Source organism: Streptomyces aurantiaciflavus, from assembly GCF_049808595.1.
GTDB lineage: Bacteria > Actinomycetota > Actinomycetes > Streptomycetales > Streptomycetaceae > Streptomyces.
In genome coordinates this window covers 166,959-221,767 of record NZ_JBNCAQ010000013.1, presented here as the reverse complement: position 1 = coordinate 221,767, position 54,809 = coordinate 166,959, and the positions used below count along the sequence as shown (strand labels likewise).

55 protein-coding genes and 3 pseudogenes (2 of these 58 cut by a window edge) are annotated in these 54,809 nt (G+C 70.9%); 38 read left to right on the top strand and 20 right to left on the bottom strand.

Annotation, left to right across the window (positions count from 1 at the left end; genetic code table 11):
• From ACPT94_RS18375 to ACPT94_RS18355, 5 genes and pseudogenes are all read left to right on the top strand, one after another.
• Positions 1–1,600: pseudogene (locus ACPT94_RS18375) on the top strand (DUF4118 domain-containing protein) (its annotated part extends 260 nt beyond the left edge of the window); the annotation flags it as partial.
• Between the two features lie 392 nt (positions 1,601–1,992).
• Entirely contained in the window at positions 1,993–3,285 is a 1,293-nt protein-coding gene (locus ACPT94_RS18370; protein ID WP_425246308.1) for an extracellular solute-binding protein, read from the top strand.
• A gap of 6 nt (positions 3,286–3,291) precedes the next feature.
• Positions 3,292–4,290, top strand: coding sequence for a carbohydrate ABC transporter permease (locus tag ACPT94_RS18365; protein ID WP_425246295.1), 999 nt, complete (start codon positions 3,292–3,294; stop codon positions 4,288–4,290).
• 62 nt (positions 4,291–4,352) lie between these two features.
• Positions 4,353–5,117, top strand: coding sequence for a carbohydrate ABC transporter permease (locus ACPT94_RS18360; RefSeq protein WP_360342453.1), 765 nt, complete (start codon positions 4,353–4,355; stop codon positions 5,115–5,117).
• 90 nt (positions 5,118–5,207) lie between these two features.
• Positions 5,208–6,272 carry an endo-1,4-beta-xylanase gene (locus tag ACPT94_RS18355; RefSeq protein ID WP_360342133.1) on the top strand — a complete coding sequence of 355 codons (1,065 nt, stop codon included), beginning with the start codon at positions 5,208–5,210 and terminating at the stop codon, positions 6,270–6,272.
• 49 nt (positions 6,273–6,321) lie between these two features.
• On the opposite strand, the gene ACPT94_RS18350 is transcribed toward ACPT94_RS18355, so the two are convergent.
• From ACPT94_RS18350 to ACPT94_RS18340, 3 genes are all read right to left on the bottom strand, one after another.
• Complete coding sequence (locus ACPT94_RS18350) at positions 6,322–7,371, bottom strand: LacI family DNA-binding transcriptional regulator (protein ID WP_425246294.1); 1,050 nt, start codon at positions 7,369–7,371, stop codon at positions 6,322–6,324.
• Between the two features lie 219 nt (positions 7,372–7,590).
• Positions 7,591–7,797, bottom strand: coding sequence for a DUF5999 family protein (locus ACPT94_RS18345; protein ID WP_360342139.1), 207 nt, complete (start codon positions 7,795–7,797; stop codon positions 7,591–7,593).
• Positions 7,798–8,145: 348 nt separating this feature from the next.
• The gene (locus ACPT94_RS18340; protein ID WP_360342142.1) at positions 8,146–8,736 is read right to left on the bottom strand and encodes a hypothetical protein; all 591 of its coding nucleotides are present in this window, start codon (positions 8,734–8,736) and stop codon (positions 8,146–8,148) included.
• 565 nt (positions 8,737–9,301) lie between these two features.
• Here ACPT94_RS18340 and ACPT94_RS18335 point away from each other — a divergent pair.
• The gene (locus ACPT94_RS18335) at positions 9,302–10,828 is read left to right on the top strand and encodes a glutamate-cysteine ligase family protein (protein WP_360342145.1); all 1,527 of its coding nucleotides are present in this window, start codon (positions 9,302–9,304) and stop codon (positions 10,826–10,828) included.
• 48 nt (positions 10,829–10,876) lie between these two features.
• Here ACPT94_RS18335 and ACPT94_RS18330 read toward each other — a convergent pair whose 3' ends face one another.
• Positions 10,877–12,652: a substrate-binding and VWA domain-containing protein gene (locus tag ACPT94_RS18330; protein ID WP_425246293.1), complete on the bottom strand. Its 1,776-nt coding sequence runs from the start codon at positions 12,650–12,652 to the stop codon at positions 10,877–10,879.
• 186 nt (positions 12,653–12,838) lie between these two features.
• Here ACPT94_RS18330 and ACPT94_RS18325 point away from each other — a divergent pair, with 186 nt between their 5' ends.
• On the top strand, positions 12,839–13,639 hold the full coding sequence (locus ACPT94_RS18325; RefSeq protein ID WP_360342151.1) for a CPBP family intramembrane glutamic endopeptidase: 801 nt from the start codon (positions 12,839–12,841) through the stop codon (positions 13,637–13,639).
• Positions 13,640–13,681: 42 nt separating this feature from the next.
• Here ACPT94_RS18325 and ACPT94_RS18320 read toward each other — a convergent pair whose 3' ends face one another.
• Positions 13,682–14,491: a PhzF family phenazine biosynthesis protein gene (locus tag ACPT94_RS18320; protein WP_360342154.1), complete on the bottom strand. Its 810-nt coding sequence runs from the start codon at positions 14,489–14,491 to the stop codon at positions 13,682–13,684.
• Positions 14,492–14,634: 143 nt separating this feature from the next.
• Here ACPT94_RS18320 and ACPT94_RS18315 point away from each other — a divergent pair, with 143 nt between their 5' ends.
• From ACPT94_RS18315 to ACPT94_RS18290, 6 genes are all read left to right on the top strand, one after another.
• Positions 14,635–15,651, top strand: coding sequence for an NAD-dependent epimerase/dehydratase family protein (locus ACPT94_RS18315; RefSeq protein WP_360342157.1), 1,017 nt, complete (start codon positions 14,635–14,637; stop codon positions 15,649–15,651).
• A 158-nt stretch (positions 15,652–15,809) separates the two neighbouring features.
• Complete coding sequence (locus ACPT94_RS18310; protein WP_360342160.1) at positions 15,810–16,346, top strand: DUF2269 family protein; 537 nt, start codon at positions 15,810–15,812, stop codon at positions 16,344–16,346.
• 103 nt (positions 16,347–16,449) lie between these two features.
• Positions 16,450–17,283, top strand: a complete 834-nt coding sequence (locus ACPT94_RS18305; RefSeq protein ID WP_360342162.1) for a class II glutamine amidotransferase — start codon at positions 16,450–16,452, stop codon at positions 17,281–17,283.
• Positions 17,284–17,636: 353 nt separating this feature from the next.
• Entirely contained in the window at positions 17,637–18,074 is a 438-nt protein-coding gene (locus ACPT94_RS18300) for a GNAT family N-acetyltransferase (RefSeq protein WP_360342164.1), read from the top strand.
• A gap of 278 nt (positions 18,075–18,352) precedes the next feature.
• Entirely contained in the window at positions 18,353–19,249 is an 897-nt protein-coding gene (locus ACPT94_RS18295) for an aminoglycoside phosphotransferase family protein (protein WP_360342166.1), read from the top strand.
• 332 nt (positions 19,250–19,581) lie between these two features.
• Positions 19,582–20,226, top strand: coding sequence for a PadR family transcriptional regulator (locus ACPT94_RS18290; protein ID WP_360342169.1), 645 nt, complete (start codon positions 19,582–19,584; stop codon positions 20,224–20,226).
• Between the two features lie 150 nt (positions 20,227–20,376).
• On the opposite strand, the gene ACPT94_RS18285 is transcribed toward ACPT94_RS18290, so the two are convergent.
• Entirely contained in the window at positions 20,377–20,805 is a 429-nt protein-coding gene (locus ACPT94_RS18285; protein WP_360342172.1) for a type II toxin-antitoxin system Rv0910 family toxin, read from the bottom strand.
• A gap of 253 nt (positions 20,806–21,058) precedes the next feature.
• On the opposite strand from ACPT94_RS18285, the gene ACPT94_RS18280 reads away from it, so the two are divergent.
• On the top strand, positions 21,059–21,628 hold the full coding sequence (locus ACPT94_RS18280) for a Clp protease N-terminal domain-containing protein (RefSeq protein ID WP_360342175.1): 570 nt from the start codon (positions 21,059–21,061) through the stop codon (positions 21,626–21,628).
• A gap of 74 nt (positions 21,629–21,702) precedes the next feature.
• Entirely contained in the window at positions 21,703–22,707 is a 1,005-nt protein-coding gene (locus tag ACPT94_RS18275; RefSeq protein WP_360342178.1) for an EamA family transporter, read from the top strand.
• Positions 22,708–22,820: 113 nt separating this feature from the next.
• On the opposite strand, the gene ACPT94_RS18270 is transcribed toward ACPT94_RS18275, so the two are convergent.
• Positions 22,821–23,504: a pyridoxamine 5'-phosphate oxidase family protein gene (locus ACPT94_RS18270; RefSeq protein WP_425246292.1), complete on the bottom strand. Its 684-nt coding sequence runs from the start codon at positions 23,502–23,504 to the stop codon at positions 22,821–22,823.
• A 45-nt stretch (positions 23,505–23,549) separates the two neighbouring features.
• Between ACPT94_RS18270 and ACPT94_RS18265 the strand changes: the two genes are divergently transcribed.
• Positions 23,550–24,881 carry an aminotransferase class I/II-fold pyridoxal phosphate-dependent enzyme gene (locus ACPT94_RS18265; RefSeq protein WP_425246291.1) on the top strand — a complete coding sequence of 444 codons (1,332 nt, stop codon included), beginning with the start codon at positions 23,550–23,552 and terminating at the stop codon, positions 24,879–24,881.
• Positions 24,882–24,915: 34 nt separating this feature from the next.
• On the opposite strand, the gene ACPT94_RS18260 is transcribed toward ACPT94_RS18265, so the two are convergent.
• On the bottom strand, positions 24,916–25,851 hold the full coding sequence (locus tag ACPT94_RS18260; RefSeq protein ID WP_360342187.1) for a DMT family transporter: 936 nt from the start codon (positions 25,849–25,851) through the stop codon (positions 24,916–24,918).
• Positions 25,852–25,926: 75 nt separating this feature from the next.
• Between ACPT94_RS18260 and ACPT94_RS18255 the strand changes: the two genes are divergently transcribed.
• On the top strand, positions 25,927–26,829 hold the full coding sequence (locus tag ACPT94_RS18255; protein ID WP_360342190.1) for a LysR family transcriptional regulator: 903 nt from the start codon (positions 25,927–25,929) through the stop codon (positions 26,827–26,829).
• A gap of 1 nt (position 26,830) precedes the next feature.
• Here the strand turns inward: ACPT94_RS18255 and ACPT94_RS18250 are convergent, their stop codons facing one another.
• Positions 26,831–27,298 carry a pyridoxamine 5'-phosphate oxidase family protein gene (locus ACPT94_RS18250; RefSeq protein ID WP_360342193.1) on the bottom strand — a complete coding sequence of 156 codons (468 nt, stop codon included), beginning with the start codon at positions 27,296–27,298 and terminating at the stop codon, positions 26,831–26,833.
• A 156-nt stretch (positions 27,299–27,454) separates the two neighbouring features.
• On the opposite strand from ACPT94_RS18250, the gene ACPT94_RS18245 reads away from it, so the two are divergent.
• Positions 27,455–28,108 carry a cysteine hydrolase family protein gene (locus ACPT94_RS18245; RefSeq protein WP_425246290.1) on the top strand — a complete coding sequence of 218 codons (654 nt, stop codon included), beginning with the start codon at positions 27,455–27,457 and terminating at the stop codon, positions 28,106–28,108.
• On the opposite strand, the gene ACPT94_RS18240 is transcribed toward ACPT94_RS18245, so the two are convergent.
• Positions 28,095–28,592, bottom strand: coding sequence for a Rieske (2Fe-2S) protein (locus tag ACPT94_RS18240; RefSeq protein ID WP_360342199.1), 498 nt, complete (start codon positions 28,590–28,592; stop codon positions 28,095–28,097). The genes ACPT94_RS18245 and ACPT94_RS18240 overlap by 14 nt on opposite strands.
• 197 nt (positions 28,593–28,789) lie before the next feature.
• On the opposite strand from ACPT94_RS18240, the gene ACPT94_RS18235 reads away from it, so the two are divergent.
• The 7 genes from ACPT94_RS18235 to ACPT94_RS18205 all read left to right on the top strand — a co-directional run bounded on the left by ACPT94_RS18235 (position 28,790) and on the right by ACPT94_RS18205 (position 34,805).
• Positions 28,790–29,545 (top strand): HipA family kinase, encoded by a 756-nt coding sequence (locus ACPT94_RS18235; protein WP_360342202.1) that lies wholly within the window; start codon positions 28,790–28,792, stop codon positions 29,543–29,545.
• Positions 29,542–29,958 (top strand): DUF3037 domain-containing protein, encoded by a 417-nt coding sequence (locus tag ACPT94_RS18230; RefSeq protein ID WP_360342205.1) that lies wholly within the window; start codon positions 29,542–29,544, stop codon positions 29,956–29,958. The genes ACPT94_RS18235 and ACPT94_RS18230 overlap by 4 nt, the downstream gene beginning before the upstream one ends.
• A 157-nt stretch (positions 29,959–30,115) precedes the next feature.
• On the top strand, positions 30,116–30,877 hold the full coding sequence (gene fabG, locus ACPT94_RS18225; protein ID WP_360342208.1) for a 3-oxoacyl-ACP reductase FabG: 762 nt from the start codon (positions 30,116–30,118) through the stop codon (positions 30,875–30,877).
• A 19-nt stretch (positions 30,878–30,896) separates the two neighbouring features.
• The gene (locus ACPT94_RS18220) at positions 30,897–31,658 is read left to right on the top strand and encodes an SDR family oxidoreductase (protein WP_360342211.1); all 762 of its coding nucleotides are present in this window, start codon (positions 30,897–30,899) and stop codon (positions 31,656–31,658) included.
• Between the two features lie 232 nt (positions 31,659–31,890).
• On the top strand, positions 31,891–33,438 hold the full coding sequence (locus tag ACPT94_RS18215; protein ID WP_360342214.1) for an ABC transporter substrate-binding protein: 1,548 nt from the start codon (positions 31,891–31,893) through the stop codon (positions 33,436–33,438).
• An 81-nt stretch (positions 33,439–33,519) separates the two neighbouring features.
• Complete coding sequence (locus ACPT94_RS18210; RefSeq protein WP_360342217.1) at positions 33,520–34,203, top strand: uracil-DNA glycosylase; 684 nt, start codon at positions 33,520–33,522, stop codon at positions 34,201–34,203.
• Between the two features lie 131 nt (positions 34,204–34,334).
• A complete protein-coding gene (locus ACPT94_RS18205; protein WP_360342220.1) occupies positions 34,335–34,805 on the top strand; it encodes a hypothetical protein in 471 nt (156 codons plus the stop codon).
• Here ACPT94_RS18205 and ACPT94_RS18200 read toward each other — a convergent pair.
• Both ACPT94_RS18200 and ACPT94_RS18195 read right to left on the bottom strand, forming a co-directional pair.
• Positions 34,802–35,311, bottom strand: a complete 510-nt coding sequence (locus tag ACPT94_RS18200; RefSeq protein WP_360342223.1) for a hypothetical protein — start codon at positions 35,309–35,311, stop codon at positions 34,802–34,804. The genes ACPT94_RS18205 and ACPT94_RS18200 overlap by 4 nt on opposite strands.
• A gap of 117 nt (positions 35,312–35,428) precedes the next feature.
• Positions 35,429–35,941 (bottom strand): DinB family protein, encoded by a 513-nt coding sequence (locus tag ACPT94_RS18195; RefSeq protein WP_360342226.1) that lies wholly within the window; start codon positions 35,939–35,941, stop codon positions 35,429–35,431.
• 274 nt (positions 35,942–36,215) lie between these two features.
• Here ACPT94_RS18195 and ACPT94_RS18190 point away from each other — a divergent pair, with 274 nt between their 5' ends.
• Positions 36,216–37,127 carry a Gfo/Idh/MocA family protein gene (locus tag ACPT94_RS18190; protein WP_360342229.1) on the top strand — a complete coding sequence of 304 codons (912 nt, stop codon included), beginning with the start codon at positions 36,216–36,218 and terminating at the stop codon, positions 37,125–37,127.
• On the opposite strand, the gene lnt is transcribed toward ACPT94_RS18190, so the two are convergent.
• Positions 37,045–38,613, bottom strand: a complete 1,569-nt coding sequence (lnt, locus tag ACPT94_RS18185) for an apolipoprotein N-acyltransferase (RefSeq protein WP_425246289.1) — start codon at positions 38,611–38,613, stop codon at positions 37,045–37,047. The genes ACPT94_RS18190 and lnt overlap by 83 nt on opposite strands.
• Positions 38,614–38,683: 70 nt before the next feature.
• Positions 38,684–39,157 carry a nuclear transport factor 2 family protein gene (locus tag ACPT94_RS18180; protein ID WP_360342235.1) on the bottom strand — a complete coding sequence of 158 codons (474 nt, stop codon included), beginning with the start codon at positions 39,155–39,157 and terminating at the stop codon, positions 38,684–38,686.
• Between the two features lie 200 nt (positions 39,158–39,357).
• Between ACPT94_RS18180 and ACPT94_RS18175 the strand changes: the two are divergent.
• Positions 39,358–39,483: pseudogene (locus ACPT94_RS18175) on the top strand (DUF4291 family protein); the annotation flags it as partial.
• Positions 39,484–39,542: 59 nt separating this feature from the next.
• Here ACPT94_RS18175 and ACPT94_RS18170 read toward each other — a convergent pair.
• The gene (locus tag ACPT94_RS18170) at positions 39,543–40,103 is read right to left on the bottom strand and encodes a DUF3885 domain-containing protein (RefSeq protein WP_425246288.1); all 561 of its coding nucleotides are present in this window, start codon (positions 40,101–40,103) and stop codon (positions 39,543–39,545) included.
• 313 nt (positions 40,104–40,416) lie between these two features.
• Here ACPT94_RS18170 and ACPT94_RS18165 point away from each other — a divergent pair, with 313 nt between their 5' ends.
• On the top strand, positions 40,417–41,088 hold the full coding sequence (locus ACPT94_RS18165; protein ID WP_425246287.1) for a hypothetical protein: 672 nt from the start codon (positions 40,417–40,419) through the stop codon (positions 41,086–41,088).
• Positions 41,089–41,105: 17 nt separating this feature from the next.
• Here ACPT94_RS18165 and ACPT94_RS18160 read toward each other — a convergent pair whose 3' ends face one another.
• Entirely contained in the window at positions 41,106–41,573 is a 468-nt protein-coding gene (locus ACPT94_RS18160; protein WP_425246307.1) for an NAD(P)-binding domain-containing protein, read from the bottom strand.
• A gap of 61 nt (positions 41,574–41,634) precedes the next feature.
• Here ACPT94_RS18160 and ACPT94_RS18155 point away from each other — a divergent pair.
• Positions 41,635–41,962 (top strand): annotated as a pseudogene (locus tag ACPT94_RS18155) (winged helix-turn-helix transcriptional regulator).
• A gap of 72 nt (positions 41,963–42,034) precedes the next feature.
• Here the strand turns inward: ACPT94_RS18155 and ACPT94_RS18150 are convergent.
• Positions 42,035–44,095: a restriction endonuclease gene (locus ACPT94_RS18150; protein ID WP_425246286.1), complete on the bottom strand. Its 2,061-nt coding sequence runs from the start codon at positions 44,093–44,095 to the stop codon at positions 42,035–42,037.
• A 192-nt stretch (positions 44,096–44,287) separates the two neighbouring features.
• Here ACPT94_RS18150 and ACPT94_RS18145 point away from each other — a divergent pair, with 192 nt between their 5' ends.
• The 6 genes from ACPT94_RS18145 to ACPT94_RS18120 all read left to right on the top strand — a co-directional run bounded on the left by ACPT94_RS18145 (position 44,288) and on the right by ACPT94_RS18120 (position 49,217).
• Entirely contained in the window at positions 44,288–44,839 is a 552-nt protein-coding gene (locus ACPT94_RS18145; protein WP_425246306.1) for a DUF4291 domain-containing protein, read from the top strand.
• Between the two features lie 249 nt (positions 44,840–45,088).
• Entirely contained in the window at positions 45,089–45,745 is a 657-nt protein-coding gene (locus ACPT94_RS18140) for a hypothetical protein (RefSeq protein WP_425246285.1), read from the top strand.
• 202 nt (positions 45,746–45,947) lie between these two features.
• Positions 45,948–46,562 (top strand): hypothetical protein, encoded by a 615-nt coding sequence (locus tag ACPT94_RS18135; protein WP_425246284.1) that lies wholly within the window; start codon positions 45,948–45,950, stop codon positions 46,560–46,562.
• A 294-nt stretch (positions 46,563–46,856) separates the two neighbouring features.
• Complete coding sequence (locus ACPT94_RS18130; protein WP_360342244.1) at positions 46,857–47,141, top strand: hypothetical protein; 285 nt, start codon at positions 46,857–46,859, stop codon at positions 47,139–47,141.
• 133 nt (positions 47,142–47,274) lie between these two features.
• Positions 47,275–48,390, top strand: coding sequence for an AI-2E family transporter (locus ACPT94_RS18125; protein WP_425246282.1), 1,116 nt, complete (start codon positions 47,275–47,277; stop codon positions 48,388–48,390).
• Between the two features lie 86 nt (positions 48,391–48,476).
• Positions 48,477–49,217: an SDR family NAD(P)-dependent oxidoreductase gene (locus ACPT94_RS18120; protein ID WP_425246281.1), complete on the top strand. Its 741-nt coding sequence runs from the start codon at positions 48,477–48,479 to the stop codon at positions 49,215–49,217.
• A gap of 141 nt (positions 49,218–49,358) precedes the next feature.
• Here ACPT94_RS18120 and ACPT94_RS18115 read toward each other — a convergent pair whose 3' ends face one another.
• Positions 49,359–49,538, bottom strand: a complete 180-nt coding sequence (locus ACPT94_RS18115; protein ID WP_360342253.1) for a hypothetical protein — start codon at positions 49,536–49,538, stop codon at positions 49,359–49,361.
• A 303-nt stretch (positions 49,539–49,841) separates the two neighbouring features.
• On the bottom strand, positions 49,842–50,717 hold the full coding sequence (locus ACPT94_RS18110; protein ID WP_360342256.1) for an undecaprenyl-diphosphate phosphatase: 876 nt from the start codon (positions 50,715–50,717) through the stop codon (positions 49,842–49,844).
• Between the two features lie 292 nt (positions 50,718–51,009).
• On the opposite strand from ACPT94_RS18110, the gene ACPT94_RS18105 reads away from it, so the two are divergent.
• Entirely contained in the window at positions 51,010–52,170 is a 1,161-nt protein-coding gene (locus ACPT94_RS18105) for a Gfo/Idh/MocA family protein (RefSeq protein ID WP_425246280.1), read from the top strand.
• A complete protein-coding gene (locus tag ACPT94_RS18100) occupies positions 52,167–53,093 on the top strand; it encodes a DUF6807 domain-containing protein (RefSeq protein ID WP_360342262.1) in 927 nt (308 codons plus the stop codon). The genes ACPT94_RS18105 and ACPT94_RS18100 overlap by 4 nt, the downstream gene beginning before the upstream one ends.
• Positions 53,094–53,275: 182 nt before the next feature.
• Here ACPT94_RS18100 and ACPT94_RS18095 read toward each other — a convergent pair whose 3' ends face one another.
• Complete coding sequence (locus ACPT94_RS18095) at positions 53,276–53,749, bottom strand: winged helix-turn-helix transcriptional regulator (RefSeq protein ID WP_360342265.1); 474 nt, start codon at positions 53,747–53,749, stop codon at positions 53,276–53,278.
• 124 nt (positions 53,750–53,873) lie between these two features.
• Between ACPT94_RS18095 and ACPT94_RS18090 the strand changes: the two genes are divergently transcribed.
• A protein-coding gene (locus tag ACPT94_RS18090) for a thiolase family protein (protein ID WP_360342268.1) crosses the window boundary here: on the top strand, positions 53,874–54,809 show its 5' portion. The gene runs 234 nt beyond the window's last position; 936 of the gene's 1,170 nt are visible here — the first part of the coding sequence; it begins with the start codon at positions 53,874–53,876; the stop codon falls past the right edge of the window.

Below are 54,809 nucleotides of genomic sequence, written 5' to 3'. Positions count from 1 at the left end.
GAACGCCACCCAGATCGTGCTGGGTGTCTCGCGTCGCAAGGGCTGGCAGTACGTCCTCGGACCCGGCGTCGGCGCGTCGGTCGCCCGGGCGTCCGGGCCCGACCTCGACGTCCACCTGATCACCCACGACGAGGCGGGCAAGGGGCGCGGCCTGCCCGTGGCCCGGGGCGCGAGGCTCGGCCGGTCGCGGATCATCGGGGGATGGCTCGTCGGCGTACTGGGCCCTGTCCTCCTCACCCTTCTGCTGACCTGGCTCGCACCCGGTGTCGGGCTCGCCAACGACATGCTGCTGTACCTGTCGCTGACGGTGGCCGCGGCGCTCCTCGGCGGACTGCTGCCCGCGCTGGCCTCGGCGGTGGCCGGCTCGCTGCTGCTCAACTGGTACTTCACGCCACCGGTGCACACCCTCACCATCGCCGACCCGGAGAACATCGTCGCCATCGCGATCTTCGTCGGTGTCGCCGTCGCCGTGGCCTCGGTGGTGGACCTGGCGGCCCGGCGCACACATCAGGCCGCCCGGCTGCGGGCCGAGTCGGAGATCCTCTCCTACCTGGCCGGCAACGTGCTGCGCGGCGAGACCAGCCTGGAGGCCCTGCTGGAGCGAGTCCGGGAGACCTTCGGCATGGCGTCGGCGGCACTGCTGGAGCGGGAGGGCGACCTCGCGCCGTGGACCTGCGCGGGGAGCGTGGGCCCCGCGCCCGTGCGCTGTCCCGAGGACGCCGACGTCGAGGTGCCGGTCGGCGACCACATGGCGCTGGCGCTCACCGGCCGGGCGCTGCCCGCCGAGGACCGGCGGGTCCTCGCCGCCTTCGCCGCCCAGTCGGCCGTCGTCCTGGACCGCCGGCGTCTCCAGGAGGAGGCCGACCGGGCCCGTACGCTCGCCGAGGGCAACCGGATCCGGACCGCGCTGCTGGCCGCGCTCAGCCATGACCTGCGGACCCCGCTGGCCGGGATCAAGGCGGCGGTGTCCTCGCTGCGGTCGGACGACGTCGAGTGGTCCGAGGACGACGAGGCCGAACTGCTGGCGGCGATCGAGGACGGCGCGGACCGGCTCGACCACCTGGTCGGCAACCTGCTCGACATCTCCCGCCTGCAGACCGGCACCGTCACGCCGATCGTGCGCGAGGTCGGTCTGGACGAGGTGGTGCCGGTGGCGCTCGGCGGGGTCGCGGAGGACAGCGTGGAGCTGGGCATCCCGGAGACGCTGCCCGTGGTCGCCGTCGACAAGGGCCTGCTGGAGCGGGTGGTCGCCAACGTCGTCGAGAACGCCGTCGAGTACAGCCCGGACGGCGAGCCCGTCCTCGTGTCGGCTGGCGCCGTCGCGGACCGGGTGGAGGTCCGGGTCGTCGACCGCGGGCCGGGCGTCCCGGACGAGGCCAAGGAGCGGATCTTCGAACCCTTCCAGCGCTTGGGGGACGCTCCGCGCGGGGCGGGCGTCGGGCTGGGCCTCGCGGTGGCCCGCGGATTCGCCGAGGCGCTGGGCGGCACGCTGACCGCCGAGGACACGCCCGGCGGCGGGCTGACCATGGTGCTGAGCCTGCGGCCGGCGCCGGAACGGCGGTCGGGGGAGCCGGAGATTCCGGCCGGGGCCGTGTCGTAGGAGCCGCGTCGCCGGTGCCGGCCGCACCGTTCGGGGAGCTCACGCGGCCTTGTCCGTCTCCGGGCGGCCCCTTACAGTCCGCTCCGTAATGTTCGTCGACAGTGTCGAATGTTTCGGAGTCCCCACCGGGAAGGGGCTGACGCGCATGAGGGCGGACGGCCGGAGTCGGCGGCAACGCACGGCGATCCGCTGCCGGCCCAGGGCTGCTGTGACGGCGCCGCCCGTCCCGGTGAGTCAACCGGTCGACGGATTCACTGTGTTCAAGGGGTTGCCACCCATCGGAGCCTGTCTCTAGGGTGCGGCAGCGACGAACCTTTCTGGATCCATACCGAAAGTTTCGGAAACCTGGACGGACATGGGTGTGTGCCGTCCCGTACCCCAAGGAGCGCATGATGGGCGACCCGGCACTGTCCCGCCGCGGCTTCCTGGCGGCCTCCGCCGCGGCCGGGCTGAGCATGACGGCACTGAGCGCCTGCGGCGGCGACTCGGACGGAGGGTCGTCGGGGACGACCACGATCGAGTGGTGGAACATCTCCACCACCCAGCCGACCAAGGACGTCTGGGCCGGCCTGGCCAAGCAGTTCGAGGCCCAGAACCCCAACGTCAAGGTCAAGATCGTCCAGCTGGAGAACGACGCCTACAAGTCGAAGATGACCGCGCTGACCGCCTCCGGGAAGCTGCCCGACATCTTCCACACCTGGGGCGGCGGCGTCCTGAAGCAGCAGATCGACGCCGGTCTCGTCGAGGACCTCTCCGACAGGACCAAGGAGTGGGCGGACGGCCTGCTGCCCGTCGCCCGGGAGCCGTACCTCTTCGACGACAAGGCCTACGGCATCCCGTTCGACATCGGCATGATCGGCTTCTGGTACAACAAGGCCCACTTCAAGCAGGCCGGCATCAGCGCGCCCCCCACCACCTGGAGCGGCTTCCTCGACGCCGTACGCAAGCTGAAGTCGGCGGGCATCACGCCGCTCGCCCTGGCCGGCAAGGAGAAGTGGCCCGGCATGTACTACTGGGCCTACCTCGCGATGCGCACCGCCGGGATCGACGCCCTCCAGAAGGCCAGCGACGACAAGGACTTCACCGGCGAGGGCTTCGTCCAGGCCGGGCAGCACCTGCAGAACCTCGTCGACCTCCAGCCGTTCCAGAAGGGCTTCCTCGGCGCCGCCTACTCCAGCCCCACCGGCCAGGCCGCCGCCGTCGGCAACGGCAAGGCGGCCATGGAGCTGATGGGCCAGTGGGCGCCGGTGGTGGAGGCCGACGCCGGCAAGGGCCTCGGCGCGAACCTCGGCTTCTTCCCGTTCCCCGAGGTGGAGGGCGGCAAGGGCGCGCTCACCGAGGTCTTCGGCGGAGGCGGCGGACACGCCCTGCGCGCGGGCGCCCCGCAGGAGGCCGTCGACTTCCTGAAGTTCTTCGCCTCGGCCACCACCGACACCCAACTGGTCAAGAAGACCGGTGTGCTGCCCGTGGTCCCGGCCGCCGAGAGCGCGCTCACGGACCCCAACCTCAAGGCCGTGCAGACTCAGTTGAAGGCGGCCACCGGCTTCCAGCTCTACCTGGACCAGGCCTACGCCCCCGCCGTCGGCCAGGAGGTCAACGACAGCGTGGCCGCCCTCATCGCCGGCTCCAAGTCACCCCAGCAGGTCGCCGAGTCGATCAGCAAGGTCGCGAAGGAAGAGCAGTAGCCGGCGATGACCTCGACCTTCCTCCCGGACAAGCGGAGCGGCCCCGGCGTCGACCTCCCGTCCCCGGCCGCCGACGCGGGCCGGGGACGGGCCCGGCGGCGCAGGCTGCACTGGCTCACCGCCGTCGGCTTCCAGGCGCCCGCCCTGGTGCTGTTCGGCGTGCTGGTGCTGCTGCCGATGCTGTTCGCGCTGTACGCCTCGTTCTTCCGCTGGGGCGGCTTCGGCATGCCCGAGGACTACGTCGGCGGCGACAACTTCACCCGGCTCTTCCAGGACCCCGTCTTCCTCGGTGACCTGTGGCGCTGCCTGGTCCTGGTCGTGCTGTCCCTCGCCCTGCAACTGCCGTTCGCGCTCGCCCTCGCCATCGCGCTCAACCAGCGCGTCCGCGGCCGGGCCGTCTACCGGATGCTGTTCTTCGCGCCGTACATCCTCTCCGAGGCGATCACCGGCGTGCTGTTCGGCATGATCTTCGCGCCGGACGACGGCCTCGCCGACCACGTCCTGGGCGCGATCGGCCTGGACGGCGCGGGCGGGCAGTGGTTCGCCGATCCGTCCACCGTCATGGCCACCCTCTTCCTGGTCATGACGTGGAAGTACTTCGGCTTCCACATGATGCTCTACCTGGCCGGGCTCCAGTCCATCCCGGCCGAGTTGACCGAGGCGGCCCTGATCGACGGGGCCGGGCCCTGGCAGCGCTTCCGCCATGTCACCCTGCCGTTGCTCGCGCCGACCCTGCGCATCAGCGTCTTCCTGTCCGTCATCGGCTCCATCCAGCTCTTCGACCTGGTCTGGGTCACCACCGCGGGCGGCCCCGACCACCACTCCGAGACGATGGCCGTGACCATGTTCCAGTACGGCTTCAAGCGCTACCAGGTCGGCTACGCCAGCGCGATCAGCGTGGCCATGTTCGCCATCAGTCTCGTCTTCGCCCTCGCCTACCAGCGGTTCGTGCTCCGCCGCGACCTGGAGGGGGCCACCACGACCCTGCGAGGAGGCGGCTCGTGAGCGCCCGCAAGACCGGCCGTACCCTTCCGCTGCACGTCGTCCTCGTCGCCGTCGGCGCGGTGATGGTCGTCCCTCTCCTCTACGCCGTCCTGTCCGGCTTCAAGACCACCGACGAACTCTCCCGCAACCCCATCGGCCTGCCCGACTCGTGGGTGACGTCGAACTACACCGACATCCTGGGCTCCGGCGCCTTCTGGCGGCTGCTCGGCAGCAGCACGCTGATCGCGATCGGGACGACGGTGGTGGTGGTCGCGGTGTCCGCGCTCGCCGCGTTCTCCTTCGCCCGGTTCGCCTTCCGCGGCCGGGAGGCGCTGTTCACCCTGTTCACGATGGGGCTGATGTTCCCCTTCGCGGTGGCGGCCCTGCCCCTGTTCCTGCTGCTGCGCTCGATGGACCTGCTGGACAACCCGCTCGGTGTGATCCTTCCGCAGGCCGCCTTCGGGCTGCCGATGACCATCGTCATCCTGCGCGGCTTCTTCCGGGAGATCCCGGCGGAACTGGAGGAGGCGGCCACCCTCGACGGGTGCGGCCCCCTCGGGTTCTTCTGGCGGATCCTGCTGCCCATGGCCCGCCCCGCTCTGGGCACGGTCTCCGTCCTCGCCGTGGTCGGCAGCTGGAACAACTTCTTCCTGCCGCTGCTGGTCTTCACCGACTCCACGTGGTGGACGATCCCCATCGGCGTCCAGCAGTTCCAGGGCCAGTACTCCGCGGAGTACGCCCGTGTCTTCGCCTATCTGGTCCTCGCCATGGTCCCCGCCCTGGCCTTCTACTCCGTCGCCGAGCGCCAGCTCGTCGGCGGCCTCACCGCCGGCGCCACGAAGGGATGACGCGCGCCCGCGGACGTACGGCTCGCCGTCCCCACCTCTCGACCGCGCTCGAGCCGGGGGGACCCCATCACCGATCGTGAGGAGTCGCACATGCCCAGCAGGTCCCGCACCCGGCTGAGACTCGCCGGAGTCCTCGCCGCGGTCCTGGTCGCCGCAGGTGTCGCCACCGGCCCGGCCGCCCAGGCGCACGAGAAGAAGCCGGCCACGCTCGCCGACCTGGCCCAGCGCCACGGCCGCTACTTCGGCAGCGCCACCGACAACCCCGAGCTCACCGACACCGCCTACACCAGGATCCTCGGCCGCGAGTTCGACATGATCACTCCCGGCAACGGCATGAAGTGGTACGCCACCGAGCCGCAGCAGGGCGTCTTCGACTTCTCCAAGGGCGACGAGATCGTGAACCTCGCCCGCGCCAACCACCAGAAGGTCCGCGCCCACACCCTCGTCTGGCACAGCCAGCTGCCCGGCTGGCTCACGGCCAAGGAGTGGACGGCCGACGAACTCCGCGCCGTCCTCAAGAAGCACATCCAGACCGAGGTCCGCCACTACCGGGGCAAGGTCTACGCCTGGGACGTCGTCAACGAGGCGTTCAACGAGGACGGCACCTACCGCGAGACGATCTTCTACAAGACGCTCGGCCCCGGCTACATCGCCGACGCCCTGCGCTGGGCCCACCAGGCCGACCCGAAGGCCAAGCTCTACCTCAACGACTACAACGTCGAGGCCATCGGCCCCAAGAGCGACGCCTACCACGCCCTCGCCAAGCAGCTGAAGGCCCAGGGCGTCCCGCTCCACGGCTTCGGCCTCCAGGCCCACCTCGCCCTCCAGTACGGCTATCCGACGACCCTGGAGGACAACCTCCGCCGCTTCGCCCGCCTCGGCCTGGACACCGCCCTCACCGAGGTCGACGTACGGATGCTGCTGCCCGCCACCGAGGAGAAGCTGGCCCAGCAGGCCGACTGGTACCGGGACATGACCGAGGCGTGCCTCGCGGTGCGCCGGTGTGTAGGCGTCACCGTCTGGGACTACACCGACAAGTACTCGTGGATCCCGGCGTTCTTCCCGGGCGAGGGCGCTGCCCTGCCGTGGGACGAGCAGCTCGCGCCGAAGCCGGCGTACCACGCGATCCGGGAGGCGCTGAGCGTCAAGCGCTGACCGCCTGCAGGGAATCGGGCACCGAACCCGGGCGGAGCTCAAGTAGTCCTTATCGTAGGTGAGTTGGTGGTGCGGTGCTGGACCGCACCACCAGTTCCGTGCCCAGCTCCACCCGCGGGGAGTCCGGTTGTTCGCCGCGAGCCAGACTGAGGACCGTGCGGACGGCGAGCTTGCCCATGTCGGCGAGGGGCTGGCGGACGGTGGTCAACGGCGGTGCCGACCAGCGGACTTCGGGGAGGTCGTCGAAACCGACCACGCTCATGTCCTCCGGTACGCGCAGTCCGCGCCGGCGCAGCGCCTCGATTGCCCCGAGCGCCATCTGGTCGCTGGCCGCGAACAGCGCGGTCGGCGGCTCGGGCAGGTCGAGCAGGGCGGTGCAGCCGGTGAAGCCCGACTCGGGGTGGAAGTCGCCGGGGACGACCAGGGACGCGTCCACGCCGAGGCCGGCCGCCTCCAGGGCCGCCCGGTAGCCGTCGAAGCGGGCGCGGGAGCACAACAGCCGCGGTGGGCCGGCGATCAGGCCGATCCGCCGGTGGCCGAGGGACAGCAGATGCTCGGTGGCGGCGAGGCCGCCCGCCCAGTTGGCCGCGCCGATGGTCGGGGTGTCGAAGCCGGGGGAGCCCGTCGGGTCGACCACCACCAGCGGGACGCCCAGGATGCGCAACTGCTCGTGCAGGGTGGGTTCCAGAGCCGAGGTGACGAGGATGACGCCGTCGGAGGCGCGCGCCCGCAGATTGCGCATCCACTCCCGGGCGTCGCCCGAGCGCCCGTGGATGGCCGACACCACCGTGCCCACGCCGGCCGCGTGGGCGACCTCCTCGACGCCGCGGATGATCTCCACCGCCCAGGGGCTGTCGAGATCGTTGAAGACCAGGTCGAGCAGAGCGGCGCGGGCCGGGGCGGAGGAGGGGCGTTTGCGGTAGCCGTGCAGGCGCAGCAGGTCCTCGACCCGGGCCCGGGTCTCGGGCGAGACGTCGGAACGGCCGTTGACCACCCGGGACACCGTCGGCACGGAGACACCGGCCTGCCGGGCGATGTCCGTGATGGTGACCTTGCCCCGGGACACGGGTGCCGTCTCGTCCACTGCCACTTCCCCCACCTCCGTCGCACCGCTTCGACGCTCCCGTCGAAACTTCCAGGAGTCTTCCGGAAAGCGGGGGTTGGTGGGAAGAGATACAGAGCGGGAAACCGTGCGGCCACGGTGAGTGAACGGCCCCGGACATGCGTCGGGGCCGGCGCACAGCGGCGGCTGCGGCCCGGCCCCTCGGATCACCGGTCGGCGTCGGTCGGCGCCGGCCGGGGACTGCGCAGGCGGTGCTCAGGCGGCCGTGACGACCCGGCCGGTGTCGAGCGGGCGGTGCGGCGCGATGATCTGGCCGTCCGGCAGGAGCTCACCGGTGTCCTCGAAGAGCAGGACGCCGTTGCACAGCAGGCTCCAGCCCTGCTCCGGGTGGTGCGCCACGAGACGGGCGGATTCCCGGTCGGCGGAGTCGGCTGTCGGACACGGTGGCTGATGCTGGCACATGGAAGGGATCTTTCGCTCTGTCGTGGTGTGTGGAAGGTGTGTTGTGCTGGTCTCGCGGCGTGAAACGTCGTTCATGGCCGCCCCCCGTTGTGATAAGTCGGTCGGAACCCAGTGTTGCCCCACGGGCGTCGATCCGCAGGGATTTCGCCGCACCGCTTCTCACAGGTTGATGACGCATCACTCGCGCGGGCGGTTCATCCCAACTGCACGGTCACTTCGGATGGTTCCGCCTGGCCGGATGGGGCTAGTCCTCACGGACAAGGCCGCTCGTGACGGCACCGTACCCCGCCACCGGGGCCGCGGTGACGGGGTACGGAGACTGGGGCGCGGGCCCGACTCGGGCCGGGGTCAGGCCGGGGAGCCGAGCAGGGGTCCCGGGCCCGGGGTGACCCGGAGGGTCAGCACCGGCAGCAGTTCGGCGACCCGGTGCGGGCGGTGCGCGGCGATCCCGGGCGGCGCCGGCGCCAGCGGCACCAGCAGGTCGGTCGCCGCGGGGTGCCCGGTGGTGCCGTCCGAGGCGCAGTCGCCGTGCAGCCAGAGCGTGAGCATGTACAGGCCGGGTACGGACAGCAGACGGGCCTGGTACGACTGCGTCGACGACTCGGCCTGGCGCAGGGCGCGCTCGGTGGAGGCGATGTAGGGGCCTTCGAAGAAGTGCGAGAAGGCCCAGCCGTCGGGGGTCAGCCGGGTCTCGGCCGCGGCCACCGCCCGGTCGCCGCAGCGGATCAGGAAGCGCCAGCCGGCCAGCCGGGTCGCGGACACGCCTTCGGGGGTGATCCGGTCCAGGACGTGCACGGGCAGCGGGAGTTCGGGAACGGCCTCCTGCTGGGCGGTGCGCAGGGACGGGGTCCGCGCCTCGCGGACCGCGGTGGGGGAACCGAGTGCCGTGAGGACGGAGCGCAGGGCGGGCGCGGGAGCCGGGGGGACATGCAGCGGCATGGTGGGTCGCCTCTCATTCGACAGGCACGGTGGCGCGAGGGCGGGGGCGGACGGCGCTGTCAGCTCTCAGGGGGAGGTCAAAGAGGCGGGGGCCGGGGTCTGGGAATCGGGGGTGCACAAGCGGCCTGCCGTCCGTCACCTCGACGACGACAGGCTCCTTCGACTGTGGGCGCCCACCTTCTCTGCCTGTTCGCGAAGTTTATACGACACGTGTTCAGACTGTGTTTCGTCTAGCTGATTCCGGGGCACCCGGCAAGAGTCCATTCGGTCGGCGATACGTGTGAATCATCCCGATTCAGAGCTGGTCGCGCGGCGATGACCTCGGGATATGCAGCTGCAGCGGTCGGCCTGTTCTCGTCGGCGTTTTTCACGAGATCCCGAGTTCGTGAAACCGCGCTTTGCCGCTTGCCCGGTGAATGTGCCTCCGGACATCTCCGGTCAGGGTAGCGGGTGCCGGGCCGGCCGGGGGACGTTATCGATCGACAGGGCTGGGCATCATCCCACCTGACCCCGGGACAGCCGGCGGGCGGATCGCCGGCCCGCCCATGCGAGGAGGGACGCTTCGATGGGGGAGAAGGTCGTGGCGGGCGCGTTCGACCTGTCCGATCGTCAGCGCTACCGCGACAAGCTGCAACGGTGCCTGACGGGGCTGGAGCGGCTCCTGGACCAGCAGCGCTTCGACCGCCCCAGGAACCTCATGGGGCTGGAGATCGAACTGAATCTCGCGGGTGCCGACGGTCTGCCGAAAATGCTGAACGGACAGGTGCTGGAGAGGATCGCAAGCCGGGATTTCCAAACAGAACTCGCCATGTTCAACCTGGAAGTCAACATTGCCCCACACCGATTGGACGGGCGGGTATTCGACCGGCTCGCGGAGGAACTCCGCACGTCTCTGGCATATGCCCACCGAAAGGCCGGAGAGGTCGACGCGGGAATCGTGATGATCGGTATTCTGCCGACTCTGGACCGTGACGACCTGGTCTCCTCCAATCTTTCCGACGTCGACCGCTACACCCTTCTCAACGATCAGATCGTGGCCGCCCGCGGCGAGGAGTTCAGCCTCGAGATCGACGGCGTGGAGCGTCTGTCGTGCACGTCGAAGTCGATCGTCCCGGAGGCGGCCTGCACCTCCGTGCAACTGCACCTCCAGGTGACCCCGGCCCGCTTCGCCGACGTGTGGAACGCCGCGCAGGCCGTCGCCGCCGCGCAGATCGCCGTAGGCGCCAACTCACCCTTCCTCTTCGGCCGCGAGCTGTGGCGCGAGTCCCGCCCCCCGGTGTTCCAGCAGGCCACCGACACCCGCCCGCCCGAGCTCCAGGCACAGGGCGTGCGACCGCGGACCTGGTTCGGCGAGCGGTGGATCAGCTCCGCGTACGAGCTCTTCGAGGAGAACCTGCGCTACTTCCCGGCCCTGCTGCCCATCTGCGACGAGGAGGACCCGCTGGAGGTCCTGGCGGCCGGCGGCGTCCCGAAGCTCGCCGAGCTGGTCCTGCACAACGGCACCGTCTACCGCTGGAACCGCCCCGTCTACGGCATCGCCGACGGCGTCCCCCACCTGCGCGTCGAGAACCGCGTCCTGCCCGCGGGCCCCACCGTGACCGACGTCGTCGCCAACGCGGCCTTCTACTACGGCGTCGTCCGCGCCCTCGCCGAGGACTCCCGTCCGGTGTGGACCCGCATGCCCTTCGAGACCGCCGCCGCGAACTTCGACGCCGCCTGCCGTCACGGTATCGACGCCCGCCTGCAGTGGCCGCGGCGCGGCCGGCTCGGCGGCACCGGTGAGGTCGACGCGGTGAGTCTCGTACGGGACGAGCTGCTGCCGCTGGCCGAGGCCGGGCTGGACGCCTGGGGCGTGGAGCCGGCGGACCGGGACCTGTACCTGGGTGTCATCGAGGAGCGGTGCCGTCGGCGGACCAACGGGGCGAGCTGGCAGGTGGCGACCTTCCGCCGCGCCCTGGAGGCGGGACTGCCGCGGGACGCCGCGCTGGCGGCGACCACCCGGCGGTATGCCGAGCTGATGCACCAGGGGGAGCCGGCGCACACCTGGCCGGTGGGGCTGCCGGAACCCGTCCCCATGGGCTGGAGCGGGTGAGCGGGGACCGCCGAAAGTCCCGGCTCTTTCACCCTGGCCCCTGTCCGATCAGCGCTGGTCTCCCTGTGTTCCCGCCGCCACGATCGCCTTCAGAATCACCGTGTGGATCTGTGCCGGGTCGCTGACCGACTGGCCCGAGCCGCCCGTCGCCCGGGCGATCCGGTCGGCCTCGTCGCGGTCGGCGCCGGGACCGACGGCGATCATGATGAGGGGGACCGGGCGCTCCGGGGTGGTGAGTTTCTGCAGCTCGGCGAGGAGCGCGGTGCGCGAGATGCTGCCCGGGTCCTGGTTGACGCCGTCGGTGAGGATCACCAGGGCGTTGAACCTGCCCTTCGCGTAGGACGCGACCGCCGCCCGGTACGCGGCGAGCGTCGTGTCGTACAGGCCGGTCGCGCCGTTCGGTACGGGCGCCAGGTCGCCGAAGGCCGCCGCGAGCCTCTCCCGCTGGGTGCGGCCGTCGGACGTGCGGTCGCCGAGCCGCTCCGTCGGGACGAGGACGCGGTAGTCCCTGTCGCCGTCCAGCTCGGTGGAGAACTGCCACAGGCCGATCTCGTCCTGCGGGGTGAACGTGGCGAGGGCCCGCAGGAGGGAGGCCTTGGTGACGTCCATGCGTGAGCGTTTCGCGCCCGGTACCGGCTCCGCCATGGAGGCGGAGGTGTCCACCACCGTGGTGAGCCGGGCACTCTGGACCGTGATCGTCCACGCTCCCAGCGTCTGCTCGACGGCCGTGTCCGAGGCGCTCTGCGCCGGCGGCTCGGCGAACGGCTGGGGGCTGCTGCCGCCGGCCGCGGCCACCACCGCCTTCGGGACGTCGTACTCGGACGTCCGGAAGCCGTGCTCCCGCAGCAGCTTCCGCTGCTCGGGGCGGCGCAGATAGGTCAGGAACCGGATCGCCGCCCGGCTCTCGTCGGTGGTCAGCCTCGTCCGGTCGACGAGCGTGTACGGGTAGTCGAGCCGGGGCGAGCCGTCCTTCGGGTAGAAGAGGTCCAGCTCGGGACCGGCGTCCGCGGCGGAGTTGTGCGTGTACGCCGCCTGCTCGGTGACCACGACCGCCCGGTTGTGCCCGGCGTCGCCCTGCTCGGCGCCCGAGGTGTCGCGCGGCAGTGTCGCCAGGACCTGGGCGTCGGTGTCACGGGTGCGTTGCGACAGCGTCTTCATCATCGCCGCGGCCCGGGTGTCCCCGCCCTTGACGCCGGTCGCGGCCGCGCCGAGCTGCGTCAGCGCCAGCAGCCCGGTCGCGCTGCGGGCCGGATCGGCCGCGCCGAGCCGCAGCGAGTCGTCCTGGAGCGTCGCACCGACCAGCTCCAGCCAGGTGTACGTCTTCTGCGGCCAGCCCAGCGACTTCGCGGCGGCGGGAACCATCGCCACCCCGATCGGGGTGGAGGCCACGTTCCCGATCGGCGTCACCCGGGTCGCCTTGCGGTCGGCGGTGACCCGTTGGATCCACAGGTCGGAGTCGGCCACCCACACCTGCGCGTCCGGGTCCCGGCCCGCGGCGAGTGTGTTCACGACCTCGGACGACTCGCGCGCGGCGACGGTGACCGCGAGGCACTGTCCGTCGGAGGTCAGACCGGTGTCCTCGGCCTGCTTCGCCGCGGCCGTCAGCGCGGGCGCCAGGTCGGGCGACGCGGCCACGGTCAGCCGTACCGGGTCGTCGCGGCAGGAGGAGCCGAAGGAGAGCAGGCCGCTGCGCACGGCCGCCGCGGCGGAACCGGCGACGGTGAGGACGAGGGCCGTGGTGATCGCCACCGTGCGGCGGCGTGCGCGAACACGGGGGCCGCCGGTACCCGCGTCGGACTCATCGGGCAAGCTGTGACGTCCCATGACGGTGGTGCCCTCCCTGGCGTTCCGCGTGCCGGATGTCCGGCCGCACGGCATGCGAAGGGGAGGTACGCCCCGTACGGCGTCCGTCCCCCCAACGGCCTGTCGCGCACGTTTTTCGTAACTGCTTTCGAGACCCTAGCGACGCGCGGACGGGGATGAGGCGGCTTTACCCAACTGGAGGCAGGTGTGCAGGCGGAGGAGGGGCCGGTGGCCGATTCTTTGCCGCGGGAGCGGTTCTCGCGACGGATCTTCCGTGACGAGACCCTGCTCGTTCTGGGGCTTTCGCTCGGTGCGAGTGGTGTGTCCGCCCTGATCAGCTTTGTCGGATCGGTCACGAAACCGGGGGGCCTGAAGGACCAGGCCGCGACCCTCAACGCCTCGGCCGCGCCGGGCCGTCCCTGGCTGGATCTCGCCTGGCAGCTCTTCGGGATCGCCACGGCCCTGGTCCCGGTCGCGCTCGTCGCGCACTTCCTGCTGCGCGAGGGGGAGGGCCTGCGCACGCTCGGCTTCGACCGCACCCGTCCCTGGCCGGACCTCGGCCGCGGGGCCGCGATCGCGGCGGTCATCGGCAGCTCCGGCATCGCCTTCTACCTGGCCGCACGCGGTCTCGGCTTCAACCTCACGGTGGTGCCGGAGGCGCTCCCCGAGGTGTGGTGGAAGTACCCCGTGCTGATCCTCTCCGCGCTGCAGAACGCGATCCTCGAAGAGGTCATCGTCGTCGGCTATCTGCTGCGGCGGCTGGGCCAGTTGGGCTGGACGCCGGTCGGCGCGCTCGTGGCCAGTTCCGTACTGCGCGGGTCGTACCACCTGTACCAGGGCATCGGCGGCTTCATCGGCAACATGGTGATGGGCGTGGTGTTCGTCCACCTCTACCGACGCTGGGGCCGGGTGGGTCCCCTGGTCGTGGCGCATTCACTGCTGGACATAGGGGCGTTCGTGGGGTACGCGCTGCTGGCCGGAAAAGTGGGGTGGCTCCCCACACCATGAGCCACCCTGCCGTCCTCGGGTCCGTCCGCGTGACGTGCCCGCTCAGGCGAGCAGTTCGCCCTCGATGACGGTGACCGCGCGGCCCGTCAACAGGGTGCGCTCGCCCCGCAGCCCGGTGCGCACCCGGCCGGAGCGGGGTGAGGCCTGGAGGCCGGTGAGGTCGGGGCGGCCCAGGCGCTCGGACCAGTAGGGGGCCAGCGCGGTGTGGGCGCTGCCGGTGACCGGGTCCTCGTCGATGCCGACGTTCGGGAAGAAGCAGCGGGAGACGAAGTCGTAGCCCCGTTCGGGGTTCTCCGCGCGGGCGGTGGCGATCACGCCGCGCGCGGAGTAGCGGCCCAGGGCCCTGTGGTCGGGCCGCAGCGCGTGGACGGTCTTCTCGTCGGCCACCTCGATCAGCAGGTCGCCCACGTTCGGCCCGGTGTCGAACGTCGCGAGCGGTTCGGCGCCCAGGGCCTCGGCGACCCCGGCCGGGGTGTCCACCCTCGTCAGCGGCGCGGTGGGGAAGTCCAGGGTGGTCGAGCCGTCCTCGGCGGGCGTCGCGACGAGCACACCGCTGCGCGTGGCGAACCGCACCGGGCCCTCGTGCGCGCCCGTGGTGTGCAGCACATGAGCGGTGGCGAGGGTGGCGTGGCCGCACATGGCGACCTCGGAGACGGGGGTGAACCAGCGCAGCGCCCAGTCGGCCTCGCCGCCCGGGGGCAACGGGTGGGCGAACGCCGTCTCGGCGTGGTTGACCTCCAGGGCCACGCTCTGGAGCCGGTTGTCGTCCGGGAAGGCGTCCAGGAGCAGGACTCCGGCCGGATTGCCGGCGAAGGGCCGGTCGGTGAAGGCGTCGACGATTCGAATCCGCATGTCGGTGACGGTAGGGGGTGAGAGAAGGGGCTGACCAAGGCCAATACGGGAGTGCTGGCCCTGTCCCGCGGGAACCGGCCCCGCTCCCGCGGACGTTGACGGGGCGTGACCACCGCCCCGGGACGGTGGACGGCGGTACGGCAGTGGACCCGTACCGCGGGACGGCGGGAAGGACGGAGGAAGCGGCCCTGAACGGCACGACGGCGAGGGACGACAGCGGCACGATCGTGCTCACGGGCGCGACCGGTTTCATCGGCTCGCACACGCTCCGCGCGCTGCTGGACCGGGGGCGGCGCATACGCGCGCTGGTGCGCCGCATCCCCGAGGCCGAGTCCGCCGCCCCCGTCGAGTGGGTGCGCGGCGACCTGACCGACCCGGCCGCGCTGCGCGGACTGTGCGAGGGCGCGTCGGCGGTGGTGCACCTCGCCTCGTACATCGGTGCGGACGAGCGGCGGTGCGAGGCGGTCAACGTCGAGGGCACGCGTGCGCTGACGGCGGAGGCCGTGCGCGCCGGCGTCCCCCGAGTGGTGCACCTGTCGACCGCCGCGGTCTACGGCGCCGGCCCGCACCGGGGCATCGCGGTCGACGAGGTCACCGCCGAGCCGATCTCCGCGGTGAGCAGAACCCGGCTGGCGGGGGAGGCGCACGCGCGGGAGGCGGGTGCCGTCGTCCTGCGGCCCGGGATCGTGCTGGGGGCCGGGGACCGCTGGGTCGTGCCCGGCCTGCGCGAACTGGCCGAGCGGGTGCCGGCGGAGTGGGACGGCGGCCGCGCGCTGCTGTCCGTGGTCGACGTCGGCGACCTCGCCCGCCTGATCACAGCCGCCGCGACCGGCCCGCGCCCGGTGCCGCCCGGGGTGTACCACGTGGCCCACCCCGACCCCGTACGCATCAAAGACCTGCTCGCCGAGCTGTCGGCGCTGGGCGTCCTGCCACCCCGCCCGGCCGAGGACTGGCCGTGGCCCGCCTGCCTGGAGCGCCTGCGGTCGACGCCCGGCCGCACCTCGGAACGCCAGTTCGCGCTGGCCGCCCGCGATCACTGGTATCTCGCCGACGACATATGGAAGCTGACGGACGAGCCGCCCGGCCCCGGCCCGCTCAGCCGGCTCGCGCGGTCGGCGCAGTGGTACCGCGCCCATCTGCGCGGGTCGGCCACGTCCTGACCGACCACCGTCGCCGCACGCCTGGTTGAGCGGCTCGGGGTGACGCCCGCCCCCGCGACCACCGGCACCTCGCTGCCGCCGCCGTACGCCGAGTCGAGTACGTGGGGTTACTCCCGGTGTCGGACGTGCCGGCCGCGCCGGCCCGGCACGGTGGGCGTATGAAGCTGAACCGTCCGGCACGCCGGGCCTCGCTGGTCGTTCACGTAGTCGCCTCCGCCGGGTGGCTCGGGCTCACGCTCGGGCTGCTCGGCCTCGGGATCGCCGCGACCACCACCGGGTCCGCGGCCACCGTGGAGGCCTCCGTCCGCGCCATGAAGCTCTTCGCCGACTGGCTCCTGCTCCCCGTCGCCTTCCTCACGCTCCTCAGCGGCCTGGTGCTGTCCCTGGGCACGCCGTGGGGACTGGCGAGGCACCACTGGGTCCACACCAAGTTCTGGCTGACCCTGGCCACGACCACCGCCACGGTCTTCGTGCTGCGCCCCGCGGTGAACTCCGCGGTCACGGCCGTCGCCGCGGGCGGCCCGCTGCCCGACGCCGGCGACGTCCTGTTCGGCCCGATCGTCTCGCTGTCCGCCTACGTCTTCATGACGGTGATCTCCGTCCTGAAGCCCTGGGGACCGACCCGGCGCGGTCGTCGCCTGCGCGCGGCCGCCCGCACAACGGTGGGCGCCGGGCGTGTCCGTCAGACGGCCTGACCTGGGCGGAGGTCCTCCCGCAGGGCACCGGCCCGGAAACGCTGGGATGCTGAGAGGGACTCCCGCGTGAGACCGCAAGCGCGAGACCGGAAGGCGGTGGACCATGTGCCGTTGGCTCGCCTACTCGGGGACACCCGTTCTGCTCGACGCCATTCTGTACCGGCCGACGCACTCCCTGATCGATCAGAGCCTGCACTCCCGGCTGGGGGTCGAGACGACCAACGGTGACGGGTTCGGTGTCGGCTGGTACGGGCCGGAGGTGGACACGCCCGCCATCGTCCGGGACATCGGCCCCGCCTGGAGCGACCGCAACCTGCGGGAGATCGCCGGGCACGTCAGCTCGCACCTGTTCTTCGCCCACATCCGGGCCTCCACGGGCACCGCGGTGCAGCAGACCAACTGCCATCCGTTCCGCCACGGCCGCTGGATGTGGATGCACAACGGCTCGATCGCCGACTTCCACCGGATACGGCGTGACCTCGCCCTCGCCGTCGATCCACGGCTCTTCCCCCACATCGAGGGATCGACGGACTCGGAGCTGATGTTCTTCCTGGCTCTCACCTTCGGCCTGGAGCAGGACCCGCCCGGCGCCGTCGCGCGGATGGCGGGCCTGGTGGAACGGACCGGGCACCGGCACGGTGTGGAGTTCCCGCTGCAGATGACGGTCGCCGTGACCGACGGGGAACGGCTGTGGAGCTTCCGCTACTCCAGCCAGGAGTCCTCCCGCTCCCTCTTCTACAGCACCCGCGTGGAGACCCTGCGCCAGCTCCACCCCGACGTGGAGTTCCTGCGGGAACTCTCGGACGAGACCCGCCTCGTCGTGTCCGAGCCCGTGGGCGATCTGCCGGGCGCCTGGAACGAGGTTCCCGAGAGCACCTACGGCGTGGTGCAGCCCGACGGGGACGAGATGCTTCCCTTCGTTCCGCGAGCGGCGTAGGGCCTGTTGCGAAAGTGGCGCCTGCCGCGCGACGCCCGGCACGCTCCCCCACTGCCTGAAGGGCATGGGAGGTGCCCCCACTCGCCGCACCGCCCGAAAGCCCGAGTACGCCCAGTTCGAGGGCTTCCGGGGGCACGCCGAGAGCACGCACCGACGGCGACATCAGCCGCTCCGCGGCGGGCGCGCGGCCGCCCTTCGGGCGACGACGCCACTTTCGCAACAGGCCCTTGCCCCGTCGGCCCGGACCCCGACGCGGCCGTCCTGTCCTGGTTCGTCGAGACAGGGAGCAGGTCTCCGGGCCGGAGCGGGCTGAGTTGCGGCTGAGTTGCCTGGGCGACGGATAGGCTCCCCGCATGGACGTCCGTGTAGACATCGTCAGGGAAGCGAGTCAGGAACTCGTCGACGCCTTCGGCCGGTTGTTGCCGCAGCTGTCCTCGACGGCAAAGCCCCTCGACCGTGAAGCGGTCGAACGGATGGTGACGTGCGATGCCAACACGGTGCTCGTCGCCCGGGCGTCCGGGACGATCCTCGGGACTCTGACCCTGGTGATGCTGCCCTTGCCGTCCGGTTTGCGCGCCCGCATCGAAGACGTGGTCGTCGACGGTGCGGCGCGAGGCCGGGGAGTCGCCGGTCTTCTCACCCAGGAGGCCTTGCGGGTTGCCCGGGAGGCGGGTGCCCGGACGGTGGATCTCACCTCCCGGCCGGACCGCGCGGCAGCGAACCGGCTCTATGAGCGTCTCGGCTTCCGAGCCAGGCAGTCGACTGTCTACCGCTTCCCGCTCGACGGGTAGGGGACCCACCTTCACGGGGCTCCGGCCGAGTCGACGACCACCGCCGAGCCGACCGCGCGGCGGAGACGAAGTGGTCCGGGGCGTGCCGACGTTCCCGCTCGCCGTCATGCCGGTGCACCGCGGCGGTGACCTGGGGCGACCAGAACGGTTGAGGCACCTGGGTGGCCGAAAAAATCTCAGTTGATCCGGACCCTGGCGCATGAATACTGGCTGTCGTCTCAGTTGATCCGGTCTGCCTCTGGCGTTTCGAAGTGGACTGGTGGAAGGGCCTGCGAGAGATGACCATGCACGATGACCAGGTGGACGTGACCACCGAAATCGTTGCGACCTTGATTCAAGAACAGTTCCCTCAGTGGAGCGGCAAGGCGATCCGACTCGTGTCGTCTACCGGGACGGTCAACGCCATCTTCCGCATCGGGAACGACCTCTCTGCGCGTTTCCCACTGCGTCTGGCCGATGCCGCCGAGGCGCTGGCGGTTCTGGAACAGGAAGCCCGGGCGAGCGCAGAGCTGGCACAGGTGTCTCGGTTCCCCGCCCCGGAACCCGTCGCCTTGGGAAAGCCCGGAGCGGGTTACCCCATGCCGTGGTCGGTCCAGACATGGCTGCCGGGAACGGTCGCCTTCGATGCCGACCCGAGTGGGTCGGACGCTTTCGCCGAGGACCTTGCGGCCTTCATCGCGGCCCTGCGGAACGCCGAGACGCGGGGGCGGGTTTTCAGCGGCGACCATCGTGGCGGCGTTCTCGCTCACCACGACGATTGGATGGCGAAGTGCTTCGAGGAGAGCGAGGGGCTCCTCGACGTGCCCCGGCTGCGCCAGGTGTGGAGCCATTTTCGGGAGTTGCCGCGCACGGGTGCCGACGTGATGAGCCATGGTGACTTGATTCCCGGCAATGTACTGGTCGCGGGAGACCGGCTCGGCGGCGTACTCGACACCGGCGGCTTCGGCCCGGCCGACCCGGCGCTGGATCTGGTCAGTGCCTGGCACCTGTTGCAGCCAGGCCCGCGGGAAGTGCTGCGGCGGACACTGGGCTGTGACGATCTGGAGTGGGAGCGCGGCAAGGCATGGGCGTTCCAACAGGCGATGGGTGTTGTCTGGTACTACGTCGAGAGCAATCCGACGATGAGCAGAATGGGGCGCCGGACACTCGACCGCATTCTGGAGTCGATGGAGTGATGTCGCCCCGCTCCTAGGCCGTGACAGAGACGAACCAACGCTCGCCGCCCCCACCGCGTCGTCGATCCGCCGGCGTACGTACCGGATCGACATCCTCGGAAACCGGCTCGTCACGCAGTCCCGCAGCGGAGGCCGACGACGCCCGCGAACCGCGTCCGCGTACGACAACTCGACGCACGGCCCCGCCTGATCCGCCCCAGCCGGTACAGCCATCCGACACCCCCAGCGCGGGACAAAGCTGCCCTGGAACAGGGCCTTGTCATGCGAACTGTTCCGATATATCGTTGACGCATCGCGACAGATCAACGATGGAATGAATGGAAGTGATGGCGATGCGTTCCCACGGATTCGAGCGTGGACATCGGCAGGACGGCCCCTCCTGGCGCGGCCGGGGTGGCTTCGAGGGTCGGCGGGCTGCCTTCGGGCCCTTCGGGCCGGGTGGTCCGGGGTTCGGCCCCGGAGGTCACGGCGGAGGTTTCGGGCCGGGCTTCGGTCCTGGCCCCTGGGGCGGACGAGGACGCGGCGGGCCCAGGGGGAGGGCGCGGCGCGGTGACGTACGGGCCTCGATCCTGGCCCTGCTCAAGGAACGGCCCATGCACGGCTACGAGATGATCCAGGAGATCGCCGAGCGCAGCGGCGGCGCGTGGAAGCCCAGCCCCGGCTCGGTGTACCCCACTCTCCAACTGCTGGAGGACGAGGGGCTGATCAGCAGTGAGTCCGAGGGCGGCAAGAAGCTGTTCTCGCTCACCGAGGCGGGCCGCGCGGCGGCCGAGGAGGGTCCGGAAGCCCCCTGGGAGGAGGCCTCCCGCGGGGTCGACTGGGAGGCTCTCGGTGAGATCCGCCAGGCCGGCTTCGGTCTGATGGAGGCCTTCGGCCAGGTCTGGAAGACCGGCAGCAAGGAGCAGCGCGAAAAGGCTCTCGCGGTCATCAACGAGGCCCGCAAGAAGCTGTACCTGATCCTCGCCGACGAGGACTGACGAGCGCCGGCGAGGGCTGACGAGGACTGACGGCGGCCGACGAGAGCCGGTCAGGTCTCGGGGCCGACGACGGTCGACGGTCTCCCCGTCGTGACGGAGGCGCCCCGTGGAGCGATCCACGGGGCGCCTTCACGTGTCGTGGGCGTGTGCTCAGGCCACCAGCCCGCCCAGTCGGCGCAGCGACTCGTTCAGCGCGGCCGTCCCCGAGTCCTTCAGCTTTCCCGCCATCAACGACACGGCCGCGCCCGTGAACTCGCCGTCGATCCGGACGGTCGTCGCGTCGCCGTCGGGGGTGAGGGTGTAGCGCGTGGCCACGCTCACCGCCATCGGGCCCTTGCCGCGGATGGCCAGCAGCCGGGCCGGCTCCAGTTCCGCCACGGTCCACTCGACCTCGGCCGGGAACCCCATCAGCTTCATGTTCTCCTGGAAGGTCGCGCCCACCTCGAGGGCCTCCGGGCCACCCCGCGGGAAGTCGGTGTGGGTCGCGTTCCACTCCCCGTACGCCGACCAGTCCGTGAGCTTGGACCACACCTTCTCGGCCGGCGCCTGAATACGGGCCTCCGCGCTGACTTCGGCCATGCGACCACCTCTTCGTGTCGGGCGACTCGGGCTACGGTGTCGCGGAACGTAGCCGCCGGGCCTCGAACATTCAATACTGACGAACCGTCAGGAAGTGTGCCGGAAGCAAGGAGGCGCGCGGGCCGGTGCGGAAAACGGCTGAATCTCCTCCTTACGGAGGAGATTCCGGGGGACGTGGTCCGCTCTGCGTGGGACGCGAAAATGCTCCCTTCCGTGGATGACCCGGCCTGCCGGGACTGATGGGGTGGGGGATGTGCAACCCCGTATTCCCCGGCAGGCGGCCCGCGACCAGGCGGCCCGGGCCATGGACGACGACGCCGGGCTCAGCGCCGAGCTGGCGGCGACGGTCGAGGGTGCGCGCCGACGGGCGGTCCGCGACAGGGACCGGCAGATCGACACCGCGCACCTGCTGCACTCCCTCCTGGAGCACGACCCCGAGGTGCGCGCCGCCTTCGGCGACGGCCCTCGGCTGGTCCGGCTCCTCGGCTACCTCGTCCAGCGCAGCATCGGCTACGGCCTGCGCTGGCAGAGCAGCGTCGAGGACTCCGGCGCCCTGCCCGTCGTCACCGCCGTCGCGGGTTTCTCGCCGCTCGCCTCCGCGGCCCTGGACCAGGCGCGCGCACGGGCGGTCGGCCGCGCCGGCGACCGGGCCCGGGCCGACCACCGGGCCCGCGGCGTGGACCTGCTCGCGGCGATCGTCGCCGACCCGCAGGCCAGGGCCGTCGAGGTCCTCACCCGGGCCGGCGTCGATCCGCTCGAGGTGCGGGCCCGCATCGAGGACGGCCTGCAGGAGTACGCCGGGGGCGGCGAGACGGCCCACTGACCCGACCCTCACCCCGTCCATCCGCTGAGACAGGTGTCAACGGGGGTGACGCTCATGTCGTCGCCTGTCATCATGTGCCGGTGCATACGTCTGTGAGCAGTCAGGTCAACCGCGGAAAGGGCATCGGGCTCTCTCTGGCGGTCGGTTCGGCCATCGCCTTCGGCGGGTCCGGGGTCGCGGCCAAACCGCTGATCGAGGCGGGACTCGACCCGCTGCACGTGGTGTGGCTACGGGTGACCGGCGCGGCCCTGGTGATGCTGCCGCTCGCGGTACGCCACCGCGCGCTGCTGCGCCGCCGCCCCGCGCTGCTCGCCGGGTTCGGTCTGCTCGGCGTGGCCGGCGTCCAGGCCTTCTACTTCGCCTCGATCTCCCGCATCCCCGTCGGTGTCGCGCTGCTCGTCGAGTACCTCGCGCCCGCCCTCGTGCTCGGCTGGGTGCGATTCGTGCAGCGGCGGCCGGTGACCCGGGCCGCCGCGCTCGGCGTGGTCCTCGCGGTGGGCGGACTCGCGTGTGTCGTGGAGGTCTGGTCGGGGCTCGGCTTCGACGCCCTGGGGCTGCTCCTCGCGCTCGCCGCCGCCTGCTGTCAGGTCGGCTACTTCGTCCTGTCCGACCAGGGCAGCGACTCCGGCGACGACGCCCCGAACCCGTTCGGTGTGATCGCGTACGGCCTCCTCACCGGCGCCGCCGTGCTGACGGTCGTCGCCCGCCCCTGGGGCATGGACTGGTCCGTGCTCGCGCACTCCGCCCGCATGGACGGCACCGAGGTCCCGGCCTGGCTGCTCCTCGTCTGGATCGTGCTGATCGCCACGGTCGTCGCGTACGTCACCGGCGTGGTCTCCGTGCGCCGGCTCTCGCCGCAGGTCGCGGGCGTGGTGGCATGCCTTGAGGCGGTCATCGCGACCGTCCTGGCGTGGTTCCTGCTCGGCGAGCACCTCTCGACGCCGCAGATCGCGGGCGGCGCGGTGGTCCTGCTGGGCGCCTTCATCGCCCAGTCGTCCACGCCCTCCAAGGGCTCCGCCGAGCCGGTGGCCGCCGGCAGCCCCGAACGGGAGTTGTCCGCCCGGGGGACCACCGCCTGAGGTGCCGATCGCACCTCCCGGCCACTCGTTCTTCCGCCTCCGGCCGCCTGAGCGGGCCCTCCGGTGAGGGCTGACGGCGGCCCCGGGGCGGGCTGTCGCCGGGCTGGCCGGACCTACGGCGTCGCCAGGTAGTCCGGGACCTCGGTGCCGGGACGCAGGTCCGCGTCGGGGACGGGGGTGTCGTAGCCCTTGCGCAGCGGGACCACGCCCGCCCAGTGGGGGAGGGCGAGGTCCTCGGGCTCGTCGTTCACCCCGCCGGTGCGGGTCTTGGCCGAGACCTCGTTCAGGTCGAGGCGGATCACCGCGGTGGCCGCCAGCTCCTTCCTGTTGGCGGGCCGCGAGTCGGCGGCGCGGCCGGGGACGACATGGTCGACCAGGGCGTCGAGCGCCGCCCGCTTCTCCTCCGGGTCCGTCACGTCGTGAGCCAGGCCGTGCACCACCACGGAGCGGTAGTTGATCGAGTGGTGGAAGGCCGAGCGGGCCAGGATCAACGCGTCCACGTGCGTCACCGTCAGGCACACCGGCAGCCCCGGGTCCGCCTGGCCCGTCATCCGCAGCGGGCGCGAGCCCGTCGAACCGTGCACGTAGAGCGTGTCGCCGACCCGGCCGTACAGCGTGGGCAGCACGACCGGCGCGCCGTCGCGGACGAAGCCCAGGTGGCAGACGTACCCCTCGTCGAGTATCGCGTGCACCGCGGCCTTGTCGTAGGAGGCCCTCTGCGGGGCCCGGGTGGGGACGGTGCGGTCGGTGGGGGTGTAGGCGGCGGACTGCGTCGTCGGCTGTACGGACTCCGGCATGGCGCTCTCCTTGACGCTGTTTTGTACTAGTGCATAATGAGCTTTGTGCTAGGAGAGTATCCGATCAAGGGGCGCCGCGCAGCAGAGATTTCCGCGAGCGTGGAGCGCGCGGTGGGTGCCGGTGAGCTGGAGCCCGGCCAAGTGCTGCCTCCCATGCGGGAGTTGGCGGAGCGGCTCGGGGTGAATCCGAACACCGTCGCGGCCGCGTATCGCACGCTGCGCGAGCGGGGGGTGATCGAGACCGACGGACGCCGAGGCAGCCGGGTGCGGGCGAAGCCGGCCACGACCGGGCGGGAGTTCATCCGGGTGGAGGTTGCGGAGGGGGTCCGGGACGCGGCCGCCGGCAACCCGGACACCGCGCTGCTGCCACCGTTGGCGCCCGCGTTCGCCTGGGCGGCCGCGCAGGGCGACCGGGATCCGGTCCTGTACGGACACGAGCCGGTGGAGCCCGAACTCGCGCGCCTGGCCCGGGCCGACCTGGACGTCGACGGAGTACCGGCCGGACCCGTGGCCGTCACCTCCGGATCGCTGGACGCCGTCGAGCGTGTCCTCGCCGCCCACCTCAGGCCCGGCGACACGGTGGCCGTCGAGGACCCCGGCTGGGGATCGCTGCTCGACCTCGTCCCCGCCCTCGGGCTGCGCACGGTCCCGGTCGGCCTGGACGACGACGGGCCGCTGCCCGAGGACGTGGCCCGCGCCCTGGAAGGCGGGGCACGCGCGCTGATCGTCACCGACCGGGCGCAGAACCCGACCGGCGCGGCGGTGAGCGCCGCACGCGCGCGTGCCCTGCGCGCCGTGCTCCGGCGGCGTCCGCAGACCCTGCTCGTCGAGGACGACCACGGTCACCGGATCGTCGACCTGCCCCTCCACCCCCTCGCCGGCGTCACCCGGCACTGGGCCTTCGTGCGCTCGGTCGCCAAGGCGTACGGGCCCGATCTGCGGCTCGCCGTCCTCACCGGGGACCAGCTCACCCTCGACCGGGTCCGCGGGCGACAGCGGCTCGGGCCCGGATGGGTCAGCCGGATCACCCAGCGGGCGGTGGTGCGGCTGTGGGCCGACGGGGCGGTGGACGTGGGGACGGTCGCGGCGGCGTACGGCCGCCGCCGCGACGCGTTGATCGCCGCGCTGGCCGAGCGGGGGGTCGAGGCCCGGGGGCGCAGCGGGATGAACGTGTGGATTCCCGTGCCCGACGAGACGGGGGCCGTTGCCCGGTTGCTGCAGGCGGGGTGGGCGGTCGCGCCCGGCGCGCGGTTCCGGATGGCGGCCCCGCCCGGAATCCGGATCACCGTGTCGACGCTGACCGAGGACGAGGTGGGGCCGCTGGCGGACGCGGTGGCCTCCGCGGTGCGGGCGGTGCCGGGGCGCGGCTATGTCTAGGTCGCGGCTGTGAGGCGCCGTCCCTCGGTTTCGTCTACGACCTTGCCCTCGCCTGCGTCAGCGCCGCCCCCGCCAGCACCACCACCGCTCCCACCGGCGTCGACCAGGTCAGCGTCTCGCCGAGCAGGGCGACGCCCGCTGCCGTGGCGATGACCGGGATGAAGTAGGTGACCATCTGGGCCGTGGTCGGGCCGACCTCGGTGACCAGGCCGTACTGGATCAGGACGGCCAGGCCGGTGCCGAGGGCGCCCAGGGCGGCGACCGCGAGCAGCGGGACGAGGGGGAGACGCGTGGGGAGGCTGGTGAACAGAGGGGTGACCAGGGCCAGTTGGGCCGTGGCCAGGAGCAGCTGCGCGCCGGTCAGGGACAGGGCCGAGGAGCTGGTGCCGGCCAGCGTGCGGCGGACGTAGATCCAGCCGACGGGGTAGCTGAGCGAGGCCAGCAGGGCCAGGGTGGTGCCGCGGGCGTCCAGGCCGTCGAAGCCCTGCCAGGCGCCCAGGACCGTCAGCACGCCGAGGAAGCCGAGACCCAGGCCCGCGACCCGGCTCCGGGTCGGCCGGTCCTCGGAGAGGGCGACCAGGGACAGTGCCATGCCCCACAGGGGGGAGGTCGCGTTGCAGATGCCGGCGAGCGTCGAGGGGATCGTCAGCTCCGCGTAGGCGAAGAGCGAGAAGGGCAGCGCGTTCAGGAGGAGGGCGGCGACCGTCAGATGCCCCCAGGTGCGCGCCCCGCGCGGTAGCCGCTCCCGCTTCACCGCCATCGCGGCCGCCAGCACCGCCGTACCGAACACCAGCCTGCCCAACGTCACCTGGAAGGGGGCGTATCCCTCGGTGCCCACCTTGATCAGCAGGAAGCTGAAGCCCCAGATCAGGGAGAGGGCGCCGAAGCGCAGGCGCCAGTCCAGGGCGCGGCGGGAGCGGGCCGGGGCGGTCGGGGAGGCAGCGCGGGTGGTGGAGGTGACGGTGGTCATGGTCTTCACGGTGCTGGACATTGACCTCGTAGCACAAGCGAGAATCCGCACGCGGTATCTCGTAGTATCGCTTACATGTTGAACCTGGAGCGCCTGCGCACCCTCGACGCCCTCGCCCGGCACGGCTCGGTCAGCGGTGCCGCCGCGGGGCTGCACATCACGACGTCGGCCGTCTCCCAGCAGATGGCCAAGCTGGAGCGGGAGGTCGGGCAGCAGCTCCTCGCCAAGCACGGGCGGGGCGTGCGGCTGACGGACGCGGGCCGACTGCTCGCCGATCACGCGGCCCGGATCCTGTCGCAGGTGGAGCTCGCCCAGTCCGATCTGGAGGCGCAACGCGGTCAGGTCGTGGGCGAGTTGAGACTGTCGGCCTTCCCGACCGCCGCGCGCGGACTGTTCCCCTGCGCGCTCGCCGAGCTGCGCAAGGCGCATCCAGGGCTGCGGGTGCGCTCCTGCGAGCTGGAGCCGGAGAACGGGATCGCCGCGGTGGTGCGCGGCGACCTCGACCTCGCCGTGGTCCTGGACTGGTACAACAAGCCGATGCCGCTCCCGGACGGCCTGGTCAAGGCGCCCATCCTCGACGACCCCGCCGATGTGGCGATGCCGGCCGACCACCCCCTCGCGGGGTGTGACGAGGTGGACCTGGGGGAGTTCGCCGAGGACGAGTGGATCACCTGGGGCGAGGGCGAGTTCTGCCACGAGTGGCTGATGTTCACGCTCCGCTCGCGCGGCATCGAGCCGATCGTCGGCCACCGCGCGGCCGAGACCCACACCCAACTCGCGCTCGTCGCCGCCGGGCTGGGTGTGTGCATCGCCCCCCTGCTCGGCCGGCACCCGGTGCCCGAGCGAGTCGTCATGGTCCCGCTGCGCCAGCGGGTCCGCCGGCACGTCTACGTCGTATGGCGGGCGGACGCCGACCGCCGCCCGTCGATCCGGGCGGCGGTCGAGGCGCTGAAGTCCGCGGCGCGGACCGTCGGTTGAGCTATCTGTCGGCCAGCTTGCGGAAGTCCCAGGAGACGACCTTCTCCGGCCGCAGCCGTATCCACGCGTGCCGACCGTCGTGCGGCATCGCGTCCAGGCCGAAGTTCTTGCGTGCGAACAGCGTCTCCACGGCGTCGAGTTCGGCGCACAGCTCGCCGGTGCGCGGGATCTCGCCCACGAACTCCACGGTGCCGGACAGCTCGACGCCCCGCAGCGAGTCGTACTCCTCGCCGGAGTCGATCACGATCGCGACGCGGGGGTCGCGGCGCAGGTCCGCCCACCGCTTGCTGCGCACCACCGAGTACAGCCACAGTGCGTCGCCGTCCCACAGGAACCACAGGGCGCTCACGTGCGGGGCACCGTCGGTGGAGACGGTGGCGACCCGGCAGGTGCGCTGGAAGGTGAGGAAGGCGTCCAGCTCCCCCGGCGTCATCATGATCTTCCGGCCCCGGCGCTGAGTGACGGTCATCCGGCCCTCTTTTCTGTTCTCTTCTCTCACGTCGTGCCAGAGATCCTCTGACACCACGTCAAAAAAGGCTTTTCAGGAAAGGATGAGTGTTCTTCCGGGCTCACGCAACGGTGGCTATTCTCACCCGACTTCACCGACCGACCCCCTGGAGGAACCATGCCGTCCCACGACCAGCTCGGTGACCTCCTCGACCCCGCGACTACCGTCCTGCTGACCGTGGAGTGCCAGCAGGGCGTCGTCGGACCGGACGCCGCGCTGCCCGAACTCGCCCGCGAGGCCCGGGCGTCGGGCGCCCTCACCAACGTCGCCCGCCTCGTGGCCGGCGCGCACGTCAGGGGCGTCCAGGTGATCCACGCCGTCGCCGAACGCCGTCCCGACGGCCGGGGCGCGAACCGCAACGCCCGGCTGTTCCGCGCCGCCGGACGTCTCCCCGTCCAGCAGCTCTCCGGCACCGCCGCCGTCCGCGTCGCACCCCCCGTCGAGGTCTTCGAGGAGGACTTCGTCGTACGACGGCTGCACGGCCTGTCGCCGATCCAGGGCACCGACGTCGACGCCCTGCTGCGCAACCTGGGCTGCCGCACCCTGGTCGTCACCGGTGTCTCCGCCAACGTGGCCGTTCCCAACGCCGTCTTCGACGCGGTGAACCGCGGCTACACGGTCGTCGTGCCGGCCGACGCCATCGCGGGGGTGCCGTCGGAGTACACCCCCGCGATGATCCGCCACACCCTCGCGCTGGTCGCCACGGTCGCGACCACGGACGAGGTGCTGGCGTGCTTCGAACGGCCGGGTGCGCGCGTCAGGCGAGGCTGATCGAGTCCCCGCTGACCGTGATCTGCACCTCGGGCAGCGGCTTCGTCGCCGGACCGCTCTTCACACTGCCGTCCGTGACCGAGAAGTTGCTGTTGTGGCAGGGACAGTTGATCACCCCGTCGGCGACGCTCTTCACCGCGCAGCCCTGGTGGGTGCACACGGCCGAGAACGCCTTGTACTGGCCCGCCGTCGGCTGCACGACGACGACCTTCTCGGCATCGAAGACCTTCCCGCCGCCCTCGGGGATGTCAGCGGTCTTGGCGAGCGCGCTGCCGGCCGCCGCGCCGCCGGTGCTCGCGGAGTCGGAGCTGCCGGTGGACCCGGTCGACCCGGTGGTGCCGCCGGACGAGACCGACGAGCTCGACGCGTCGTCGTCGGAGCCCCCGCACGCGGTCAGCGCGACGGTGAGGCCCGCGGCTCCGGCGGCCGCCACGACGGTACGGCGGGCGGGTCCAGAGACGGGGTTGACGGATGCGCTCGTCATGCTGAGGTTCCCTTCGGGGGAGGATCGATGATCTGCAGAGATGTACGGGCTGTCGGCGCCGCGTGTTCAGCAACCGCGCCAGCTCCGGACAGTGTCGAGATATTGACCCGTTCGAGATCAGGGGGACGTAAGCCACAGCTGTCGCGGAGCTGTCGGCCGGGCGCCGGAGCGCGTCTGCGCCCCAGTAGCCTGGGGCGATGCTCAAGGAAGTCGTCGCGACCCGTTACATCACGCCTCTGCGTGAGGGCGGCTCGCTGCCGGGGCTCGTGGAGGCCGACGACCTCGGGACCTACGTCCTGAAGTTCTCCGGCGCCGGACAGGGCCGCAAGACGCTCGTCGCCGAGGTGGTCTGCGGGGAACTCGCCCGCCGGCTGGGCCTCAGGGTGCCCCGTCTGGTGACCGTCGAACTCGACCCGGTGCTGGGCCTCGGCGAGCCCGACCAGCAGGTGCAGGACCTGCTGAGGTCCAGCGGCGGCACCAACCTCGGCATGGACTTCCTCTCCGGAGCCCTCGGCTTCGACCCGCTCGCCTTCCCGGTGGGCCCCGAGGAGGCCGGCCGGATCCTCTGGTTCGACGCCCTCGTCAACAACGTCGACCGCTCCTGGCGCAACCCCAACCTGCTCGTGCACCGCGGCGACCTCTGGCTCATCGACCACGGCGCCACCATGATCTGGCACCACAACTGGCCCTCCGCCGAGACCTCCGCGGCCCGCCCCTACGACGCCGGCGACCACGCCCTCGCCCGCTTCCGCCCCGACCTCGCCGCCGCGGCCGCCGACCTGGCCCCGCTGGTCACCGCCGACCTGCTCGCCGAGGTCACCGCCGAGATCCCGGACACCTGGCTCGCCGACGAGCCCGGTTTCGACACCCCGGACGCGCTGCGCCGTGCCTACGCGGCACCCCTCCTCGCACGCGCCGCCGTCATCCACGAACGCATCAAGGGGGCCGAGTGAACGAGCGCCACATCATCAGGGCGAGCGAGGCCAACGACCGGGACGTCTACGAGTACGCCCTGCTGCGCGTCGTCCCCCGCGTCGAGCGTGGCGAGTGCATCAACGCCGGCGTGCTCGTCTACTGCCGCGCCCAGGCCTACGTCGGCGCCCGCACCCACCTCGACGAGGCGCGACTGCTGGCCCTCGACCCGCATGCCGACGTGGCCGGTGTGCGCGCGGCGCTGAGCGCCGTCGAGAGCGTGTGCGCCGGCGGCGAGGGGGCCGGGCAGGCGGCCGCGGACGACGCCGGGCGGCGCTTCCGCTGGCTGATCGCGCCCCGCTCGACGGTCGTCCAGCCGGGGCCCGTGCACACCGGCCTCACCACCGATCCCGCGGCCGAGGCGCGGCGGTTGCTGGACCTCCTGGTGAGGTAATGGATCACACGCGCCCGGTGTGCCGTTGACACCGGGTGCCATGGCTTCTAGCGTCACCTGTGCTGAAGGTACTAAGCGGTCGCTCACCCAAGGCGTACCGTGGAGCCGCAGACCAATCCAGGCGTTCAGGCTTTCTCGAGGGCGAGGAGATCCAGCAATGTCCACCACTGAGCAGCGGGTCGCAGTAGTCACCGGCGCGGCACGCGGCATCGGCGCCGCCACCGCCGTACGGCTGGCGGCCGAGGGCCGCGCGGTCGCGGTGATCGACCTCGACGAGGCCGCCTGCAAGGACACCGTCGAGAAGATCACCGCCGCCGGCGGCCGGGCCGTCGCGATCGGCGCCGACGTCTCCGACGAGGCCCAGGTCGAGGCGGCGATCGCGCGCGTCGTCGAGGAGCTCGGCGCGCCGACGATCCTCGTCAACAACGCGGGCGTGCTCCGCGACAACCTGCTGTTCAAGATGAGCGTCTCCGACTGGGACACGGTCCTGAACGTGCACCTGCGCGGCTCCTTCCTGATGACCAAGGCCGTCCAGAAGCACATGGTCGACGCCGGCTTCGGCCGCATCGTCAACCTCTCCTCGTCCTCCGCCCTCGGCAACCGCGGCCAGGCCAACTACTCCGCCGCCAAGGCCGGTCTGCAGGGCTTCACCAAGACCCTCGCCATCGAGCTCGGCAAGTTCGGCATCACCGCCAACGCGGTCGCCCCCGGCTTCATCGCCACCGACATGACGGCCGCGACCGCCGCCCGGGTCGGCATGGGTTTCGAGGAGTTCAAGGCCGCCGCCGCCACCCAGATCCCGGTGCAGCGCGTCGGCGAGCCCGACGACATCGCCAACGCGATCGCCTTCTTCACGGGCGAGGCCGCCGGCTTCGTCTCCGGCCAGGTGCTGTACGTCGCCGGCGGACCGCTCAACTAGATCACCAGGGATCACGACCATGACTGAACTGCCCGCACTCTCCGGCAAGGTCGCCCTCGTCACGGGCGCCAGCCGCGGCATCGGCTACGGCGTCGCCGAGGCCCTCCTCGCCCGCGGCGACCGGGTCTGCATCACCGGCCGCAACGAGGACGCGCTGAAGGAGGCCGTCGACAAGCTCGGCGCCGACCGCGTCATCGGCGTCGCCGGCAAGGCCCACGACGTCGACCACCAGGCCGCCGCCGTCGAACGGACCATGGAGGCCTTCGGCCGCGTCGACTACCTGGTCAACAACGCCGGTACCAACCCGGTGTTCGGACCGATCGCCGACCTCGACCTGAACGTGGCGCGCAAGGTCTTCGAGACCAACGTGATCTCCGCGCTCGGCTTCGCCCAGCGCACCTGGCACGCCTGGCAGAAGGACAACGGCGGCGCGATCGTCAACATCGCCTCCGTGGCAGGTCTGTCGGCCTCGCCCTTCATCGGCGCCTACGGCGTCAGCAAGGCCGCGATGATCAACCTGACCCAGCAGCTGGCGCACGAGTTCGCGCCCAGGGTGCGGGTCAACGCGATCGCCCCGGCCGTGGTGAAGACCAAGTTCGCGCAGGCCCTGTACGAGGGCCGGGAGGCGGAGGCGGCCGCCTCCTACCCGCTGGGCCGGCTCGGCGTGCCCTCCGACATCGGCGGCGCCGCCGCGTTCCTGACCTCGGAGCAGTCGGACTGGGTCACCGGCCAGACCCTCGTCGTCGACGGCGGCATCTTCCTCAACGCCGGCGTCGGCTGATCTCACCGCCGCTGCAAACCGGACATGGGCGCCGCTTCCCCTACGGAAGCGGCGCCCATGTCGTCGTAGAACCGCCGCAGCCCCCGATGACAACGTCGTCACGCGCATGTGATCAGAACGCTGTATCAGCCACGGGTTCACCCGGCGTGGCGCTGCGGTATCGTTCGCCGACCCTTGGTATGGCAGATCGAGGAGCGTGCGCGTGTTCAACCGGAACCGATCCTTGCAGCAAATGGCGGCGATCGTGTCCATATCGCTGGTGGCCGGATGCAGTCTCCTGGGAGAGGAAGGCTCCGACGACGCCGGGCCGATCGTCGTGGGCACCACCAGCGCCCCCAGCACGCTGGATCCCGCAGCCTCCTGGGACGGCTCCTGGGAGCTGTTCCGCAACGTCTACCAGACCCTCCTCTCCTACCCGACCGGCGCGGCCGAGCCCCAGCCGGACGCCGCCAAGAGCTGCGAGTTCACCGACGCCTCCAACCGCTCCTACCGCTGTGAACTGCAAGAGGGCCTCACCTTCTCCAACGGCGACAAGCTCGACGCGGCGGCCGTGAAGTACTCGATCGACCGGATCAAGGAGATCAACGCGATCACCGGACCCGCCGGGCTGCTGGGCAGCCTCGACCGGGTCCAGGTGGTCGGCGACCGCGAGGTCGTCTTCCAGCTCAACAAGGCCGACGCCACCTTCCCGTTCGTGCTCGCCACCCCGGGCATGTCGATCGTCTCGCCCGAGGACTACCCCGAGAAGTCGCTGCGCAAGGACGGCGGCATCGTCGGCTCCGGTCCGTACAAGCTGGACGGGTACGACGAGGGCAAGCAGGCGAAGCTCGTGCGCAACGACCGCTACAAGGGCTTCGCCAAGCGCCGCAACGACGCCGTGACCATCCGCTACTTCCAGGACTCCGGCGCCATGGTCAAGGCCCTGCGCGGCGGGCAGATCGACATCACCTACCAGGGTCTCGCCGCCGACGACATCGTCGCCCTGGAGAGCGAGGACAACCAGGGCCTGCAGCTCATCGAGGGCGCCGGCAGCAACATCAACTACCTGGTCTTCAACCCCAAGGACCCCTGGGCGAACAAGCTCGCCGTCCGCAGAGCCGTCGCCCAGATCGTCGACCGGCCCGCGATCGCCCACAAGGTCTACAAGGACACCGTCGACCCGCTGTACTCGATGGTCCCGAAGGGCCTGACCGGCCACACCACCGTCTTCTTCGACGACTTCGGCGAGCCCGACCGCGACAAGGCCCGCGCGATGCTCACCGACGCCGGCATCACCGCGCCCGTCCCGCTCACCCTCTGGTACACCACCGACCGCTACGGCTCCGACACCGCCCTGGAGTTCAAGGAGATCAAGAGCCAGCTCGAGGCCTCGGGCCTGTTCACGGTCACCCTGAAGAGCCGCCCCTGGAAGACCTACGTGCTCGGCTACCAGAACGGCGAGTATCCGGTGTTCGGCCGCGGCTGGGCCCCCGACTTCCCCGACGCGGACAACTTCATCGCCCCCTTCGTCGGCGAGCAGAATGCGCTCGGCACGCCCTACCCGGCGAAGGAGATCACCCAGGTGCTGCTGCCCCGCTCCCGTGAGGAGAGCGACCGCGCCAACGTGGTGAAGGAGTTCCAGGAGGCCCAGCAGATCCTCGTCGACGAAGCCCGGCTGCTGCCGCTGTGGCAGGGCAAGCAGTACATCGCCGCGAACGAGGACGTCTCGGGCGCGGAGCGGGCGCTGGACCCGTCGACGATCATGATGATGTGGGAACTTTCCCGCAAGACCAGCTGGTAGGGGCGGACCGCGGGACCGAGTGTCAGTGGTCACCTGTAGGTTCAGTGGCCTGGAAGTGACCGCACAACGGAGGACGTTGACGTGACCGACACCGCCATGCTGCCCGAGTCCTGGCGCGGGGTCCTGGGCGACGAGCTGCAGCAGCCCTACTTCAAGGAGCTGACGGAGTTCGTCGAGGAGGAGCGAGCGAGGGGTCCCGTCTACCCTCCCCGGGAGGAGGTCTTCGCCGCGCTCGACGCCACACCGTACGAGCGGGTGAAGGTGCTGATCCTCGGCCAGGACCCGTACCACGGCGAGGGCCAGGGGCACGGTCTGTGCTTCTCCGTGCGGCCCGGCGTGAAGATCCCGCCGTCGCTGCGCAACATCTACAAGGAGATGCACGAGGAGCTGGGCACGCCCATCCCGGACAACGGCTACCTCATGCCGTGGGCCCAGCAGGGTGTGCTGCTGCTCAACGCGGTCCTCACCGTCCGCTCCGGCGAGGCGAACTCGCACAAGGGCAAGGGCTGGGAGAAGTTCACCGACGCCGTCATCCGCGCCGTGGCCGACCGGCCCGACCCGGCCGTCTTCGTCCTGTGGGGCAACTACGCGCAGAAGAAGCTGCCCCTGATCGACGAGACACGGCACGTGGTGGTCAAGGGCGCGCATCCCTCCCCGCTGTCCGCGAAGAAGTTCTTCGGCTCCCGCCCGTTCACCCGGATCAACGAGGCGGTGGCCCAGCAGGGCCACGAGCCGATCGACTGGACGATCCCGAACCTGGGCTGACGACGATCCCGGGAACCAGGGCCGAAAACGACCGCCGGGCCGGTCCCTCCTCGGACCGGCCCGGTGCCGCCTGACCGGGATTGCCGTCGCCTGCGGCTAGCGTCGTCGCAACGACGCAAGGAGGCCATGCGGTGGCGGAGCAACGACAGGAGCAGGCGACGCCGGACGCCGTGCTGACACGCATCGGACAGGTCGTGATGCTGCACCACGGGGGAGATCGCGAGGAGGCCCGGCGCCGCCTCCTCGACCTGTGGACCGAGCTCGGCGAGGAGGGCGACCCCCTGCACCGCTGCACCCTGGCCCACTACCTGGCCGACACCCAGGACGACCCCTTCGACGAACTGGCCTGGGACCTGCGTGCCCTCACGGCGGCGGAGGAACACGAGGGCTCCCTGGAGGTGCGGGCGCTCTACCCCTCACTGCACCTCAACCTGGCGGCCGACTACGAGAAACTGGGCCGCTCCGAGGCCGCCCGCACCCATGTCCGCAGGGCACGACGAGCGGCCGGCGCCCTGCGCGACGACAGCTACGGGGACGGGGTACGGGCGGCGATCAGCAGGATGGAACTGCGGCTCGGCGAGCCCTCCGGCGGGCCGGCCTAACGCCCATAGGTCCGCTCGCAGATCACCGCCTCCGGGCTGTCCGCTCGCCAGCCTCCGTACTTCCTGCCGAGGGCGCACACATCGGTGCTCCCACGCCCCTCATGGTCCAGGCCCTGGCCCGCCTCGGGGAGCTCGACCCGAGGTGGGGCGGGGCGCCGCGGCTCGGGGTGAGCCGGCCGGGGGTGCGGACGCGGCTGCGGGTGGGAGCGGGGCGAGGGCTGCCGCACCGGTGCCGCCGGGGCGGCCCGCCGACGCTCGGCGGGTGGCGTCGACTCCGGCCCGCGGTCCGGCCCGACCATGCCCAGCGCCTCCTGCGCCGGCGCCTGCACGACCGGCGTCTCGGCCGTCCCGTCCGGTCGGGGCGGCGACGGCCGGGGCGCGGACGGCCGGGAAGGCGCGGTCGGCGGCCCCGCCACGGGCGAGTGCTGGACGGTCACACAACCGCCCAGGGCCGAGACGGCCACGGTCAGCAGAAGCGTTGCGGTGGTCGTCGTCGTTCGATGCACCCACGCCACTCTGCTGGGTCCCGCCCCCACAGGTACGGGGCACCGGCCCAGGATGCCCCGACCGGGTGATCCACCACCCCGTACGAGGGGCGTCCGCCCGCTCGGACTGACGGCACGTCAGTCGCCGGTGACGCCGTCTATGCGCTCACGGATCAGATCGGCGTGGCCGTTGTGGCGGGCGTACTCCTCGATCATGTGGGTGTAGATCCAGCGCAGGCTGAACGGTTCCTCGGTGAACCGGCTCTTACCCCGGGAGAGGTCGTCCAGAGCGAAGCCGGCCGCGTTGCGCCGGGCGATGTCGATCTCTTCCTGCCAGGTGGCGTACGCCTCCTTCCAGGTGTCCTCCTCGGTGAGGTGGAACTCGCCGTCGCGGTCCTCGTCGCTGAAGTAGATCGGGCCGGGGTCGTCCCCCATGAGGACCTTGCGGAACCAGCCGCGCTCCACATCCGCCATGTGCCGCACCAGCCCCATCAGGGACAGCTCGGACGGCGGCACCGAGGCGGTGCGGAGCTGGTCGTCGGTGAGGCCCTCGCACTTCCACGCCAGGGTCTGCCGGTGGTAGTCCAACCAGCCCTCCAGCATCGTGCGTTCGTCGGCGGTCTGGGCGGGTTCCCTGCGTTGCGTCGTCATGGACGCATCGTGTCGCGGGCCCGCGTGATCCGACCACGGGTTTTCCTGCCCTGACGTCCCGGCGAGCAGTTTCCGCAGCTCGCGGCGGCGCGTGGCCGCCATGACCGGCGGTTGGCAGGGGCGGGCGTCGGCTCGCGAGCTTCCGGCGCGCTCTCGACGGGATCGTCGACCGGCGGCCGCGCGTGGAGGCCCCTCCCGCTCGATCGAAGCCGAGAACGGGGGACGCCGTATGCTGCCGTGCAGGCAGGCGTGGACCAGCAGGGAAGGAGCCCCCGTGAAGGTCGGCTGCATCGGACTCGGTGACATCGCTCAGAAGGCGTACCTGCCGGTGCTGGGCGCGCTGCCCGGGCTCGAACTGCACCTCCAGACCCGCACGCCGGCCACTCTCGACCGGGTCGCCGACACCCTTCGGGTGCCCGGGGAACAGCGCCACCGCGACCTCGACGCGCTGCTCGCCGAGGGCCTCGACGCGGCCTTCGTGCACGCGCCCACCGTCGCCCACCCCGAGATCGTCACGCGACTGCTGGAAGCGGGCGTCCCGACCTACGTGGACAAGCCGCTGGCGTACGAACTCGCCGACTCCGAGCGGCTGGTGGCGCTCGCGGAGGAGCGCGGGACGAGTCTCGCCGTCGGCTTCAACCGGCGTTACGCCCCCGGGTACGCGCAGTGCGCCGACCACCCGCGCGAGCTGATCCTCATGCAGAAGAACCGGATCGGGCTGCCCGAGCGGCCGCGCACGATGATCCTCGACGACTTCATCCACGTCGTCGACACCCTGCGTTTCCTCGTGCCGGGGCCGGTGGACGACGTGACCGTACGGGCCCGGGTCGTGGACGGGCTGCTGCACCACGTCGTCCTCCAGCTCGCCGGGGACGGCTTCACCGCGCTGGGCGTGATGAACCGGCTCAGCGGCTCGAACGAGGAGATCCTGGAGGTGTCCGGGCAGGACACCAAGCGGCAGGTCGTCAACCTCGCCGAGATCGTCGACCACAAGGGGCAGCCCACGGTGCGGCGGCGTGGCGACTGGGTTCCGGTGGCCCGGCAGCGCGGCATCGAGCAGGCGGTGCTGGCCTTCCTCGACGCGGTGCGCGCGGGCAAGGTGCTCAGCGCGCGGGACGCGCTGGCGACTCACGAACTGTGCGAGCGTGTGGTACGGGCGGTGCGGGAGCGTTCCGGCGCAGCCTGATCGCCCGCGCCCCCTCCGTGAGAGCGACGGCCGCGAGCACCAGCAGGGCCGCGTGGACCGGCCAGTCACCGAAGCGGACGTACGCGGTGACGCCGTCCGTGAGCGGTACCTCGTAGACGGCCGCGGTGCTCGCGCTCGTCCCCAGCCACGGGCCCAGGCGCCGGCCGCTCGCGTCGTACACGGCGGAGACACCCGTCAGCGTCGAGTGGACGAACGGGCGGCCGGTCTCCGCGGCGCGCAGGGCGCCGAGGGAGGCGTGCTGCTCAGGGGCCCAGCTGTCCTGGAAGGTCGACGTCGACGACTGGGCGACCAGCACGTCGGTGCCGTCCTCGGCCAGATGACGGCTCATGTCGGGGAACGCGGTCTCGAAGCACACCATCGGGCCGATGCGCAGCCCCCGCCCGGCGTTCATCACGACCTGCTCGCTGCCGCGCCGGCGGTCCTCGCCGGCGGCCTTGCCGACCGAGGTGGCCCAGCCGAGGAGCGAGCGGGCCGGGATGTACTCACCGAACGGCACCAGCCGCATCTTGTCGTACCGGTCGCCGGTCGGGCCGTCCGGACCGATCAGGATCGAGCTCTTGTAGATGCCGGGCCGGTCGGAGCGGCGGGCGTCCACGTTGACCAGGATGTCGGCGCCGGTCGCGCGGGACAGCGCCGCGAGCCGCCGCGCCAGGTCGGGCCGGTCGTGCAGATCATGACCGACGCTGCTCTCGCCCCAGACGATCAGGTCGACGTCCTGCCCGACGAGCCGGCGGGTCAGCTGCTCCTCACGGTCGAAGCGGCGGTCGGGGCCGGCGACGACACCCGGCTGTACGACGGCGATCCGGGCCTGCCGCCCCTCCGCGTCCGGACGCGGCGCCCACCCCCACGCGGCACAGGTCGCTGCGGCGGTCGCCACGAGTCCGGCGACGGCGGGCACCCGGTGCGCCGGAACGGCGACGAGGACGGCGACCGCGACGTTCACGGCCACCACCAGGAAACTGAGCAGCCACACCCCGCCGACGGACGACAGCCGCAACGCCGGCTCCACCTGCCACTGGCTGGACCCGAGCATGCCCCACGGCCCGCCCAGCCCCTGCCAGGAGCGGACCAGCTCGACAGCGAGCCAGCCCGAGGGCAGCACGACCAGCGCGGCCCCGACCCGCTTGCCCGAGGGCACCCCGGCGAGGAAGCGGCGCACCAGCCAGCCCCACGGCGCCCACAGCGCGCCCAGCAGCGCGGCGAGCACCAGGATGAAGACATGCAGGTTCGGCAGCAGCCACAGATGCATGGCCAGCATGAACCCGAAGCCGCCGCTCCAGCCGTCGTACACCGCCCGCCTGCCCGTCGGGGCCGAGCGGGCGAGCAGCAGCCAGGGGACCAGCGCCAGGAACGCCCACCACCACAGGGCCGGCGCCGGAAACGCCGGCACGGGCAGCGCGCCCGCCAGCGCCCCGACGGCCGAGCGCCGCCACGGGGAGGTGAGCCAGGGACCGAACGTCTTCATACGGCACCTCCCTACCCGCTGGTGGCTCCAGTGTGCGCGCCGGAGACGATCTCCCACCAGATGGCCGGGATCAGCCGGTGGCCTCCCTCCCGGCCGGCCGGCGCCACTTCTCCTGGACGACCACCTCACGCACCCGCCAGCCGTCGTCCGTGCGCAGCAGCGCGAAGGCGTACCGGCCGCCGCAGACGAAGTCGGGCTCGGCGCGGGAGCCCCCGCCGCCCAGCCGCATGGGATTGACGTAGTCGGCCTGGACCCGGGCCGTGTCCCCCCTGTCCTGTTCCAGAACCCCGAAGCGGAGCCGACGGTTCACGATGAGGTGCTGCCGCATCGAGAACACCCGCATGCTCTGCGCGAGCCACGCGGCCACCTTCCCGGCGTCCCCCTCGATACCCCCGGCCGAACGGTAGTCCGCCCGCCCGTCCGGCGTGAACAACCCCCGGTACGCCGCCCAGTCACCGTCGTCGACCGCCACCGCGTAGTCGGTGATCAGCCCGTCCACGGCCAGCCGGTCCATCACGGTAGCGAGCTCCACACGCTGCGTCATGGCCCGAGTGTTGGGCATACGGCGTACCGAGCCAAGAGGCGTGCGGACACCGGCGCGGAAATCCGGTGGCCGTACGGCTCGGTGGTGGCGAGGCTGGTGCCGTGAACGATCAATCCGTCGAACGACACGTTGACCAACCGGACGACCACTCCGCCGAACGACCACGCGACCACTCCGCCCCCCAGGAGCCGAAGTTCCGCATCCGCGCCCTGCACACGGACTCCACGGTCACCGTCTACCAGGCGTACCGCCCGGAGATCGGCAAGGCAGCGGCCCGCAACGGGCGTTTTCCGTCGGCTTGGAGCCGGGAGCGCATGACCTGGGTCATCAGACAGCGTTGACAGAGCACTGCGCGTCGGTCGGGAAAGGGGAGCCGCTGCGGTTCTCAGAGGCCGGCTGGGTGGCTGGAAAGCCAATCTGTGTGTTGGTCACGCACACGGTCACGCTCCGCAGGCGTGGCAAGGATGACGTCTGCGCCGCCGTCGTAGGGATGGTGGATGCGTCGCAGTTCCGTGTCGGCAACGAAGACTTCGACGAGCGCCTCGTCCGCGACGGCTCGCAACAGACCGTCGAGGCAGCCGCGGTTCCACCGGCGCCGGTCGGCGTACAGACGTGTGTGGGTGTGGAACTCCGGGTCGGGGTCGTCCTGCTCCGACTCTGTCCACCAGCGGATGCCGTCGGGATGCAGTGTCTGTCGTGGCGTCGGGTAGCCCGCGGGCCCGGTCGGTGTGTTCGACCAGTCCATGGTCACCACGAACACGTCCGTGCCCGCGAACAACTCGTCGAGGATCGTGTTGTACCGGTCCAGCACGATCGCGTACTCGTCCCCGGACTCCGGGTAGCGCTTCGAGTCGGGAAGGCTATGGAAGCGCACCCAGCGATCCGCGTACCTAGTGCGAAACGTGTGAGCGACAGGAGGGCCCGACGGATGGCTTTCCCTCCACAAAGCCGCCAGGAGCTCAGGGTCGATTGCGGAACTCCCCCCTTGGCCGGAGCCACGCCGATCGGACAGGAAACACCGGTCCCGCCCTGGCCGTTGATGTTGCGGTCAAGATACTGCTGGTGGTGGCCGTCCGCCGTGCGGAACGTACAGCCCACCAAAGGGGGCACGCGGTTTCCCCGGTCACTATGGATACAGTTTGTGAACGAGGCTTGACGTGGGTCATCAAGCCGCGTTCACAGACTGCAAGAGCATGTGCTTGAGCGCTGGCCTGCATCAACTCCGTTGGGGAACCCGCCGAAGCGTGGATCATGGAGCCGTGAGGAAGTGGACGAAGAAGGCGGCTCCGGTCGAACAGTCGGAGCGTGAGCCCGAGCTCTCGGTGTACCAGCAGGCGATGCGGAACCGGCTTCTCGCGGCCCCCGTGGTGCCCGCTCCTGAACCCTGGCAGCCCGTCTTCGAGTACGCATACGGCGTTCCTGTCGGCGGACTGCTCGGAATCGGCTTCGCGACGCATCCCGCCAGCGGCCACGATTTGGTGATGGTCGTCTCCCACGACGGTCACGGTCTCTTCGACGCCGTCACCGGGGAGAAGATCGCCAGGGACCGTGACCCCGACCCCGAGGACAGCACCCCCGACGCGGTTGCCGACCTTTCGTGCCCCGGACTGGGGCCGATCGCCGGAAGCCGCGTGCGCATCGCGGGGCTTTTCGGCGGGGGGCTGCACACCACCACCACGGACGGCTGGACCCTGGAGGTCGTCACCCCGGCCTGGCCGAACGAGCGTGTCCTGCTGTCCCGCGACGGTGGGTTGCCCCACGCGGGTCCGCACGGAGAGCAGTGGTGGCACATCTTCCACTCGAACTACTCCACATTCCGCACAGCAGGCTTCTCGCCCTCCGGACAGACCATCGCCGTGGCGACGAGCAGCGACCTTTCCCTGTGGACACGCGGGCCGGCCGACACCCTTTTCGGCAGCACCGAAGCCTGATCAAATCGGACTTCACATCAAGCACTGGGAACGCCCTCCGCCGCTACGCTTTGCAATCTGTCGGTGTCCGTGTCTTGCGGGCAACGATGGGGCGAAGCGAGGTCACACGTCGGATTGGGTCCACTCGATGGCGGCATCGGCCAGCGGGGCGAGGGCGCTGCGGTGGGTGGCGCCGGCCCAGACACTGAAGCTGTCGTCAACACGGCGAGGAGCACCGCATCGCGCCCGGTGACTGCCTCACGCGGTGCGACAGCCAGCACTTTGTGCTCCAGCCGCTCAGCAAGCTTCTCCGCCTTGACATGCGACCGTCCGCCGATCACCACCTCATGTCCCGCACGTGCCCAGCCCTCACCCAGGGCCGCCGCCAATGTCCCTGTTCTCAGGATCCCGATGCGCATCTGTCCGTGCCTCTCCCCTGGTGGTCGGTCGGGTGGCCACGGTAGGGAAGGCGTTACGCACCGATCAGTGCGTGACCGGCGCGCGATGATGGACGGCGAGATGACTGATCACGACGCCCGCTGCCATGAGTTCGTCGCTGATTGCCGTTTGCGCGCGGCCACCGATCTCTTCGCCCATACCTGGGATCCCGTCGTACTGGCGGCGCTTCGCTTGGGACCGCACCGACGCCGCGAGTTGCACGCTGCGATCGGCGGCATCAGCGACAAGGTTCTGACCGACTCCTTGCACCCTGCTCGCAAGCGGACTGATCGAGCGCCACGCTCACGCCGAGGCACCGCCACGCGTCGACTACGCCTTGACCGGCTTGGGGCAGAGCCTGGGCGAGGGCCCGGTGATGGCGCTTGGACGCTGGGCGATCGGGCACGGTGACGAACTTCTTGAAGCCCAGGAGAGCAGTACCGCAAGAGGTCTGTGAGCGCGCCTTGACATGAATCATCAAGCCGCGTTCACAGACCTCAACCAGTGCAACAGTGGGACCCCAGGTGGACTACTCCACCTCGATGCCGAAATCCTGAACGAGTTCCTCCAGACCGCCCATGTAGCCCTTGCCGCCCAGGACGAAGTCCCAGTCTCCGTTCGCCCTTCGGCGGAAGGAGCCGAGTACCAAGGCGGTTTCGCGCGCCCGGCCGTCGGAGACTTCAAGCTGTCCCAGCTCAGCCAACCCTGGGTCGAGCAGGCGGATGCAGGCGTCCGTGAAACCGGAGAGGTCGGCGTCCGGGTTGACCTCTGGGTCGATGGCCGCCACGAGCACGAACCGGTCGGCCTCATCGGGCAACCCGTCGAAGGAGACACAGATCGCGGCCTTGTCAGGTGCAGTGGCCGGGAGAGCACGCACCGAGCCGTCCGGCGTTTGCGGATTGTTGAAGAAGACGAAGTGATCGTCACTGAGGACCCGGTTGCCACGGCAGACGAGAGCGCACACGTCCAAGGCAACGCTTCCGGTCCACGACATGCCCAGGACGTTGTAATCCTCTGGCAGCCGAGTGTCCGGCACCGAGGGCCTCGGCTGTGCGTGGACTTGCCGACCGCCGTCACCAAGCCGCCCACGCAACCCATGACGATGCAGCAGGTCCACGAGTTCGGGGCCCGAGACGAGTTCCAGCGGCTTGCCGTTGGCGAAGGCGTGTGAGCCGGGGCCGAACCCTGACGTCGTCACGAGGACACCCTTGTTGGCGCCGGCGTCCTGCACGGTTCCGTACAAGTCGCGCACAGCGGTGGGCGGCACCGTGTTGCGATAACGCTTCACCTGCACGACGATCTTGCCGCCTCGGATGGGTGTCGGATCCAGTGCGTCGACGTCCACACCGCCGTCGTTGGAACGCTGGGTGGTCACCGCCTGCATCCCCATGGCCCGGAAGAGATCGGCAACGAGATTCTCGAAGGCGATCGGGTCCATGGCAAACAGGTCCGGTTCCTCGTCGCTGCCGTGAGCGACAACACGGTTCCCGACATCCTGCGGCCGCCTACTCGGCCGTACTGGTGTGAGTTGGTCCGGTCGAGCCGAGAGCTGCCCACGCAGTGCATCAGCCAGGCAACTACTTGCGTCCACCTGCGCCAGGTGCAAGTCACGGAACGAAGAGCGTGAGGCCATGACGGTTGCGAGGAAGATATGGCCCGGTCGGCCCGTCGTAGGGTCATGCCCATCGACGAATCCGTTCAAGGTCACTGACTCAAGCGCACCCAGCTCATCTGCGGCGAACAGCTCGTGCAGAACGAGGAGCATGCACTGCGCGAGAACCTCCCTGTACAGAGCACGGCGCTGGCCTACTGGGCGGGGAGTCTCCTTGTCCTGGTCGACCCCGGACATGTACCGAACGGCCTTGACCTCCGGCACGATGCTGTAGGCGGGCAGCTCCCAATCCAGTACCAACTGTCGGGCCGCCGGGTCGTAGGCTGCTGCGACCTGGCGCGGGAAACCCTCCGGCCATGCCGTCGAGGCGTAGAGAGCAGCTGAGAAGTACTCGACCACGGAATCGGGATCTTGACGCCTTACGCCGTCAGCTATCGCAACGACGCCGGCGTTGTGCCGCCGTACATCAGCCAGCTGAGCATCGGCCCACTGTTGGTATTCCCGCTGATACGACGCCAACTGCTGCTGTCGGTGAGCCTCCGCGGCTTGGGCGGCCTGCCAGTCCCGCTCGAAGCGTGCTCGAGCTTCGGACTGTGCCCGTGCCCGGCTACTCGCAGTCCAGCCGCTCTGCGTTTGGTAGTGATTGAAATCCGGCATGGGCACTGGCTGTGCCAGTGGCCCCGGAGCGAAGGGCTGGACGTCTTCGGGTCGCATGAGAGAGGCAGCCCTGAAGGGCGGAGCCTGGCAACCCGAGGCAAGAAGACCCTGCAACGATGCAACCTGCGCATCCAGCTCCTCCGTGCGCCGTAGAGCTTCTGTCTGCCGGTACTCACGGTGGCTCTGGGCAGCTCGCCGCTGGTAGGCCCGCGCTTGCTGTTCTTGCTGTCTCCGCCGTCTGGCTTCGGCTTCCAGCTGACGCTGCTGCTGCCGTTGCATTTCAGCCCAGACGCCGACAAAACCAGTAGAGCGACGACTCATGTGCTGCAGGCCCTCCCCAAGGCGCTTTGGTTGTCCCCACAACCAGTTGTAACTAGACGACTGTAGCCAGCAATCACCGTCTCGCATATCCACTTGCCAAAGGAAGCACCGTCGGTCCATCCCTGCAGGTCAAGGTGACTGGAGGGTAACCAGGACGATGCCAGGCCGCAGAACCTAAACGGTCGCTTCCCCATCGCTGGACGCCCTGTGTGCGCCGGTTGCAGAAAGGACTGTGAAGGCGGCTTGACGCGGATCAAGCCGTCCTTCCTGTGGATGATGTACCGCTGCGGCTGGGGTCAGAAGGAGGGCCAGGAGACCGTCCTGGCCGTCGAGATCAGCCGGGAGGGCTTCGAGTGGGCGTTGCGGCGTGCATGTCTCTCACACCATGTGCCTGAGCTGCACGGTGACCAGGCCGAGTGGAAGCGGCAGTTGAAGCGGGCGCCGGCGCGGGTGCAGTGGGATCCCGAGCGCGATCTGCGGCTGCGGCCTCTGCCGTACCGGTCGCTGCAACTCGGACTCTCCGGCGAAGCCGTACGACGTTACGCGGACGAGTGGATCGTTGCCATCAGGGACGTGACTCCACTCGCCCACGAGACCCACGCACTCGTCCGTGACGGCGATCTGGACTCCGCAGCCCGACTGCTGCCCGAGGAGCGTCCCTACGCCGCAGGGGACGATGTGCTGGCACACCTGCGCTTGGGGCCGGGCGAGGTCGCCGAACGGTGCGAAGGTTCCCCGGGATGACAATCCACGCGCGCGGCCATGCGGTCAGTGAGCTGTGCTCCGCCTCGTCAGCCGCGCGGACGGCGTCGCCGTAGTGCCTGGCATTGCTTGTTCAAGCGGCAGGCGCGTCGATTCCCCCGGCGATGTCGCCGATCACATCGGCCAGCAGTCCCGGGTGGGACAGAAACGGGTGGTGGCCGGTCGGCAGGTCGATCTGCCGGGACGTCCGCAGGGCGAACTCCCGCTGCTTCGCCGGTCATGGGAGCCGTGATGAAGTGGACGAAGAAGGAAGCTCCGGTCGAGCCGCCGGATCTCGAGCCAGAGCTCTCCGCGTACCAACAGGCGATGCGGAAGCAGCTCCTCGCGGCTCCTGTGGTGCCTGCCCCCGAACCCTGGCAGCCCGTTCCCTTCGTCCCGGTCGGCGGGCTCCTCGGGATCGGTTTCGCGTCGCATCCCGACACCGGCCACGATCTGGTGATGGTCGTCTCACACGACGGTCACGGTCTCTTCGACGCCGTCACGGGAGAGAAGATCGCCCGCGATCGCGATCCCGACCCCGAGGACAGCACTCCTGATGCCGCTGCCGATCTCTCGTGCCCGGGGCTGGGACCGATCGCCGGAAGCAGGGTGCACATCGCCGGGCTCTTCGGGGGAGGGCTGCACACCACCACCGGGGACGGCTGGAGGCTGGAGGTTGCCGTCCCGGCCTGGCCCCACGAGCGTGTCCTGCTCTCCCGCGGCGGCGGACTGCCACACCGCGGCCCACAGGGAGAGCGGTGGTGGCACATCTTTCACTCCGACTACTCCGCACTCCGAGCAGCCGGCTTCTCGCCCGGCGGGCAGACCATCGCCGTCGCGACGAGCAGCGACCTCTCATTGTGGACTCGCCGGGCCGACCACAGTCGCAGGAACAGCCCCGACACCTGACCGTGCGAGACCGCATCCGCCGCAAGTACCACCGGTCCGAAGAGGCCGGCGCCGAAGCTGTGAGGGACCCAGGGGTGGGCGGAAACCCGGAGGCGGGACCCGATGTCGAGGGCGCCCGGAGTCGTGCATGATCAGGTCGCCGGGGTCGGAGCAGCAGCGGGAGGCAGGGTTGAGCGTCACGGGTGTGTGGATCGTTGGCGCGGTGCCTGACGAGAAGGCAAGGGACCTGCTGCGCGCTGCGGTGCAGGGCTCGTCGCCGGTACCCGCGTCGCTGCACGGAGATGTGCCGGGGGAGCTGGCTTGGTGGCGGGGCAGGGCGCAGGAGTCCCTCTTCAGCGCGTCGACGACCTCTCCTGGCAGTTGGAGCGCCGACCAGGACGCCTTCCGGCTGAGCGCATTCCTCGACGCCTGCCGTGACGGATCCGAGCACGTGGAGGCACTGCGCGACGCTGTTATGGACCAGTTTCCGCCCGATGCCGAGGAGGGCCGGTTCGCGGCCGTGGCACGCAAGGCCAGCCCGTTTTCGGCCTTGGCCTACGCGCTGGGTCCCGACGCGGTGCTGCGGCTGCCAGGCTGGTTCGGGGACTTCCTGCTCGACGCCGAGCAAGTCCGCGCCCAACTGCCTGCGGCCGAGGAAACCCTCGCTCTGACCGGAGCCCAGCGGCGGAACGCGGTCGAGCGGATCCACGCGTGGCTGGCCGGCCTGGGTGACGATCCCGACCACGACGCCGACGAGCTCCTTGACGGCCCGCTGCGCGTTCTCCGCCACGCCGCCGGCACGGGCCAGGGCGCGGCCGGCCAGGTCCGCTGGTACTGACGAAGCGGAACGAAAGGACTGTGAACGCGGCTTGGCATGGATCGTCAAGCCGCGTTCACAGCCCCTTCCGCGCTGCGGGAGCCACCGGCTCAGGCCGCTCCACTCCACGTCTTTCAGCGACGTCTTCTCATGTCAGACGTGCGCAGGGCCGTGTGTCCGGGCCGGTGGCCGCCGTTCGGATCACCCGAGGCGGCCCTTCAGGTGATTGCCGGACGCCTCATGAGCCGGGCAGCCGTCGCAGGGGTACGACGTCTCAGCGGAAGACGAATCCAGAACGCTGTGAGGAGCTTGGCGATGTACGCAGCAGTCCGGCGGTACGAAGGGGTGACCGATTCGGCCGAGGCCGCACGAATCGTGAACGAGGGGTTCGTGCCGCTCATGCGTCAGGTGTCCGGCTTCGTGGCCTACTACTGGATCGATGCCGGGGACGGAGTGATGGTCTCGACCAGCGTCTTCCAGGACCAGGCCGGTGCCGAAGAATCGATCTCGAGGGCTGCGGACTTCGTGCGGGACAACCTTGCGTCACTGCTCCCCAACCCTCCCCAGGTCATGGCCGGCGAGGTGGTGGCTTCGGCATGACAGCGTGCGGACCCGCCACATGAGCCGAAGCGGTGGACGAGGAGGGGCTGGCGCGTCTGCGGAAGCAGGCAGGGGCCACCACGTGGGCACTCCCCACAGCGGCGGGTGACCTGCGTACCCATAGGGTGACCCCATGTCTGCCACGCTGAGTCCCACGAAGACACGTGCCGCGCTGCGCACATCGGCGCGTATCTCCGTCGAGTTGCTGCTGACACTCCTCATGCTCACCGTGGCCCTGTGGGTGCTGGGCCGGATGTGGTCGGTCGTCTGGCCGCTCATCGTCGGTCTGCTCCTCACCACGCTGACCTGGCCCCTGACGCGTTTTTTGCGTCGTCACGGATGGCGCCCCGCCCTGGCCGCGTCGGCCGTGACCGTGCTGTTCCTCCTGGGCTCCGTGGGCGTCGTGGCGCTGATCGCGGTGCCGGTGGCCTCCCAGTCCGGCGAACTCTCCGACGGCGTCGTCGAAGGCCTGCAGAAGCTGCGGGAGTGGGCGGCCGGGCCGCCGTTGAACATCGGTGACGACCAGATCACCAAGGCGCTCGACACCGCGGTCGCCCGGGCTCAGGACGGTCTCGGCAGCATGGTCACCGCTGTCGTCACGGGGGTGAGCACCGTGGTCAACGGCGTGATCACCGCCGTCCTGGCGGTCTTCCTGATGTTCTTCTTCCTCAAGGACGGCCCGCGGTTCCTGCCGTGGCTCGCCCGCCAGCTGCCCGGCCGGCTCGCCGATGACGTCCCGGCCGTGGCCGCGCGCAGCTGGGACACCCTGGGCGCGTTCGTGCGGTCCCAGGCACTGGTCGGTCTGCTCGACGCCGTCTTCATCGGCCTCGGTCTGTGGATTCTGGGGGTGCCCCTGGTCCTTCCGCTGGCGGTGCTGACCTTCGTCTCCGCGTTCGTGCCGATCGTGGGCGCCCTGTTCGCCGGCTTCGTCGCGGTTCTCATCGCCCTGGTGTCGAACGGCCTGACGGACGCGCTGATCGTGCTGGCCATCATCGTCGTGGTGCAGCAACTCGAGGGCAACGTGTTCCAGCCCATGATCCAGAGCCGCGGGCTCGGCCTGCACGCGGCGGTGATCCTGCTGGCGGTGACGCTGGGCGGCAGCCTGGCCGGCATAGTGGGCAGTCTGCTCGCCGTACCGGTCGCCGCGGTGATCGCGGTGGTCTGGAACTACGTGCGCGAGCAGCTCAGCGATCCGCCGCAGGAACCGGAGACCGACGAGCCGCACACCGGTGTGGCCGTCCCGTCGTAGCAGGTCGCTCCCTTACTCCGGAGGGGGACGCCGATCGGTCATCGGCGCAAGGAAGTTGATGGGACGTCAGGTCGGGAGGGGCAGTCATGAAGCGGCTCGTCACCGTCGTCACCGGCGGCAGCAGGGGCATCGGCGCCGCGGTCTGCCGGCGGCTCGCGGCCGACGGGCACGATGTGGCGGTGGGCTACGTCCGTGACGCCGGAGCCGCGGAGGCGGTGGCCGGCGGAGTGCGGGACGCCGGTGGCCGTGCCGTCGCCGTGCGGGTGGACACGTCCGTCGAGGCGGACGTGGAGCGGCTGTTCGCGGTGGCGGAGGGTCAACTCGGGCCGGTGACGGGCCTGGTGAACAACGCCGGTGTGACCGGGCCCCTCGGCCGGCTCGCCGACACCGACACCGCCGATCTGCGCCGGGTCGTGGACGTGAACCTGCTCGGCGCGCTGCTGTGCGCGCGGCGGGCGGCGCAGCTGATGACGCCACGCTGCAGCGGAGTGATCATCAACATCTCGTCCGCGGCCGCGACCCTGGGCAGCCCCGGCGACTACGTCCACTACGCGGCCACCAAAGCCGCCCTCGACGCCCTCACCGTCGGCCTGTCCAAGGAACTCGGCCCCGACGGCATCCGCGTCAACGCGGTCGCGCCCGGCATGATCGACACCGAGATGCATGCCGCGATGGGCGCTCCGGACCGGGCCCGTCAGGCCGCCGCTTCCATCCCGCTGCGGCGAGCGGGCCAGGCCGAGGAGATCGCGGCGGCCGTGTCATGGCTGATGTCCCCCGAGGCGTCGTATGCGACGGGGGCGGTGGTGCGGGTGGCTGGCGGGCGGTGAAAGGGCGAGGGCAGCGGGGCCCGTCCTGGGGCGGGCAGCGCAACGGGGCCCGTCGTGAGGGGCTGTGCAGCGGGGCCTGGCGTGAGGGTGGAAGGCGGCGGCGCCTGGGGTGAGAGGCGGGAAGTCGGACCGTCGGCGGTCTCAGGCCGCCTCGACGACCTCGCCCTGCATCGCCGCCGCCCACTCCACCACCAGCAGCTCGTACTCCGCCCGCTCCTGGGCCGACAGGGAGCCGCCCGCGCGCAGCCACAGTGCCCGGATCTGCTCGTTCAACTCGGCGGCAGACCGCACGGAACCAGGGGCAACAGAACTGGGGGACATGCGCAACAGCGTAGGCGCAAGCACTGACAGTGCGCTACCGGGCGGCTACCCAGACCGTATGGGGTTGGTCACGGCCACCGCTCGACCGACCGGGGCGGCTGGTCGTGGTGTTCTGAGTCGGCCCAGAGGAGATCATGCCCGCGTCGGCGCTCGTGGCTCCGGAGGCCCTCGCCCGGAGGGGCCCAGCCCGGCGTCCCGTCCGGTGAGTCGAGGGACGACTCCCGGCAGCGGGAGAGGTAGGCGGGGGAGACGCGGGCGAACTGCTGGGTGAGGGCCACGGCCGGCCGCCGGAGGCGTGCTCGCTCAGCCCGCCGACTCGGCCGCGTGCGGGCTGAGCACGCCCGCCATGACCAGGCCGATCAGCACGATGCCGAGGACGACGCGGTAGTAGACGAACGGCATGAAGGACTTCGTGCTGATGAACTTCATGAACCAGGCGATGACGGCGTATCCGGACGCGAAGGCGATCACCGTGGCGAACGCCGTCGGCCCCCAGTCCACATGGCCGCCCTCCATCGCGTCCTTCAACTCGAAGGCGCCGGAGGCCAGCACGGCGGGAATGGCGAGGAGGAACGAGTAACGGGCCGCCGCCTCGCGCTTGTAACCCATGAACAGACCGCCGCTGATGGTGGCGCCGGAGCGGGAGACGCCCGGGATGAGGGCGCAGGCCTGGCAGAGGCCGAAGATCAGGCCGTCCTTCACGCCCAGGTCGTCCAGGGACTTGCGCTGCTTGGGGGCGCGGTGACGCCCGCCGTTCTCGTCGCGCGCGGCCAGCCGGTCGGCGATACCGATGACGATGCCGACGACCACGAGCATCGTCGCGGTGACCCGGAGGTCCCGGAACGGGCCCTCGATCTGGTCCTTGAGCGTGACGCCGAGCACACCGATCGGAATGGAGCCGACGATCACCAGCCAGCCCATCTGGGCGTCGTGGTCCTTGCGCATCGTCTTGTCGAACAGCGACTTCGACCACGCCGAGATGATCCGCCCGATGTCCTTGCGGAAGTAGATCAGCACCGCCGTCTCCGTGCCGATCTGGGTGATCGCCGTGAAGGCGGCCCCGGGGTCGTCCCAGCCCGAGAAGGCCGCGGTCAGCCGCAGGTGCGCGCTGGAGGAGACGGGGAGGAACTCGGTCAGCCCCTGGACGAGTCCGAGGATGAGGGATTCAAACCAAGACATGAGGTTACGGAGTCCAAGTGCCGATCGGAGAGGGGCGACGGACACGGCGGGCCGCCGCGCGCGGTGATCAAGTGGTGTTCGAAGGCAGCGTAGCGTCCCCGGGCGACAGGCCCGACACAGGGGTTTCGAAGGGGACGGCGGAGGGGAAGCGCGCGCGGCGTCCCAGCTGGGCCGATGTGTTGACCGGTCGCCCGGCCTCCGCTTACTTTGCTGCCGGAGTGAAAGCGCTTGCTGCCGGTCGCGCTGACGCTCGTCGGTCCGGTCGTTCGTCGGAGGAGTGCTGATCACGCCCATGACCCCATCCGCATCCGCTCCGCTCGCCGGCCGCCGCATTCGCGCCGCGGTCATCGGTACCGGCGCCATCGCCCGCGGTTCCCATCTGCCCGCCCTCGACCAGCTGGCGGCCGAGGGGGAGACCGAGGTCGTCGCGGCCGTCGACATCGATGCCGGCGCGGTCGAGGCCTTCTGCGCGGAAGGCGGGGTTCCGCACGCCTACACCGACCTGGAGCGGATGCTGGCCGAGCAGCGTCCCGACCTGGTGACCATCTGCACCCCGCCGACCCTGCACCGCGAGCAGAGCGTGGCCGCGCTGCGGGCCGGCGCCTGGGTGTGGTGCGAGAAGCCGCCGGTGCCGACCCTCGCCGACTACGACGCCGTGGAGGCGGAGGAGGTGGCCGAGGGCGGCCCGTACGCCTCGATCGTCTTCCAGCACCGCTTCGGGTCCGGTTCCCGGCACGTCGGGCGGCTGCTGGCCGAGGGGGCGCTCGGGCGGCCGCTGGTGGCGCACTGCCAGACCACCTGGTACCGCGACACCGCCTACTACGCCGTCCCCTGGCGCGGTCGCTGGCAGACCGAGGGCGGCGGTCCCGCCATGGGCCACGGCATCCATCAGATGGACCTCCTGCTGGACCTGCTCGGTCCGTGGAGCGAGGTGCGGGCCATGGCCGGCCGGCTCGTGCACGACGTGGAGACCGAGGACGTGTCCACGGCGCTGGTCCGTTTCGACAACGGCGCCCTGGCCACGATCGTGAACAGCGTGCTCAGCCCCGACGAGGTCAGCCGTATCCGCATCGACTGCGAGCAGGCCACCGTCGAGCTCACGCATCTCTACGGCCACAGCAACGCCAACTGGCGCATCACCCCGGCCCCCGGCGTCCCCGGCGACCGCGCGGCCGCCTGGCAGGACTTCGGCGCGGACGTGCCCAGCTCGCACCTGGCGCAGCTGCGCGCGCTGGTCGCGAGCATGCGGGCGGGGGAGCGGCCGCGCAGCAGCGGCGCCGACGGGCGCACCAGCCTGGAGCTGATCACCGCGCTGTACAAGTCGGCGTTCACGGACACGACGGTGAAGCGGGGCGAGATCGGCCCCGGCGACCCCTTCTACACGGCCCTGCACGGAGGTACCCCCGGCTGGGCACCGGCCGCCGCGGCCGTACCCACCGAGGTGTCCGCGTGACCGGCCTGCGTCTCGTGCACGCGCACGGCGACCGCATCACCGTGACCGACCCGGCCACCGGCGTCGAGCTGCTCGCCTACGTCTACCGGCCGGAGGCCGCCTGGGAGGCGCCGAAGCCGTACCTCCACCCCCTGCGCACGCTCGCGGGCGACGTCGTCACCGACTACCGGCCCAACGACCACCGCTGGCACAAGGGTCTGTCGCTGACCGCGTCCCATCTCTCGGGCGCGAACCTGTGGGGCGGCAACAGCTACGTCCACGGCGAGGGGTATCTCGAACTCCCCGAACGGGTCGGGTCGATGGTTCACGTCGCCTTCGACGAGGTGGCGGCCGACGGGGACCGGGCCGTCATCGCCGAGCGGCTGACCTGGCATCCGTACAGCGGCGAGTTGTGGGCCGAGGAGCGGCGCCGGATCGAGGTGCACGACGTCGACCAGGCCTTCGGCTCCTGGGCGCTGACCTGGACCAGCGCCATCACCAACCGGCGACCGGAGCCGCTGCGGTTCGGCAGCCCCACCACCGCCGGACGCGAGGGCGCCGGCTACACCGGCCTGTTCTGGCGCGGCCCGCGCGCCTTCCGGGGCGGCCGGATCATCGGCCCCGAGGGCGACGGTCCGGAGCTGATGGGCACGCAGAACCCCTGGCTCGCCCTGTCCGGCGAGCACGACGGCACCGACGGCCACGCCACCGTCGTCGTCGCCCACGCCCCCGAGAACGACCACTCCGGTGCTGAGGGGGCCCACCCCGCCCACTGGTTCGTCCGCAACGAGCCCTTCGCGGGCATCGCCCCGTCCTGGGCCTTCTACGACGAGCTGGAGCTCGCCCCCGGCGACACGCTCACCCGCCGCTACCGCGTCGTCGTGGCCGACGGCGCGTGGGAGCGGGAGGAGATCGCCAAGTACCTGGAGGCGCATCCGTGGTGAGGACTCACGGAGGCCGGCCGGAGCGGGCGCCGGGCCGGTGATCCGATCCGCTCCGGGCGCGTGACGTGCCCGGAGCGTCAGAGGGTGTCGGTATCGCGGAGACCGCTCAGAGGGAGTCCCGCTCGGGGGAGAGTCCTGCTTCGGGGAGAGTCCCGTCTCGCGGAGCGGGCGGCCGGAGCCTCTCAGGCCGCAGTCGGTCCCGCCACCGTCCATCCCGGTGCCTGTGGGTGGGCCGTCAGGTCCTCGTGGCGGACCTCGTCGCCGCAGGCCGCGCAGATGACCACCGGGACCATCTCGTGGCCGCAGATGTGCTCGACCACCATGGGGCGATCGTCGTCCTTGCGGAGATGGCGGTCGCCCCACGCCATGAGCGTCATCAGGACCGGCTCCAGGTCGAGCCCCGCCTGTGTGGGCCGGTACTCGAAGCGCTGCGGGCGCTCGCTGTAGACGCGCCTGGTCAGGATCCCGGCGTCCACCAGGCGGCGCAGGCGGGTGGTCAGGATGTCGCGTGGGGCGCCGATGTTGCGCACCAGCTGGTCGAAGCGGCTGTTGCCGAGGCACACCTCCCGCAGGACGAGCAGGGAGTACTTCTCGCCGACGAGCGCCAGGGCGTCGGCGATGGAGCAGGGGCGCGGGTCTTTGGAGGAGGCGACCATGCAGCCCAGTCTAGGCGAGGGTTTGATTTTCCAACTCACAGCGTTATGGTGAGTTCGGATTTCCTACTCACTGGTAATCGCCCGGGTGGCCCGAAGGGGCCCGGCGGCCCAAGGAGGCCCGCACATGCGTGACGCAGTCATCGTCGAAGCCGTACGCACCCCGATCGGCAAGGGCAAGCCGAACGGTGCGCTCGCCCACGTGCACCCCGTCGAACTCCTCGCCCACACCCTGCGCTCCCTCGTCGAGCGTTCCGGCGTCGACCCGGCGCTGATCGACGACGTCATCGGCGGCACCGTCGACCAGGTCGGCGAACAGGCCATGAACACCACCCGCTACGCCGCCCTGTCGGCGGGCTTCCCGGAGACGGTGCCCGCGACCACGGTCGACCGGCAGTGCGGCTCCTCCCAGCAGGCCGTGCACTTCGCCGCGCAGGGCGTCATCTCCGGCGCGTACGACCTCGTCGTCGCCTGCGGGGTCGAGTCGATGAGCCGGGTGCCGATGTGGTCGAACGTGCCGCCCGGCAAGGACCCCTTCGGCCCCGGCATCGCCGAGCGCTACCCCGAGGGCCTCGTCCCGCAGGGCATCAGCGCCGAACTCATCGCCGCCAAGTGGTCGATCACCCGCGAGCAGATGGACGCCTTCGCGGTCTCCTCGCACCGCAGGGCGGCCGAGGCCTGGGAGAAGGGCCTCTTCGACGCGGAACTCGCGCCGCTGGACGGCGTCGCCCGCGACGAGTGCGTACGGCCCGGCAGCACGACCGAGATCCTCGCCGGCCTCAAGCCCGCCTACTACGACCCGGCCTTCGCCGAGCGCTTCCCGCAGATCGAGTGGAACGTCACCGCGGGCAACGCCAGCCCGATCAACGACGGCGCCTCGGCCGTGCTGATCACCTCCAGCGAGACCGCCGCCCGCCTGGGGCTGCGCCCGCTCGCCCGTCTGCACAGCTTCGCCGTCACCGGGTCGGACCCGCTGCTGATGCTCACCGGCGTCATCCCGGCCACCGAGAAGGTGCTGCGCAGGGCGGGCCTGTCCCTCGACGACATCGACCTCTTCGAGGTC

Excerpts from the sequence above, each read along its gene's own strand:
- ACPT94_RS18285 (WP_360342172.1), bottom strand. The coding sequence starts at position 20,805 with ATGGCCGAAGTCAGCGCGGAGGCCCGTATTCAGGCGCCGGCCGAGAAG.
- ACPT94_RS18330 (WP_425246293.1), bottom strand. The coding sequence starts at position 12,652 with ATGGGACGTCACAGCTTGCCCGATGAGTCCGACGCGGGTACCGGCGGC.
- ACPT94_RS18130 (WP_360342244.1), top strand. The coding sequence starts at position 46,857 with ATGTACGCAGCAGTCCGGCGGTACGAAGGGGTGACCGATTCGGCCGAG.
- ACPT94_RS18235 (WP_360342202.1), top strand. The coding sequence starts at position 28,790 with ATGCTCAAGGAAGTCGTCGCGACCCGTTACATCACGCCTCTGCGTGAG.
- ACPT94_RS18340 (WP_360342142.1), bottom strand. The coding sequence starts at position 8,736 with ATGCCGCTGCATGTCCCCCCGGCTCCCGCGCCCGCCCTGCGCTCCGTC.
- ACPT94_RS18150 (WP_425246286.1), bottom strand. The coding sequence starts at position 44,095 with ATGAGTCGTCGCTCTACTGGTTTTGTCGGCGTCTGGGCTGAAATGCAA.
- ACPT94_RS18370 (WP_425246308.1), top strand. The coding sequence starts at position 1,993 with ATGGGCGACCCGGCACTGTCCCGCCGCGGCTTCCTGGCGGCCTCCGCC.
- ACPT94_RS18180 (WP_360342235.1), bottom strand. The coding sequence starts at position 39,157 with ATGACGCAGCGTGTGGAGCTCGCTACCGTGATGGACCGGCTGGCCGTG.
- ACPT94_RS18125 (WP_425246282.1), top strand. The coding sequence starts at position 47,275 with ATGTCTGCCACGCTGAGTCCCACGAAGACACGTGCCGCGCTGCGCACA.
- ACPT94_RS18320 (WP_360342154.1), bottom strand. The coding sequence starts at position 14,491 with ATGCGGATTCGAATCGTCGACGCCTTCACCGACCGGCCCTTCGCCGGC.
- ACPT94_RS18250 (WP_360342193.1), bottom strand. The coding sequence starts at position 27,298 with ATGACCGTCACTCAGCGCCGGGGCCGGAAGATCATGATGACGCCGGGG.
- ACPT94_RS18110 (WP_360342256.1), bottom strand. The coding sequence starts at position 50,717 with ATGTCTTGGTTTGAATCCCTCATCCTCGGACTCGTCCAGGGGCTGACC.
- ACPT94_RS18270 (WP_425246292.1), bottom strand. The coding sequence starts at position 23,504 with ATGCCGGAGTCCGTACAGCCGACGACGCAGTCCGCCGCCTACACCCCC.
- ACPT94_RS18105 (WP_425246280.1), top strand. The coding sequence starts at position 51,010 with ATGACCCCATCCGCATCCGCTCCGCTCGCCGGCCGCCGCATTCGCGCC.
- ACPT94_RS18215 (WP_360342214.1), top strand. The coding sequence starts at position 31,891 with ATGGCGGCGATCGTGTCCATATCGCTGGTGGCCGGATGCAGTCTCCTG.
- ACPT94_RS18115 (WP_360342253.1), bottom strand. The coding sequence starts at position 49,538 with ATGTCCCCCAGTTCTGTTGCCCCTGGTTCCGTGCGGTCTGCCGCCGAG.
- ACPT94_RS18240 (WP_360342199.1), bottom strand. The coding sequence starts at position 28,592 with ATGACGAGCGCATCCGTCAACCCCGTCTCTGGACCCGCCCGCCGTACC.
- ACPT94_RS18220 (WP_360342211.1), top strand. The coding sequence starts at position 30,897 with ATGACTGAACTGCCCGCACTCTCCGGCAAGGTCGCCCTCGTCACGGGC.
- ACPT94_RS18095 (WP_360342265.1), bottom strand. The coding sequence starts at position 53,749 with ATGGTCGCCTCCTCCAAAGACCCGCGCCCCTGCTCCATCGCCGACGCC.
- ACPT94_RS18305 (WP_360342162.1), top strand. The coding sequence starts at position 16,450 with ATGTGCCGTTGGCTCGCCTACTCGGGGACACCCGTTCTGCTCGACGCC.
- ACPT94_RS18365 (WP_425246295.1), top strand. The coding sequence starts at position 3,292 with ATGACCTCGACCTTCCTCCCGGACAAGCGGAGCGGCCCCGGCGTCGAC.
- ACPT94_RS18140 (WP_425246285.1), top strand. The coding sequence starts at position 45,089 with ATGAAGTGGACGAAGAAGGAAGCTCCGGTCGAGCCGCCGGATCTCGAG.
- fabG (WP_360342208.1), top strand. The coding sequence starts at position 30,116 with ATGTCCACCACTGAGCAGCGGGTCGCAGTAGTCACCGGCGCGGCACGC.
- ACPT94_RS18245 (WP_425246290.1), top strand. The coding sequence starts at position 27,455 with ATGCCGTCCCACGACCAGCTCGGTGACCTCCTCGACCCCGCGACTACC.
- ACPT94_RS18335 (WP_360342145.1), top strand. The coding sequence starts at position 9,302 with ATGGGGGAGAAGGTCGTGGCGGGCGCGTTCGACCTGTCCGATCGTCAG.
- ACPT94_RS18290 (WP_360342169.1), top strand. The coding sequence starts at position 19,582 with ATGCGTTCCCACGGATTCGAGCGTGGACATCGGCAGGACGGCCCCTCC.
- ACPT94_RS18355 (WP_360342133.1), top strand. The coding sequence starts at position 5,208 with ATGCCCAGCAGGTCCCGCACCCGGCTGAGACTCGCCGGAGTCCTCGCC.
- ACPT94_RS18300 (WP_360342164.1), top strand. The coding sequence starts at position 17,637 with ATGGACGTCCGTGTAGACATCGTCAGGGAAGCGAGTCAGGAACTCGTC.
- ACPT94_RS18360 (WP_360342453.1), top strand. The coding sequence starts at position 4,353 with ATGGTCGTCCCTCTCCTCTACGCCGTCCTGTCCGGCTTCAAGACCACC.
- lnt (WP_425246289.1), bottom strand. The coding sequence starts at position 38,613 with ATGAAGACGTTCGGTCCCTGGCTCACCTCCCCGTGGCGGCGCTCGGCC.
- ACPT94_RS18195 (WP_360342226.1), bottom strand. The coding sequence starts at position 35,941 with ATGACGACGCAACGCAGGGAACCCGCCCAGACCGCCGACGAACGCACG.
- ACPT94_RS18295 (WP_360342166.1), top strand. The coding sequence starts at position 18,353 with ATGACCATGCACGATGACCAGGTGGACGTGACCACCGAAATCGTTGCG.
- ACPT94_RS18260 (WP_360342187.1), bottom strand. The coding sequence starts at position 25,851 with ATGACCACCGTCACCTCCACCACCCGCGCTGCCTCCCCGACCGCCCCG.
- ACPT94_RS18310 (WP_360342160.1), top strand. The coding sequence starts at position 15,810 with ATGAAGCTGAACCGTCCGGCACGCCGGGCCTCGCTGGTCGTTCACGTA.
- ACPT94_RS18345 (WP_360342139.1), bottom strand. The coding sequence starts at position 7,797 with ATGTGCCAGCATCAGCCACCGTGTCCGACAGCCGACTCCGCCGACCGG.
- ACPT94_RS18255 (WP_360342190.1), top strand. The coding sequence starts at position 25,927 with ATGTTGAACCTGGAGCGCCTGCGCACCCTCGACGCCCTCGCCCGGCAC.
- ACPT94_RS18120 (WP_425246281.1), top strand. The coding sequence starts at position 48,477 with ATGAAGCGGCTCGTCACCGTCGTCACCGGCGGCAGCAGGGGCATCGGC.